Consider the following 57,283-nt stretch of genomic DNA (forward strand, 5'->3'; position numbering starts at 1 on the left):
TCAACTACCTGGCCCTGGTGCAGGTGGCGCTCATCTTCTCCTACCTGCGCCACCTGCATCCATCAGACACGGCCTAGAGGCCCTCGTCCTCGGGGTCCGGATAGGACTCCAGCTCCTCGTCCTCCTCCTCCACGGCGACGGGCGCCTTGGGGGCCCGTCCCTTGCCGCCCTTCGCGTCGCGGGCCGGCGCGCCGAAGTCCGAGTCCGGGCCCACGATGTAGCCCTGGCGGCCCTGCTGGATGCGGCGGAGCAGGCCCTCCTGCTCCAGCGCCTCCAGCAGACGCGCGAAGGTGGAGAAGCCGTGGTCGCGCTCGTCGAAGTCGGGCTCCTTGCGGACGATGGTCTCCTTGACGAGCGACGGGTTGAGCGGGCCGGTCGCGCGGCGCAGCAGGCTCAGCACCACCTCGCGCGCGATGGCGGGCACCTCCGCCTTGGGCTTGCCGCCCTTGGACTCGGCGGCCTCCTTGCCGGAGGCCTTGGAATCATGGCCCTTGTCGTGGCCCTTGCCGCCCCGCTTGCCGCCCTTGGCGTCGTCACCCTTGGCGCCCCGGCCGCCGTGGTCCTTGTCCTTGTGCGAGGACTCACCGCGGTGCTTGGGCCGCATGTAGATGAACTGGTCGCACGCCTTCACGAACATCTGCGAGCTGGCCTCCCTCACGGCGAGGCCAATGACGGTGCGGCCGTTCTCACGCAGCTTGTACGCGAGGGGGCAGAAGTCGCTGTCGCCGGAGGCGATGACGAAGGTGTCGATCTGCTCGCGCGCGTAGCACAGCTCCAGCGCGTCGATGACCAGGCGCATGTCCGCGCTGTTCTTGCCCGCGCGGGTGGAGGGGGGCACGTCCACCAGCTCCACGCCCACGTCGTGCAGGCGCTGCTTCGCGTCCTCGAAGCGCGACCAGTTGCAGTAGGCGCGGCGGAAGACCACCTTGCCCTGCTCCAACAGCTGGTCCAGCGCGGGCTGCAGGTCGAACTGGTTGGCGCTGATGCCGGTGTTGGTGACCAGGTTCTCGAAGTCGATGAAAAGGGCGATGCGGTGCTGCTCGTCGGTACGTCCAGCCAAAAGGTGCCTCGTATTCGTTTGCGAGCGGTCCTTGGCTCGCGTGTGCTCCACCCTACTGTGTTGCCGCTCCCGCACGCACGGCCCGTGTTCCGCCGCTGAACATTCCGCGCATCCCACCCTACGTTTCGGAGGAGCCGGGGGATGGCCCCCCGGGGACACGGAGGTGTAACGATGATGCGCAGATTCTCCAAGGGATGGCGAGCCGTGGCATGGAGCGCACCAACGCTCGGTCTCTTGTTGTTTTCGGGTGTGGCGATGGCGGAGCCACCGAACATCAGCAGTGAAGGAGCTGAGGGCCCGACGAGCCCCTCCGATCTCGCCGAGGGGCCGAGCACGACCAGCCCGACGAACGTCCCGCACACGGTTTCAAGCTCGGCGCCTTCGCAAATGACCCAGAACCTGTCCGTGCGGCAGGTCTCCCCGGACATGGACAAGGTGAAGCAGGTCACCGGGCCCGTCGTGAAGCGGGAAGGTCTCAACCTGTATGTCCAGGACGTGTCCGGAGCCGTCGTGCCGTTGGACATGAGCGCCCTCCAGGTTCGCAAGATGCCGCGCGATGGGCAGGAGGTCGTGGCCCTCTATGAGGTGCAGGGGAACCTGACCAACGTGGCCCTGTCCATCCAGGGGGAGAAACTGGACTGACGGCTGTCCGGCCCTTCAGTCCGGCTTCTTGCCGCGCACCTCGTCCAGGACGCTCAGGTCCACGAGCCCCGCGATGTCGTCGCTGGGGATGAACCCCAGGTCCTTCGCGTTGCGCGCGGACGTGGCGAGCGCGGAGGGCACCGGATCCAGGCTCGGCTCCAGGCGGGAGAACGCGTCCTGGAGCACGGGCACCGGCAGGGGCTTGCGCGTGAGCTGGCCGAAGGCGGCGTTGGTCGCGGTGGCGAAGGCCGCCGGGTCCGCGCGCCAGCGCTCGGTCAGCTGCACGTGCGTGCGCAGGAGCGCGGCGATGCGCGGGCGCTGCGTCTCCAGCACCTTCTTCGTCGTCACCACCACCGTGGTGGGGAAGCGCCTGTCCGGCCACAGGTCGCGCTCGTCCACCAGGATGTGCCCGCCCCCTTCGGCGAGCATGCGCGCGCCCCAGGGCTCCGGGACCCACGCTCCCTCGATGGCGCCCTGGATGTACTGCGCCAGGATGTCCGGGTTGCTGATGGGAATCACCTGCACGTCACCCCCCGCGTCCGTGGCGATGCCCAGCTTCTGGGCCTTGAGCCAGTGGCGCAGGGCGATGTCCTGGGTGTTGCCCAGCTGCGGCGTCGCCAGCTTCTTGCCCTTCAGGTCCGCGGGGCTCTTCGCCGTCTTCACCACCAGCACCGCGCCGTCATTCACCGCGCCCGCGATGATGCGCAGCTCCCGGCCGGCCTTGAGGTACGTGTTGATGGCGGGGCCGGGCCCCACGTAGGCCACGTCCACGGAGCCCGCCACCAGCGCCTCCATGGCGGCGGGGCCCGCGTTGAACTGCTTCACCTCCACGTGGCCCATGCCGGGCTGCGAGGCGAACAGGCCCTCCGAGTTCGCCACCAACGCCTGCGCGTGCGTGATGTTGGGGAAGAAGGCCACGCGCAAGGGGGCGTTGGCGCCCGAGTCCGCGTCCTTCTTGCAGGACGCGACGCCGGTCAGGAGGACGCAGAGGCCAACGAGGAGGAGGAGCCGCGGACGCGAGGGAGACATGGCGCGTCACGCTAATGGAGAATCCCCGTCCGGTATCCAGGTCCGTTGCGTCCACGGGGACCAAGCGTTTCCGGGCTCACACCGCCGTCAGGCCCCAGCGCCGGCGCAGCCGCGTCTCCACCGTCTGGAAGAGGACGCGGTCCACGGTGATGCCAATCAGGATGATGGCCAGCATCACCGCCATCACCTGGGACACGTCCATCAGCTCGCGGCCCATGGTGAGCAGCTGGCCCAGGCCGCCGGAGACGAAGAGCAGCTCGCCCGCCAGCAGCGCCCGCCACGCGAAGCTCCACCCCAGCTTGAGGCCGGTGACGATGCCGGGCAGGGCGCCGGGCAGCAGCACGCCGAAGTAGAAGCGGAAGCCGCGCACGCCCAGCGTCCGGGCCACGCGCGCCAGCTGCGGGTCCAGGCCGTTGACCGCGTCCTCGGTGGCGATGGCGATGCCCAGCACGCTGCCCATCACCACCACGAAGAGGATGGCGCCGTCGTTGAGGCCGAACCACAGCAGCGCCAGGGGCAGCCAGCAGATGGAGGGCAGCGCCTGGAGGCCCATCACCACCGGCTTCACCGCGTTGCGGAAGAAGGCCAGCCGGGCCATGAGCAGCCCCAGCGGCACGCCGATGGCCACGGAGATGACGTAGGCGCGCGTCAGCCGGCCCAGCGAGCGCAGCGTGGCGCCGCCCAGCTGCCCGTCGCGGGCCATGGCGATGAGCGTCTTGACCACCTCCACGGGCCCGGGGAACAGGTGCGGGTTCCACACCCCGGAGCGCGACAGCGCCTCCCAGGCCGCGAACAGCAGCGCGAGCACCCCCAGCTTCTGCGCCCATTTCAGCATGGCGGTGTCCCCTTCCTAGCGGCCGGTCACGACGCTGGGACGCGTCAGGCTGGAAGGCGTCTGCGTGCGGCGGGGCAGGGGCTCCAGGGGCGGGGCGTCCAGCCCGGGGCCCTCCACGGCGCGCAGGCGGTGGCGGATGTCGCGCGCCATCGCGTCCAGGGACGGGTCCTCCAGCGAGCGAGGCATGGGCAGTTGGATCTCCAGGTCCTCCACCACGCGCCCGGGGCGGGGCGCCATCAGCACCACGCGGGTGCCCAGCATCAGCGCCTCCTGCACGTCGTGGGTGACGAACACCACCGTCTTGCCGGAGCGCAGCCAGATGGACTGCAGCAGCTCCTGCATGTGCACGCGCGTCTGGGCATCCAGCGCGCCGAAGGGCTCGTCCATCAGCAGCACGGTGGGGTCCACCGCGAGCGCCCGCGCGAGGCTGGCGCGCATCTTCATGCCGCCGGAGAGCTGGTGCGGCAGCGTGTCCGCGAAGCCGTCCAGGCGCACGCGCTGGATGAAGGTGTCCGCGCGCGCGCGGCGCTCGGCGCGAGGGACGCCCCGGGCCCCCAGCGCGAAGGTGATGTTGCCGCGCACGGTGAGCCAGGGGAACAGCGCGGCCTCCTGGAACATCAGGAGCCGGTCCGGCCCGGGGCCGTGGATGGGCTTGCCGTCAATGGCCACGCTGCCGCCGGTGGGCGCCACGTGGCCCGCCAGCGCGTAGAGCAGGGTGGACTTGCCACACCCGGACGGGCCGAGCAGGCAGACGAACTCCCCCGAGCGGACGTTGAGGTTCACGTCCTTCAGCGCCACGACCTTGTTGGCGTAGTGGTGGCCCAGCTGGGCGATGGAGATCTTCGCCCGGTCCGCGTTCACGTTCGCGGGCCGCAGCAGGTGGGGCGCCGCCTGGCGCAAGCCCCGCATCCGCTCGATGAGGCGTCGAAGCATTCGCCACAACCTATTCATCTGCCCCGAGGTCGCACAGGCGGGGCCTGGAAGCGGGCAGGCGCCTTCCACTGTAGGACAGGTGGTGACGCCCGCGCCGCCTGGCCGGCTGCTTTTCGGGGTGGGGCCTGGGGCCCTGTCAGGCGGCGGTCGCCCGCTCCGCCTTGCGGTGCGCCAGCGTGCGCGACAGCAGCCAGAGGCTCAGCGCGAGCACCCCCAGGCCCACCGCGGTGAAGGCGCCGCCCACGCGCAGCGACGCGCGGCGGTCATCGCGGAACACCGCGAGGGTGTCCGTGCGGGGACCCGCGAGGTAGCGCCGCACGGTGTCCGCGAAGGCGTTGGCCTCCGCCTCGTCCTCCGTCCACTGGTAGGCGAGCGGTTGGGCGCCAGAGGCCGTCTCCAGGCGCGGCCGGTAGATGGGCGCGGCGCCCTTGCGTGCGCTGCGGCTGCGGTCCACGCCCACGCCCTGGAGGTCCTGGGGCGCGTAGCGGCCCACCTCCTCCGTCCCCAACCAGCTGGAGCGGCTGAGCACGCACGGGCCCTGGGGTTCGCACCTCAGGTCCATGCGGGCCATCTGGCCCAGGAAGAACACGCCCAGCACGAGGAAGGGCAGGGCGAGCAGCAGGAAGGCCGTGGCACCGATGGCGGTGGCGCGGCTGCGATGGGGGGCGGGGGGCGCACGCACGGCATGCGTCTATAGACCCGCGCGTCCGAAGGGGGCAGTGCTTTCACACGCTCGCGAGTGTCGCCCTCCGGGCAGGCGGGCGTCCCGGGCTGTTCAGCGGCGGGCCCCTCGGGGGGCCGGGTGGGGAAACCCGGGGCGGCGGGCGGGCACTTGCGACATGGGTCCCAAGTCCGCACCCCTTGTCCTGGGATGCCGCACTTTTCCCAAGAAGGAGTCCGCCACCCATGAAGGCCGTGGCCGTCATGTTCCCCTCGCGCGAGGTGCGCGTGCTCGAGGTCCCCGAGCCGCGCCTGCATTCCCCCACCGAGGTCAAGGTGCGCACGCTGGAGGTGGGCGTGTGCGGCACCGACCAGGACCTCCTGAAGGGCCACCACGGCGCCGCGCCCCGGGGGGAGGACCACCTGGTGCCGGGCCACGAGTGCCTGGGCCAGGTGATGGAGGTGGGCGCGCACGTGCAGGGCCTGAGGCCGGGGGACCTGGTGGTGCCCCGGGTGCGGAGGCCCTGTCCGCACACGCGCTGTCCGGCGTGCCGCCACGGCCACCCGGACTTCTGCGTGACGGGGGACTACACGGAGCGCGGCATCCAGGGCGCGCACGGCTTCTGTTCGGAGCACTTCGTGGAGGACGCGGCCTACCTGCACCGGGTGGACGACACCCTGCGCGACGTGGCGGTGCTCACGGAGCCGCTCACCATCGCGGAGAAGGGGCTGCGCGAGGTGGCGCACATCCAGAGCCGGCTGCCATGGAAGGTGACGCCGGGCAGGGCGCTGGTGCTGGGCGCGGGGCCGGTGGCGCAGCTGGGCGCCATGGCGCTGATGCGCGCGGGGCACGACGTGACCGTGTACTCGCGAAGCCCCAAGCCCAACGAGAAGGCCGCCGCGGCGGAGGCCGTGGGCGCGCCGTACGTGTCGTCGAAGGAGGTGACGGTGGACGCGCTGAAGCAGCGGCTGGGCGGCGTGGACCTCATCTACGAGGCGACGGGGGCGTCGAAGGTGGCGTTCGACTCGCTCCAGGTGCTGGAGGAGAACGGCGTGCTCATCTTCACCGGGGTGCCCGGGCGCGAGGAGCCGCTGGAGCTGCACGGCGAACAGGTGCTGGGGCGGCTGGTCCTGGGCAACCGGGTGATGTTCGGCACGGTGAACGCGGCGGACAGCGACTTCCACGAGGCGCTGGAGGACCTGGCCCGCTTCCGCGCCCGCTGGCCCGGCAAGGTGGAGGCGCTCATCACCCAGCGCCATCCGCCAGCGGAGTTCGCGAAGGCGGTGGAGGCGAAGGACGGCATCAAACACGTCATCTCATTCCAGGAGCATGCCCGGTGAATCCCAACGTGGACCTGAAGGGCGGCGTGGCCATTGAAGACCACGGCATCATTGGCGACCTGCGCACGGTGGCGCTGGTGGGCAACGAAGGCACCATCGACTGGCTGTGCTACCCGCACTTCGACAGCCCCAGCATCTTCGCGGCGCTGTTGGACCCGGAGAAGGGCGGGTACTGGCGCGTCTCCCCGGAGCCGGATGGGGTGATGAAGCGGCAGTTCTACTGGCCGGACACCAACGTGCTGGTGACGCGCTTCTACACGCCGGACGGCGTGGGGGAGCTCATCGACCTGATGCCCCTGGGCCGGGGGGCGAAGGCGGAGGGGCGGGAGGTGCTCCGGCGCATCCGCGTGGTGCGCGGGGAGATGGCCTTCCGCATGGAGTGCTTCCCGGCGTTCAACTACGCGCGGGACGAGCACGAGACGCACCTGGTGCAGGGGGGCGCGGCCTTCGTGTCGAAGGGGCTGAGCATGCAGCTGGTCACGCCCGTGCCGCTGAAGAAGGAGGGCCGTGGCGTCGTCGCGCACTTCCGGCTGAAGGAGAGCCAGTCCGCGGTCTTCACCCTGCGCGAGGGCGGCGTCGAGGGCTGCCACCACCACCTGCACACGCACGACTCCGCGGAGAAGCTCTTCCGCGACACGGTGGACTACTGGCGCCACTGGCTGTCGAAGTGCAAGTACACGGGGCGGTGGCGGGAGATGGTGCAGCGCTCGGCGCTGGCCCTGAAGCTGATGACGTTCGAGCCGTCGGGGGCCATTGTCGCGGCGCCCACGTGCAGCCTGCCGGAGTCACCGGGGGGGACGCGCAACTGGGACTACCGCTACTGCTGGCTGCGGGACGCGGCCTTCACCGTCTACGCGTTCATCCGCATCGGCTTCAACGAGGAGGCCGCCGCGTTCATGCGCTGGGTGGAGAAGCGCTGCGCGGAGAACGGGGACGGGCCGCTGCCCCTGATGTTCAGCCTGGATGGCACCCCGGTGCCCCAGGAGGAGGAGCTGCTGCACCTGAGCGGCTACGGCGGCGCGCGGCCGGTGCGCGTGGGCAACGCGGCGGCGGCGCAGCTCCAGTTGGACATCTACGGCGAGCTGATGGATTCGGTGTACCTGTCCAACAAGTACGCGGCGCCCATCTCCTATGACTTCTGGAAGCACCTGCGGCGGCTGGTGGACTGGGTGTGCGAGCTCTGGCGGACGGAGGACGAGGGCATCTGGGAGATTCGCGGCTCGCGCCGCCACTTCGTCTATTCGAAGCTGATGTGCTGGGTGGCGGTGGACCGGGCCATCCGGCTCGCGGACAAGCGCAGCCTGCCTGCGGACCGCGACAAGTGGCTGAAGACGCGCGACGCCATCTTCGAGGAGATCATGGAGAAGGGCTGGAGCGCCAAGAAGGGCGCCTTCATCCAGGCCTACGGGTACGACGCGCTGGACGCGGCCAACCTCCTGATGCCGCTGGTGTTCTTCCTGTCGCCGGTGGATCCGCGGATGCTCTCCACGCTGGACATGCTGCGCAAGACGCCCCGGGACGGGGGCCTGACGTCGGACGGCCTGGTGTTCCGCTACGAGGCGGACAAGAAGCTGGATGGGATCGAGGGCAGCGAAGGCACCTTCAACCTGTGCAGCTTCTGGCTGGTGGAGGCGATGACGCGCGCGAGCCCCGTGCGGCCGGACCTGCTGGACGAGGCGCGGCTCATCTTCGAACGGATGCAGGGCTACGCGAACCACCTGGGGCTGTACGCGGAGCAGACGGGCATGTCCGGCGAGGCGATGGGCAACTTCCCGCAGGCGCTCACGCACCTGTCGCTCATCAGCGCCGCGTACAACCTGGACCGGACGTTGGGCCGCCACGATTGAGGGAGCGGGCTGGTAGAGTAGGGGCACCCGCCATGCCCGACCTGTACCCGCTGCTGTTCCGCTTCGCCGTGAAGGCGGACGCCCAATACGACGTGCTGAGCCGCCGCGTGCGCAAGGGGCTGGGCATCGCCCCGCCGCTGCGCATCCTGCCGTACCGGGGCTATGGCACCCCGGAGCGCGTGGTCATCAAGGCGCGCGTGCTGGAGGAGCGCAAGGTGAAGCCCTCGCGCCAGCGGCACACGCTGTGGAGCAGCGCCGTGGCCTCCTACAAGCGCTACATGACGCGGGAGATCGCCAGCGCGCACGTGGCGGTGCGCTGGGGGGACAAGCGCTGGGAGGGCGTCACGGACGAGGAGGGCTTCCTGGAGCTGTGGGTGCCGCCGCCCGCGGGGGTGCGCTCCGGCTGGCACATGGTGGAGCTGGAGCTGCTGTCGCCGGAGGCGGAAGGGGTGCCGCGCGTGTCGGCGCCGGTGCGGGTGGCGGGGGCCAGCGCGGAGCTGGGCGTCATCAGCGACATCGACGACACGGTCATCGCCACGGGGGTGAGGGATCCGCTCAAGCGCGCGTGGGCGCTGTTCCTCACGGAGCACCGCGTGCGGCTGCCCTTCCCGGGCGTGGACGCGTTCTACGCGGCGCTCCAGGCGGGCGCGAGCGGCACGGCGGACAACCCCATCTTCTACGTCTCCAGCAGCCCGTGGAACCTCTACGAGCACCTGGACGAGTTCCTGGGCATCCACCGCATCCCCATTGGTCCGCTGCTCCTGCGCGACTGGGGCCTGTCGCGCCACGGCTTCGCGCCGGGCGGGGGACATGGGCACAAGCTGGATAAAATCCGGGGCGTGCTGGAGACGCTGTCGCATCTGCCGTTCGTGCTGATTGGGGACAGCGGGCAGGAGGACGCGGAGCACTACCGCACCATCGTGCGGGAGTACCCGGGCCGCATTCGCTGCGTCTACATCCGCAACGTGCCGGGGAGCTCCCAGCGCGGCCAGGAGATGGAGGCCATCGCCCGGGAGATCCGCGACGCGGGCAGCGAGCTGGTCATCGTGGATGACACGGTGGCCGCCGCGCGGCACGCGGCCCGCGCCGGGTGGATCCGCTGGGAGGAGGTGCCGGAGGTGGAGGCCCACCGCCGCGAGGACGTCGCGCGGAGCGCGCTGGGCGAGCGGGGCTGAGGCTTCGCGAGCGCCGCTCCCCCGGGCCCACCGCGTGGCGGTGTTCAACCGGAGGCGCGGCGAACCCCGAAGCGCCGGGCGGTCACGCCACCGGACGGCCGCTCTGCATCTGGACCATCCGGAGGGCGCGCTCCATCAGCTCGCCCTGGGCGGAGCGCTTGTCGTTGGGCGTGGCGGCGGCGCGCCGCCGCCACGAGCCGTCCGAGGCCAGCTCCCACGCGCCGCTGGTGTCCACCATGCAGCGCTCCACCACGTCGCGCGCCTGGGCGCTCAAGGAGGGCTCCTCCACCGGCGCGAGGATCTCCACGCGGTGGTCCAGGTTGCGCGGCATCAGGTCCGCGGAGCCGATGTAGCAGCGCGACGTGGGGCCCCGCTCGAAGGCGTAGATGCGCGGGTGCTCCAGGAAGCGGCCCAGGTTGGACACCACCCGGATGTTCTCCGACACGCCCGGCAGCCCTGGCCGCAGGCAGCAGATGCCCCGCACGTTGAGGTCCACGCGCACGCCCGCGCGGGACGCGTCGTACAGCGCGCGGATGATGCCCGGGTCCACCAGCGCGTTCATCTTCATCAGGATGCGCGCCGGCGTCTCCGCGGCGTGCGCCGCGATGGTCTTCTTGATCTCCTCCAGCAGCCCCTCGCGCATGGTCAGGGGCGCCACCAGCAGCTTGCGGAAGGAGCGCGGCCGGCCGAAGCCGGTGAGGAAGTTGAAGACGTCCGCCACGTCCGCGCCAATGTCCGGATCCGTGGTGAACAGGCCCAGGTCCGTGTAGAGCCGCGCCGTCTTCGGGTTGTAGTTGCCCGTGCCGATGTGCACGTAGTGCCGCACCCGTTCGCCCTCGCGCCGCACGATGAGGATGGCCTTCGCGTGGGTCTTCAGGCTGGGAATCCCATACACCACGTGCACGCCCGCCTCTTCCAGCGCGTTCGCCCAGCGGATGTTGGTGCGCTCGTCGAAGCGGGCCTTCAGCTCCACCATGCACACCGCCTGCTTGCCGTGCTCCGTCGCGCGGATGAGCGCGGGCACCAGCGGGGAGCTGTCCGACGTGCGGTACACCGTCTGCTTCAGCGCCAGCACGTCCGGGTCCTCCACCGCCTCGCTCACGAAGCGCTCCACCGACGTCGTGAAGGATTCGTACGGGTGGTACACCAGCAGGTCGCCCCTGCGCATCGCGGACATCACCGTGCCCCCGCCGTCCGGGGACTCGCTGTCCGTGCGCAGCCGCGCCTGGGTCACCGGCGTCCACGGCGGGTCGCGCAGCTCGGAGAAGCCCGGCGTCATCGCCAGCGACATCACGTCCGCCAGGTCCAGCAGGCCGTGCTCCTCGTACACCTGCCGGGGCTCCAGCGTCAGCGCCTCCACCAGCGGCTCCAGCAGCTTCGCGTTCATCCCCGCCTGCACCTCCAGGCGGATGACGTCCCCGAAGCGGCGCTGGCTCAGCTCCGTCTCCACCGCCTTGAGCAGGTCCTCCGCGTCCTCGGACACGGTGAAGTCCGCGTCGCGCGTCACGCGGAACAGGCTCCAGCCCAGCACCTCCATGCCGGGGAACAGGTCCCCCAGGTGCTGCGCGATGATCTCCTCCAGCGGCACGAACAGCGTGCCGCCCTTGAGCGGCACGAAGCGGGGGAGGATCTCCTTGGGCACCTTCACCCGCGCCACGCTCTCCTCCTCCGCCACCGGGTCGCGCAGCAGCACCGCGAGGCTCAGGGACAGGTTGGAGATGTACGGGAAGTGCCGCCCCAGCCCGATGGCTAGGGGCGTGAGCACGGGGAAGATCTGCTCGCGGAAGCGCTGATCCATCTGCGCGCGTTGATCCGCGTCCAGCTCCTTCATGGACAGGATGCGCAGGCCCTTCTCCGCCAGCGCCGGGCGCAGCACCTTCTCGAAGCAGTCCGCGTGGCGGCGGCCCTGCTCCAGGATGGCCGTGTGCAGCTTGTCCAGCGTGTCGCCCGGGGACGCGCCGTCCGGCACCAGCCGGCCCACGCGCGCGGTGATCTGCTCATGCAGCCGGGCCACGCGGATCATGAAGAACTCATCCAGGTTGCGCGCGTAGATGGAGATGAACTTCAGCCGCTCCATCAGCGGCACCTCCGACGCCTCCGCCAACTGCAGCACCCGGTCGTTGAAGGCCAGCCACGACAGCTCCCGGTTGAAGAACAGGTCGCCGTCCGGCATCTCCGTCCCCGGCGGGACGGCATCCCGCTCCAGGACCTTCTGGGTGATGCCCTTCGCGGCGGCGCGCTTCGCCATGACGTGTGACTCCTCGACGAGATGAGACTCTGGGTGAGCCCTCTAGCAGCCCCGCGTCGCGCCGATTGTGAACTCGCGTGGTCGGCCCGGAAGCGGACATCCGGGCGTATCCCACCCCGATGGGTCACGGCAGGGACCGGCGAGGCGTGGGAGCTGTGGACTTTCTGGCAGCCCGGGGCCTTGCATCCCGGGGACGTGGGCGGCATTCAGGAGGGGTGAGCACTCCCAATCCCCCCCTGCGGTTCGCGCCCGACGGTGGACCGGACGACACGTCGCCGGACGCCCTGTTCACCGCCTTCCGTGAAGGGTCCCGGAAGAAGTCCGGTCGGTTCACCTTCACCTGGTTCGTGGCCGCCGCGGTGCCGGTGGTGCTGGCCCTGGGCTTCTTCACCCTTTGGCGTGCAAACGGAACGTCCTTCTCCGTCGTCACACCGCACGGCATCAAGGTGGTGCGCGCGGGGATGAGCACCCAGGAGGTGGGGGGCCTGCTGGGCAATCCCCTCACGCTCCAGAAGCAGGGCGACCAGGACTGCTACCGCTACGGCCGGCCCAACTTCGTGAACGAGGTCTTCGTCGTGTACTCGGTCTGCTACGAGCAGGGGCAGGTGCGCGACGTGCTCACGCACCAGTACTCCGCCTGGCAGATCGACCCCGCGACGGGCGCCTTCGTCGCGCCGGGGCAGCCGCCGGCGGCGCCCGCGGCTCCGGCCGGACAGCCCTGAGGGTCAGGGCCCCGGGGCCTCAGCCCTGGGCGAGCCCGGCCTCGGCGCCCTCGAAGGTGACCTTGGCCTGCGTCATCACGTGCTCCACGGCGAGCAGGTGCCAGGCCACGTCGGTCATCTGCGCGGACGCGGTGGGGTCCAGCATGGACTCGCGCAGCTGCGCCTCCGTGATGCCGAGGGGCTCCGAGGACTCCTTGAGCAGCTCCAGCGCGGTCTGGGGCGACAGCTGAAGCTTGTCCCGCTGCGCGATGGCGCGCAGGACCAGGGCGATCTTCAGGCGGCGCTCCACGTCGTCGCGGATGCCGGGGTGGTGCAGCCAGCCGTCCAGGGCCTCCTGCTGCTCCTCCAGGCTGAAGAACTTCAGGGCCAGGGCCTCGCCCTCCGACTGCTGCCAGCGGCGGCGGATCTCCTCGTCCACCAGCGGCTTGGGGACGGTGACGTCGGTGCGGGAGACGATCTCGTCCAGGGCCATGTTGCGCGCGTCCACCCAGAGCAGGTCGGCCATCTCGCCTTCCATCTCCTCCACGATGGAGCTCATGACCTCCTCGTGCGTGGTGCCGCGGCCCAGCAGCTTGAGGAACGCGTCCGACTCCGTGTCGGGCATGCGCACCTCGCGCGCGGCGCGCACGTCCACCAGGAAGCGCGCCGGCATGCCGCGGAGCTGCTCCGCCGGATAGTCGTCCGGAAGGATGAGGCCCACCTCCACGCTGTCGCCCACGCTGGCCTCGGCGATGACCTCCGAGAACCCGGGCAGCATCAGCTGGGGCGCCAGCTCCATCCAGTAGCCGGTGCGCGTGCTCATGGGGATGAGGCGGCCGTTGGCGTAGCCCAGGATGTCCAGCTGCACGTCGTCGCCCATGGCCAGCGCCTCGCCTTCGGCGCGCGGGCGGGCCTCCGCCTTGGCGCGGGCCAGCTCGTGGAAGCGCTCCAGCAGGTCGTTCTCCGTGGGGTCCTCGCCCACCGGAACCCGGATGTTCAGGTTCGCCAGCGAGGGGGCCTTCACGTCCGGCAGGTCCGCCTGGTGTCCCAGGCCGGGCGCGACGGGGAGCCGCTGCACCAGCTGCCTCACGGGCGCCTCCACCTGCACGGCGGGCGCTTCCGGGGGCTTGCTGGCGGGGGGCTTCGGGGGCTTCGCCGCGGCGGAGGCCGGCTTGGCGGAGACGGGCGACTTCTCAGGGGGATTCTTCTTCGTGGCCACCGGAGGGCCTCCTGGCAGGTAGCGACCGTGGTCCCAGTTGGGATGGAAGCGAGAGCGTCTCACACGGTGCCTACCAGAAAAGGACCCCCCGGCGACATCCCCGGGCGTACGGCCCGGGGTCAGGCGTCACCGGCTCAGCCGAACAGGCCGCCGACGAAGCTGGAGACGGCGGAGACGGCGGCGCCCACCTGGCTGACCACCGGGATGTTGGTGGCGGCGGCGATGGAGCCCACGGCGGTGATGACGCCCGTGACCTTCTTGGTGGTGCTGGCGTTCGGGTCGCGCAGGGTGGAGACCGCGTTCGCCGTGTCGAAGGCGGCGATGGCGATGTTGGCGCCCGGGGCGAAGCGGCCCGCGGCCTTGGCCAGGGTGCCCCCGGCGGCCTTGGCGGCGGCGGTCGCGCCGGCCTTGGCGGCGGCCTTGCCACCCTCGCTCAGCGCGGCCTTGGCGGCGGCGCGGGTCGCGGTGCCGGTGGCGGCCTTCAGCGCGACGCCGCTCTCGCTCACGGCGGTCTTCAGCGCGCCGCGCACGCCCTGCTTGATGGCCTGGCTGGTGCCACCCTCGAAGGCGGCCTTGGCGGCGGCGCCCGCGGCGGCGCGCGCCAGCTTGGGACCGGCGCCCGGGACGGCGGCCTTGAAGGCGCCGCTGGCGGCCTTGTAGGCGCTGCCGAACTTGGTCACGTCGCGGGCGATCTCCAGACCGCCCTTGACGGTGCTGACCGCGCCCTTGCCGGCGGTGGCGACGGAGCCCAGCGCCTTGTTCCAGTCCTCGCTGCTGCCGCTGCGCACGGCGTTGCGCACGTCGCTGATGGCCGTGCCCGTCTGGCCAACCAGCTTCGCGGCGCTGGTGATGGTGCCCAGGGCCTTGCCGGCGATGCCCAGCTTGCCCTTGAGGTCCAGCTTCGTCTTCGGGTCGGTGGCCTTGGCGACCAGCTTGTCGACGTTGCCCTTCAGCGTCGCCTTGAAGCCGTCCGTCTTCAGGCTCTTGACGTTGTCGAAGCCGTCCTTCACCGCGGTCTTCACCTTGGTGAAGGTGTCGTAGCCCTTCTTCGCCTGCGTCCCGATGTCCTTCGCCGCCTTGATGGGGTCCTGCTGCACGTGGCGGATGGTGTTGCTGACGGCACTGCGGGCGCGGTCGATCAGGCTCATGTGGGGCTCCCCCGGGGGCGTTCGAGGAAATGGATGGAAAAGGATGCGGACGACTTGCGGGAATTATCGCGGCGGGCGCCGATCAGTTGCGTAGCACCTCACACCCGATGAGAAGGTGGGAGACAAGCGCTGATGGACCCACGCCACATGGCTCACCGCGTCAGAGGGGTTTCCGTCACGGCGGGGCGGCGCAGACGTTGGGCTCGCCGCCCCCGCCGCAGGTGAGGCCGTCGTCGCAGGTGCCGCAGTGGAGCGTGCCGCCGCACCCGTCGATGGCGTAGCCGCAGTCCAGGCCCTGGGACTCGCACGTCATGGGCAGGCAGACGGAGGTGGGGGGCGACAGCAGGCCCAGGGAGGCGTCGTACGGTGGCGTCTGGCCGCAGGCCAGCCAGAGCCCCACGAGGGTCTCCCACCCCGCCAGCTTGACTGCATGCGTCATGCCCCGTCCCCGCCGTCCCTGAAGCCCCACTTCCACCTCCGGCCCGCCGGGCAGGGTGGGGCCACGCCTGTCGCCCGTGAAGCGGCGGCGAGCCCCGGAAGGCCGCTGGCGGTCGGAAAGGCGTCAATGTCCCACCCCGCCTGGCGGGGAGGCGCGCACTGGTGGACACCGGACGGGCCAGCGAGGGGGGTGGGCGCGGTGCCCAGGGGTCCCCACCGTGAACGGACGCGGGGGCGCGCACGGGGAAGGCGGCGTCCGGCGGGGAAGGGACCCCCCCAATGGCACGTCCCAGACGCTTCGTACACGACGACGGTTGGGGGCTCGGCGCGAGCCTGGCGGTGGCGCTCGTGCTGCTGGCGGTGGCCGTGGGCGCCCTCCTGATGGCGCGGGCCTCCTCGCAGACGCGGGTGATGGAGCGCTCCATGGACCTGCTGGAGGTGGAGCAGCTGGGGCGGGCCTTCAGCGACAAGGTGTCCCTGGCCAACAGCGCGCTGCTGGCGGGCGGGCAGACGCTCTCCCAGGACACGGCGGAGGCCCGGAAGCGCTTCCTGGACACCGCTGGACGGCTGCACGACCGGCTGAGCCTCCCCGGGGCCCAGGCGCTGGTGGACGAGGTGCGCGCCGCCGAGCAGCTGCACGAGGAGGCCCTGCACACCCTGCGGAACGTGCCCCCCACGAACGACGAGCAGGCCGCGCGCGCGCGGCTGACGCGGGCCCATGCGCGCGTGCGGGAGGCGCAGGCCCGGCTGGAGTGGGAGGTGCAGGCCCAGCTGGCCATGGAGAACCGGGCGGCGGTGATGACGGACCGGTGGGAGACGGTGCTGCTGCTCGTGGCGTCCCTGCTGGGCCTGACCGTGGCGGCGGCGCTGGCGTGGGTGCTGCGCCGCCGGCTGCATCCGCTCAAGCGCGAGGCGGCCGCCAACGCGCACCGCTTCCAGGCGCTGGTGGAAGGCGTGCGCGACTATGCCCTGGTGCTGCTGGACGCGCGCGGGCGGGTGGCCAGCTGGAATCCGGGCGCGGAGCGCATCCAGGGCTGGGGCGAGGCGGAGATCCTCGGCCGCCCGAACTCCGTCTTCTACACCTCCGAGGAGGCGGCGGCGGGCCAGGCCGACCGGGACCTGGCCCGGGCGCTCCAGGAGGGGCGGCTGCGCACCGAGGGCTGGCGGCAGCGCAAGGATGGCTCGCGCTTCTGGTCGCAGGTGTCCTTCACCGCGCTGCGCGACGAGGAAGGCGAGCCGCAGGGCTTCTCCGTGGTGACGCGCGACATCACCGAGCAGCGGCGCACGGAGCGGATGCAGGAGCTGCTCGCGGAGGCCGGCCGCGTCTTCCACCAATCCCTGGACCCCGACCTGACGGTGGCGGAGGTGGCGCGGCTGCTGGTGCCGGAGGTGGCGGATGGCTGCATCCTCTACCTGCTGACACCCGCGGGGGAGCTGCGGCCCCGGGCGGTGACGCACGTGCAGCCCGACCGCGAGGCGAGCCTGTGGGAGGCCCTGCGGCGGTTCCCTCCGCGCGCGGGCATGCCTCCGCCCGTCTGGGAGGTGCTGCGCACCGGGCGCTCGCGGCTGGACGTGGAGGTGGAGGTGGCGGACCTGGAGGGCGCCGCGGAGACCCCCGAGCACCGCGTGTTGATAGAGCGCATCGCCATTGGCTCGTCGCTGGTGGTGCCGCTGCGCGCGGGCACGAAGACGCTGGGCGTGTTCGTGTTGATGACGGCCCGGGGCCACCGCCGCTTCACGCAGGTGGACCAGGTGCTGGTGGAGGAGCTGGCCGGCCGCGCCGGGCTGGCCCTGGAGAACACGCGGCTCCTGCGCGAGGCGCGCGAGGCGGTGGACCTCATCGCCGTCACCGCGCACGACCTGGGCAATCCCTTGCATGCGTTGCAACTGCTGTTGCACAAGCTGCGGCGCGCGCAGGCGGCCGGTCATCAGGAGGACGTCCGCCAGGGGTTGGTGGCGGCGCTCGGGCAGTCGCAGCGGCTGGGCCAGCTGTTGCACAACCTCCTGGACCTGTCGCGGCTGTCTTCCGGCAAGCGGCTGCTGGACGCGGCGCCCATGGACCTGGGCGAGCTGGTGCGCGAGGTGGTGGACCGCTTCGCGGAGACGGCCGTGCAGGCGGGCTGTGAGCTCCGGGTGGAGACGGAGCCCGGGCAGGTGGGCCAGTGGGACCGGATCCGCCTGGACCGGGTGGTGACGAACCTGGTCTCCAACGCGCTGAAGTTCGGCCGGGGGCACCCGGTGACGGTGACGGTGAGCGCGCTGGACGCGGGGCACTCGCGGCTGCGGGTGCGCGACGAGGGCGTGGGCATCGCCCCGGAGGCCCAGCGCCGCGTCTTCGAGCGCTTCGAGCGCGAGCGGGCCGCGAAGGCGGAGTCCGGCTATGGGCTGGGGCTCTACATCGTCCGCCAGCTGGTGGAGGCGCACGGGGGCGTCATCCAAGTGGAGAGCGTCCCGGGCCATGGCGCCACCTTCACCGTGGACCTGCCGCGGGTGCCCCGGTCCGTGGACGAGCCAGGGCTGGCGGACTCCCCTCCGCTCCAGCAGTGACCGTGCGCGGCTACAGGTGCAGCGAGGACACGGGGGCGACGAGCCCGGGCCGGATGGGGAAGTCCTCGGGCAGCTTCTCTCGCTCCTCCAGGCGCTCGAACTCCAGCGAGTCATGCGCGCAGAAGACCGTCACCTGGGCGCCATGGCGCTGCACCAGCTCCCGCAGGCGGCGCAGGTTGTACCAGCGCATCCACCCGTCCTTCTGCATCAGCTTCTGGTAGGCGCGCAGGCCGAGGGTGCACCGGTAGCGGTCCAGGTCCAGCTCCCCGTGGTGGAAGTACGCGTCGCCCGCGTGCAGCATCCACCCGTCTCCGGTGTCGATGGCCACGCCCGCGTGGCCCAGCGTGTGGCCCGTCAGCGGCACCAGCAGGATTTCGGGCGGAAGGCCGGTGAGCTCGCGCACGCAGTCGAAGCCGAACCAGCCCTCCCCCCGGTTCGGGACGTAGGTCTCCCAGCGCGTCTCCTTGGACCATTGCTGAGGGCGGAAGCGCGCCCGGTCCAGCCAGGTCCGCTGCGCGGTGGCCACGCGGTACTCCTCCGCCAGCACGTGCACACGCGCATGGGGGAAGTCGTCCAGGCCGCCCGCGTGGTCGAAGTCCAGGTGGGTGAGGACGATGTCTCGCACGTCGCTGGCCTGGAAGCCCATGCGCTCCAGCTGGCGGATGGCGGTGGCTTCCTCGGCCAGGGCGGGCCGGGACAGCACGTCGCGGAACAGGCCGCTCAAGCGCACGCGGGGCGCGTACACGTCATTGAGACCGAAGCCGGTGTCCACCAGCACCAGACCGCGCGGTGTCTCCAACACCAGACAGTGGCAGGTGAGCGCCGCGGGCCCCGTGAAGCCGCGCCGCCCGTCGACGAGCCGCCGGCCGGGCGGGCACATCGTGGTGCAGTTCAGGTGGTGGATGCGCATGGCGGCTCCTGCTCCTCGTGACCGTGGCGGGCGACCGTCGGCGCAGCGGGGCCGCGGGAAGCCACCATCCGTTCGTTCAGGGCAAAAGTGCGCCGTGCCCCCCGTGGGAGGAATCACCGCGCCCGTGGCGGGCGGGGGCTCGCCCGGCCGGGGGGCGGAAGTCCGGGCTTCAGGGCGACGGGGATTGCCCGGCCGCCTCCTCGCCGTGTGGCGGGGCCGACATCAGCACCAGCGCTTCGCTGGGGGCGACGGAGCGGTGCTCGACGCCGCGCGGGACGATGAGCAGCTCTCCTTCTTCCAGGACGACGGTGCGCTCGCGCAGCTCCACACGCAGGGCGCCCCGGGTGACGAAGAACAGCGCATCCCCCGTGGGGTGCTGGCGCCAGGGCCCCACGCCGGTCAGCCGCACCAGATGCACGGGCTGGCCGTGGAGCATGCCCACGGGTCGGGCGGTGCCGGGGCCGGACAGGCTGGTGGAGGCGTGGGCCAGGTTCACCTTCTCCACGAGGGGTGGGGCGGCCGGGGCCACTGTTGAACCGTTCGGGGCGCGACGGCGCGAGTCCCAGCGAGGGGGACGGCCGCCAGCGAGAGGTGGGGTCCGGAGAATCGTGCTCATGCGGACAGCGACTCCTTCAGGGGCGACGCGGTCCCACCCCTCTCATGGGTTGTCTTGCTTTCTGCCAGAGACAGGCACCGTGTTTCATCCCCCCTGCCTGGGGGCCGGTCCGGTATCCGACGGAAGCCGCCGGTAAGATAGGGTTTGCCTGGGCGTTGTGCCCGCGGTGTCGCGAGAAAATCGAGTCCATCCGCTGCCCGCCGGGCTGCCCGCTCTGTCCGAGCCGTGGGGCGCGCGTGCTCGGCGGCCACCGTCCCCGAGTGCGCCCCGGTCCGACCCCTCCCCCCGGGTGGGGGCCCTCCCGTGCTCCGCCATCCCCAGACATGAGGGGTCCCGGCACCGCCGCGGGGCGCGTCCGGGAGATGACACGGGGGAGCCGTGGCTCAACGCGGGCTCCACCCTCCTGTGACCCAATCCCTTTCATCGAGGCAGCGACGATGCGGCTCGAGCACTTCACGGAGCGCAGCTTCCAGCAGCAGGTGCTGGCTTCGCGGCAGGTCGTCTTGATGTATTTCTGGGCGCGCTGGTGCCCCCCGGAGTACCGGTTGATGGACGCCTGGGTGGAGTGCGTGGCGGCCCGGCACGGGGGCGCCTTGAAGGTGGTGAAGGTGGACGTGGAGGCGGACCTGGTCCTCTCCGACCGCTACATCATCCGCGCGGTGCCCACGCTGCTGGTCTTCAAGGGCGGAGACATGGTGGACCGGGCCGTGGGGGCGATGACCCGGACCGCCATCCGGCGGATGCTGGAGGTGCATCTGCCGGCTCCCGCTGTCACCCTGTTTTGACAAGATGGTCAGTTAAAGCTTGTTTGGAATATATTGCCTGTTGCCGTCTGATGACCGCCTTCCCCTTGGAAAGGTCGCGTCGGCAGCTGTCCTCGCTGTTCTCCTCCGGCGGGACGTTCCGGGGCGACACCAGCGGTGGCTGCGGTCTGGTGGCGGGCAACCGCGGCACCAACTCCGCGAACGCGCCGTGGGGCTGGGACGACCAGAACGACGGACCCATCCTGCGAGGGGAGATCGCCAAGGACCCGGCGAAGCTCGCCGCGTACTACTTCAGTCCGTCGTCCCAGCTCTCGACGACGCACACGTTCAATCCCTTCCAGAACATCGGCGACCCGAACCAACCCTGAAGGCCTGGGATGGGAGGGTAGGATTGGAGCCCTCCATGACACGCGCCCCTTCCTTCACCCTTCGTGAGTACCCCATCTGCGACGACGGCTGTGGGCCCTACGACATCACGACGGGGGCGGACGGGGCCCTCTGGTTCACGCTCGTCCACCACGGCCAGATTGGCCGGCTGACGACGGCGGGGCAGGTCACGCGCTTTGCTGTCGAAGGCGCGGATGGACTGTCGCGGATCATCTCCGGGCCTGACGGCGCGCTGTGGTTCACCGAGTTCAAGAGCCACCGTGTTGGACGCATCACGCTGGATGGGAGCGTGAGCCGCTTCCCCATTCCCGGCGAGGGCGGCCCTTACGGACTCACGGTGGGTCCGGACGGCGCGCTCTGGTTCACGCTGATGCGCAACGACCGCATCGGCAGGCTCACGCCCGACGGAGACGTCCGCGAGTACCGCCTCCCCACCACCGGTGGATATCCGTCCGCCATCGTCACGGGGGCGGATGGGGCCCTCTGGTTCACCCTCAACCAGACGAACGCTCTCGGCAGGATGAGCCTGGACGGCACCGTCCGCCTCTTCCCGCTCCCGACCCCCGGCGCGGCTCCCGTCGGCGCGACCGCGGGGTCGGATGCCATCTGGTTCGTCGAAATCATGGCGGGGCAGTTGGGCCGCATGGCCCTGGATGGAACGGTGACGGAGTTCCCCCTGCCTCATCGCGACGCGAAACCCCACGCCATCGTGGCCGGCAGGGACGGAACGTTCTGGTTCACCGAATGGGGCGGCAACCGCGTGGGCCGCGTCACTGGAGCCGGGGTCATCCAGCTGTATGACCTTCCGACGCCCGCGTCCGAACCGCATGGCCTGACGCTGGGCCCGGATGGCGCGGTGTGGATTGCCTTGGAGAAGGGGCGGGTGGCGCGTCTGGAACCGCTGCTTCCATGAGGTGGACCCAGACGTCGGCTTTCGGCCTGGTGCAACCCACACGCGGGCGTGTTCGCGCCCCTGGTGAGCCGAGCCTTCTCGGACGCGGCGCTGCTGGGGGCGTCGCAGGCGGGCTTCCGGTTGGCGGCCGTGCGGGAGGTGAGCGAGGTGGCGGTGGTGGGCGGCGGGGTGGAGGTGACGCTCGCGTCCACGGCGGTGGCGATGGCGGCCCAGAGTGGGGGTGGAGGGCTACCGTCAGCAGGAGGCCCGGGCAAATGGGTGCAGGTGAACGAGTCGATGTCCGAGCGTGCTCGCGCGTATCAGGCGCAGGTGACGGGAGCGCCGGAGGGCTCCGCGTACCGGCTTCAAGAGGGCGACACGGTGGTGGACTTCGACGGCTTCGACCCGGTGGAGAACGTGCTGCTGGAGGCCAAGGGGCCGGGCTATGAGAAGTTCCTCAAAGCGGACATGACGATGAAGGACTTCTACCGGGGCTTCGGAAGGATGCTGGATCAGGCCCGCCGTCAATCCAGGCTGGCGAACGACACGCGCATCCGTTGGAATGTGGCGGAGAAGCGCTTCGCTGACTTCCTCCGTGAGGCCTTCCAGAACGAAGGACTCAGCATTGAAGTCGTACAGGTCTCGCCAGCTCGCTGAAGGAGTGTCTGTTCGTGATGGAGACGTACTACGCGGGCAGTTACTGGCTGGCTCGACAGGAGTCCATTGAAGCGTGCGCGCAGCGCCTGGAGTCCTTCCTTCGAGGGATGTCACCCCTGGAGCCCACCTGGAGTCGTTGGTACGAAGCGGCTGCCACCTTCCAGAAGGCCCGGAAACAGCAGCTTTCACCCGATGCATCGACGTTGGCGAAGCTCCTCGGCAAGAAGAGCAACCGGTTCGGTGACGATTCCAGCTTCTGGCTTTGGGCTGGTGAGACATCGGAAGAAACCTCGGGGGTCAACGGCCACTGTGGGAGCTCTTCCGCCCGCGTGAGTTCCGTCTGCCTTCTCAATCCCCTCAGCCAGGGCGAGGTAGCGGAGCGGGTCCTGAAGGCTCACGTCCTGACTGGCGTGGTGCGCGCCATGGCGCTCGCATGGGCACCAGAGTTTGGCATCGCCACCTCCCATGAGCACCGGAACCTCATCGTGGCCGAGCAGTTCCCCAAGCTCGGCACCTACGTCGGCTGGGTCATGTACTTCGCCGACTTCCGTGGCCCCGTGCCTCCGCTCCCCGCCCCCGTGCAGGTGGAACACATCCCGGACCGGGGCACGCTCATCACCCTCACACCCGAGAAGTTCACCGTCTCCAACCCAGCCCACGTCGCGCTCGCCGAGGACGTCCAGGCGCGCCTCCAGGACGCGGGCCTGCTCATGCCCCTGCGCCCCTGGGGGACCTGATCACGGCTCCGTCCGTGGGCGCTGGAGCGACGTCCCCTCGCGCCCGCTGGCGTGAGCGTCAGTCCGGATAGAAGAGCGGATCGCGCGTGGCCACGAACGAAGAGATGGCGTGCGCCACCTCCGCCGGCAGCGTGGTGAACTGCACGCCCACGCCAGGCATCAGGTCCGGCGTGCGGTCATTGCCATCGCGAGCCCAGCGCACCACGCCGTTCACCGTCAGGGGCCGGCCTCCCGGAAGCGTGAAGTCCAGCTCCACCGCCGTGCCTCGCGGCACCGCCTCCACCGTGGCGATGAAGATGCCTCCCTCGCTGATGTCCATGGAGAAGCCGGTGAAGAAGTTGGAGTCGCTGCGCGTGTCGATGCTCGTGTGCATCCGCACCCGGCCCGCCTTCCGCGCCTCGCTCTTCGCTGGAGTCGACGCCACCGGCGCCTGCGCGACCGCCCGCTCGGAGCGGGCCGGGGTGTCCGGCGTCGCCTTCGTTCGGGACGCCAGCCCCGGGGGCGGGGCGGCCTTCACGGACTCCGCTTCCGCCTGCCGGCGCGCCTTCGCCTCGGCTTCGGCGCGGGCCTTCGCGGCGGCCTCCGCGCGCTTCAGGTCGGACTCGGCGTCCGTCAGCGCCTTGACCACCCGGGCGGCGTCCTCCTGCTGCACGCGCAGCGCGGACTGGAGGTCCAGCCCGGCCTGCCGCCGCGTGTCCAGGGCGGCCTCACGCGCGTCCATTGCCTTCTCGCGCAGGCGCTCCAGCTCCGGGGACGGTTCGGGGGACTCGGTGTCCTCCAGGCGCATGGCCCACTGGGACAGGCGCGAATCCCCGGCGTGCTCCGGCCGGGACAGCGCCTGCCGGGCGCGGGCCAGCCGTTCGCTCAGCGCGGCCGCGTCGGTGGTGGCGCGGGCCACCTGCTCGGCGAGCTGCGCTTCCAGCCGGGCCATGTCGGCTTCGGCGCGCGCCAGCTCGGCTTCCCGGGAGGAGGTCCGGGGGGTGGGGGGCAGGGCACTCATCGGTCGGGCTCCAGGCGGGCGCCCACTCTAGCGCCGCCCGGCCTCCCCCACGAGCCCCCCACGGGGCACCCCCTCAGTCCGCGCCCTTGATGCAGGCCACCGGCTTGAGGCGGTGGGCCACCCGGGCGAGCCCCGCCAGCTCCACCGTCTCCAACACGTCGTCCAGGTTCTTGTAGCAGGGCCCGGACTCGTCCAGCGGCGTGGTGCGGGTGTTGAGCAGGATGCCCGCCTCCTCCATGCGCCGGTCCGTCTCCTCTTGCTGGAGCTGCCGGCGCGCGGCGGCCCGCGACAGCCGCCGGCCGGAGCCGTGGTTCACCGAGTAGATGGACTTCTCCGCGCCGGGTTCGGCGAAGAGGATGGCGCTGCCCGTCTCCATGGAGCCGGGGATGAGGATGGGGTGGCCGGTGGCCTCCCACGTCGTGCCCTTGAGGGCCGGGTGGCCCGCGGGGAAGGCCCGCGTGGCGCCCTTGCGCGCGACGAACTTCCCGGCCTCGCGCTGGATGAGGTTGTGGGAGATCTCGTAGTAGATGCTCGCGGTGCCGCCGAACACGTCCTCGAGCGCGCCGCACACGGCCTCGCCGATGAGCAGGCGGTTGGCCACGGCGAAGTTGGCCGCCATGTTGTGCAGGTTCCAGTACTGGCGGCCCAGGGTGCTGTCCGCGTCCATCCAGACGAAGTCCTCGCTGCGGCTCTTGAGGCCCAGCGCCGCGGCGCCCTCCACGAAGAAGTGCTTCGCGATGTTCCAGCCGAAGCCCCGGCTGCCCGTGTGGAGCATCACCCAGACGCGGCCCTGCTCATCCACCTGCATCTCGGTGAAGTGGTTGCCGCCGCCCAGGCTGCCCAGCTGCCCGCGCTTGTCGTAGGCGCGGACCGGGATGTCCACGCCGGTGTCCTCCACGGGGATGAAGTCGCGCTCGGTGACGGAGTGGCCCCGGCCCAGGGCCTTGGCGCCGTGGCGCAGGACCTCCTTCACGGTGGGCTCGCTGAGCCTGCGCTGCTTGCGCGCGCGGGTGGCGCCCACGCCCACGGCGATGCGCTCGGTCACTTCGTTGATCCACTGGCGGCGCTTCGCGGGGTCCGCGACGTCCTCCACGGTGAGGGAGGTCTGGAGCTGCACCATGCCGCAGCCGATGTCATAGCCGGCGGCGGTGGGCAGCAGCGTGCCGTCCGTCTCCACGATGGTGCCAATGGGGACGCCGTAGCCCACGTGGCAGTCGGGCGTGACGGCGACGCGGCTGACGCCGGGGAAGGTGGCGGCGTTGACGACCTGGTCGAAGACCGCGTCCTCCAGGCCGGGGGACTCCGGGCCTCCCTCGCCCCAGAGGAGCTTGTCGGAGAGGAACAGGTCCGCGTGCACGCGCATCGTCTTCGTGCGTGGCAGGACGTAGTGGCCCTCGGAGACCTTTTCCAGATGTTGCTTCCAGCTCATGGCGGACGACCCCAGGTGGATGAACCCGCGGCAGGGACGGAGCCCTCCGTCATACCTGACGGTGCCGGGTTCCAGACACCTGGACGGCTGCCTGCCCGGCGGATGCGGGGGGAAATCCGGGCGGGGAGGATGAGGGAACAGTCGGAAGTGCACGGACGGGCATTCAGACAAGCCTGGGACTTGCGGTAGCCGATCTGGATTCCCATTTCTGCTGCGTGCATCAAGGGGGTGGGCGATGGGGCTTCTGACGGGGATGGTGCTGGCGGTGGCGTTGCAGGCGGGGCCGGTGGAGATGACCGCGGCCCCGGTGTTCAATCCTTCGCTGTGCGCGAAGAAGCGCGTGGACCCATGCGGATGCCATCACGTGTACGGCATCCGGCACTGCCACCAGAATCGCAAGAGCAACCACTGCGAGGCGCAGGTCCGCGCGGAGGAGCCGGACGCGGAGCAGGAGACCGCGGAGGCCGTCAATCCACTACAGAGCCTCATTGATCCGAACAAGTCCGTGTCCATGTAGGGCGCGCTGTTCAGGACGGGGCAGGAATCCGGGCGTCCTTCCCAAGGTGGGGGAGGGCGCCTCGGTGCGTGGTGCTGGCCATCCTGGATCGAGCGCCCAGGTGCCGTACTCCCCCGTGTTTCAGGGCCATGCGCGCGTCGAGAGCCCCGCGCCTTGAGCAACAAGGAAATCCACCGCCCAGTCCGCATGCGAAGTCCCCCGTGAGCCCCCGAGGGACCCCTGTGAACGCAATGCCAGACGCCAGGGGGCACCGCCGCGATCCGGGCGGCGGCGTGACACCACCGCTCAATACGCCGCGGACGGATCTTTAGGCAGGGCCTCCGAACGGGTCACCTGCAGGTCGCTGTCCGAACGGATGATGACCCAGCGCGCATGGGGCGACACGCGCAGCGCGACCACGTTCGGCGCCAGGCGGCGCATCTCCGGCCGGTAGGCCGGCGCGGCCAGGGGCGGCTCCGTCTGCGGGGACGCATGCGGAGGGGAGGTGGGGACGGCTGCCGGAGGCGGCGTCGGCAGGGCCTCTGGAGCCCGGTTCAGCAGCGCGATGACCTTCACGGTGGGACGCTCCGGTGGGAGGGCGGGCTTCGTCACCAGCGTGGTCGGCTCCGCCGCGGACGTCAGTGCACCCGGAGGGCTTCGCGGCAGTGCGGGCAAGGCCAGCGGAGCGCCGGGCAGGGCTTTCTGCGGCGCATGCCCCCGCTCGCGCGCGTCGACTGGCGCCGCGACGGAGCTCGAGCCCTGCACGCCCGTGTCGTTGGCCGCGCGTGATGGCTTCGCGGAGGGCTTCGACGCGGTGTGCGCGACCGCGGCGGCGCTCGCCACCGAGCGCGCCAAGGTCTCCGTCGCCGAGCGCGGCGCGCTCACGGCCGCTCCCGTGGGACGGGGCTGGGGCAGGACCGCGTCCCGGCCCGGCCCCGAGCCGAGCCCTGGAGTCCTCGCCGCCGCGCCGCGCGCCCCTTGGAGGTTCACGGGGCGGATGGACGGCGCCACGGGCCGCGCATCCGTCAGCGTCGGCTCCTGCGCGGCGCTGAGCACGAAGGGAGGCGGCGGTGTCGGGGGCACGCTCCGGACCCGCGCGGGCGGCGGTGTCGGCGGCGGCAGCCGGTCGAAGCAGTAGAGCTGTTCATCCTCCAGCGCCGTCGACGGCGCCGCGCCCTGGCCCAGCCGCACCACCTCCAGTTGCAGCACCGGGTCGCGCGGATCCAACTCCAGCGCGGCCTTCAGCGCGCCCCTCGCGCGGGATTCACAACCCAGTGACAACAGCACCTGCGCTGCTTCACGGTACGCGGAGATCGCCTGCGTCCGCTGTCCCGCGCGCCGGCAGGCCTCCGCCAGCCGGACGCGTACATTCGCGTCGCGGGGCAGCAGCTTCGCCAGCTGCGCGTACGTTTCCACGCACTGCGCATACCTGCCCCGCTGGTACAGCGCGTGAGCGGATTCCTTCAACTCCCGCAGCTTCGTCGACTCGCGCTCGCTCATGAGACGGCCCCCGCGTCGGTGCTGTGACCGGGAGCTAGCAGGCGACGTGCCGTGTGCTTCTGATGAGCGCTCGCGTTCAGTGCCTCGCGCCCACCGCACCCCCGGGCCGCAACGCCTGTCCTCCACCCGGCGGACCCCGAGGCTGATCACCGTGTGCCCGTGCACGCTGTCGGGTGAATGACTCCGCAGCGACCCTGTAGAAAAGGGAGTGGCGCTGTAACAACACCAGTACGGCATTCCGCGTTCTCAACGGATGACGCGACACTCCAGGGACGTCGGATGCGCACGCATGCGACGCTGGTCTCACTCCGATTCCACGGAGACACGTGGAGGTAGTACCCATGATTTCACGTTTTGCGGCCTTGTCGGTGGGCGCCTTGTTGCTGGGTGCCATGCCCTCCGGGGCGAAGGAGCCGGCCAGGCGAGCGCCCGCTCAGGCGGCGGAGCCCCCCGCGGACGAGACGCTGACCTTGAAGCGGGGCGCGAAGCAGGTGCTGACGGTGCCGGGGCTGACGCGCGTGGCGCTGGGCGACCCGTCCATCGCGGACGTGAAGACGACGGGGGTGGATGGGGTGGAGGTCTCCGCGCTGGCGGCGGGGAAGACCACCCTCATCATCTGGAGCGGCGGCACGCGCCGCACGTACCGCATCGTGGTGGGCGGCTAGCGTCGCCGCGGGCTCACGGCTCGGAGAGCAGGAACAGCGCGTGGGAGCTGGCGATGGGGCGGGTGCGGTCGTCCTGCCAGGCCTCCACGCGCACGTTGGCCACGCGCCGGCCCTGGCGGGTGATGAAGGCGCGCGCGAAGGTGTCCTGCGCCTTGCCCGAGCGCAGGAAGTCCACGGTGCTGGAGATGACCTTGGGCACGCGGTCGGTGTCCGTCTGGAGCAGCAGCTCGAAGATGGCGGTCGACTCCAGGAGCGCGCCCAGCGCCCCGCCGTGCAGCGCGGGCAGGATGCTGTTGCCGATGAGGTGGGGTGTGTAGCGCATGCGGCAGAGCATCTCTCCGGCGAGGTTCTCCACGCCGATGCCCATGAAGCGCGTGTAGGGGATGGCGTCGGTGAGGCGGTGGTATTCGCGCGACTTGCGCACCACGCGCACCAGCTCCGCCAGGGGAAGGGAGGGCGTGCTCATGGCGTTCAGTCCTCCACCCGCATGAAGGTGCCCTGCGCGGAGGCCACCGGCATCGCCGGGTCCCCCTGGTGCACCAGGGCGCGCACGAAGGCGATGAGGCGGGTGACCTTGTAGCACTCGGCGTGCGCGGTCAGCGCGAGGCCCGGGCGCGCGGGGCGCAGGTAGTCGATTCGCAGGTCCAGCGTGACGATGGCGGCGAAGGTGCCCAGCGCCGCGAGCACCGCCGTGCCGCTCGTCGCGTCGATGAGCGTCGTCACCGCGCCGCCCGCCACCACCCCGGTCTCCGGGTTGCCGACGAGCACGTCCGCGTACGGCATCACCACCGTCGCGTCCGAGGCCCCCACCGCCTCCAGCCGCAGCCCGAGCGCGTGGTTGTGGGGCACCGCCTCGGTGAACAGCACGGAGAGCTGTTCGCGCCGCCCCGCCTGGTCCGCAGGAAGACTGAAGTCCGACATAGGGCTCTCGCGATAGCAGATTCGGACCGCGCCGGGGGAACGCGATGCGCGGGCTCGCTCGCTCGCGCACCCAGGAACAGGCACACCCTTTCGTGCGTTCACGGGCGCCCTGCGCGCCCGCGCGTCCTGGCATGGCAGGATGCCGCGCCCCGCGTCTCGAACGAGGACCCTCTCGGTGAACCGACCTCTGTCCGCCCTCTGCTTCACGCTGCTGATGCCTGGCCTGCTGCTGGCCGCGCAGCCCCTGCCTCGGCCCGCGAGTGCGCCCACCCCCGCACCGCAAGGCGAAGCGCCTCCGCGGGAGCCGCCTCCGCCTCCCACGCCGGAGGACACCGCGCGCGCCGCCGCCCGGGCGAACGAGGGCGACGCGGGCACGCCGAACCCCGTCGCGGAGGCGGAGAAGCCGGACGCGAAGAAGGACGCGTGGAGCGTGGACGCGCCCCCCGGCGTGTCCGCGTCGCAGGTGCCCATCGACGTGCGCGAGGGCACGTGGATGAACGTGGACGTGAGTCCGCGCGGGGACGAAATCCTCTTCGACCTGCTGGGGGACCTCTACGCGCTGCCCATCGCGGGCGGCGAGGCGCGGCCGCTGACGTCGGGCGCGTCCTGGGACATGCAGCCGCGCTACAGCCCGGATGGGAAGTCCATCGCGTTCACCAGCGACCGGGGCGGTGGAGACAACCTCTGGGTGATGAACCGCGACGGCTCCGACCCGCGGCCCGTGACGCAGGAGAAGTTCCGGCTGCTCAACAGCCCGGCGTGGAGCCCGGACGGCCAGTTCCTGGTGGCGCGCAAGCACTTCACCGGCCGGCGCTCGCTGGGCGCGGGCGAGGTGTGGATGTACCACCGCGCGGGGGGCGAGGGCGTGAAGCTCACCGAGCGCGCCAACGACCAGAAGGACCTGGGCGAGCCCGCGTTCTCCCCCGACGGCCGCTTCGTCTACTTCAGCCAGGACGTCACGCCGGGGAAGACCTTCGAGTACGACAAGGACCCGAACAAGGAGCTCTACGCCATCCAGCGGCTGGACCTGGACACGCGGGAGGTGGAGCCCTTCGTCACCGGGCCGGGCGGCTCCATCCGGCCCACGCCTTCGCCGGACGGCAAGCAGCTGGCGTTCGTGCGGCGGGTGCGCGCGAAGAGCGTGCTGTACGTGACGGACGTGGCCTCCGGCGCGGAGCGCCCGCTGTATGACGGGCTCGACCGGGACATGCAGGAGACGTGGGCCATCCACGGCGTGTCGCCGGTGATGGCGTGGACGCCGGACAACAAGTCGCTGGTGTTCTGGGCGGCCGGGACGCTGCACCGCATCGACGTGGCGACGAAGAAGGTCACCCCCATCCCCTTCCACGTGAAGGGCTCGCGCACGGTGTTCGCGGCGGTGAAGGGGACCCGGCCGGTGGCGCCGGACCGCTTCGACGTGAAGATGCTGCGCTGGATGCAGGTGTCACCGGATGGTAAGAGGGTGGTGTATCAGGCGTTGGGCCGGCTCTACGTGAAGGAGCTGCCGTCGGGCACGCCGCGCCGGCTGACGCGGCAGAACGAGCACCTGGAGTTCTTCCCGGCCTTCTCGCGGGACGGGCGCTCCATCGTCTATTCGACGTGGGACGACGACGCGCTGGGCGCGGTGCGCATCGTGGCGGCGACGGGCGGCGAGGGCCGCGTGGTGACGGCGCAGCCGGGCTACTACGTGGAGCCGGCGCTGAGCCCGGACGGCAAGTGGGTGGTGTACCGGGCGACGGGGGATGGCTACCTGATGCCGGGCACGTGGAGCCGGGAGACGGGGCTGTTCGTGGTGCCGTCCACGGGCGGGGGCGTGGCGCGCAAGCTGACGCGGGACGGGGAGCAGCCGCACTTCGGGGCGAAGTCGGACCGCGTGTACTTCCTCAACGTGGAGTCCAAGGAGACGGAGGACGTGCGCACGCTGCGGAGCATCGCGCTGGACGGGGGCGAGCCGCGCACGCACCTCACGAGCGCGGGCGCGCTGGAGATGCGCGTGTCGCCGGACGACCGGTGGGTGGCCTTCCGCGAGGACTTCAACGCGTACGTGACGCCCTTCGTGCGCGGCGCGAAGGAGGCGCTGGTGGGGCCGGGCACGAAGGCGATGCCGGTGACGCAGGTGAGCCGTGACGCGGGGGAGTACCTGCACTGGTCCGGCGCGGGGGAGCGGCTGTCCCTGCACTGGGCGCTGGGGCCGAAGCTCTTCACGCGGGCGCTGAAGGACGCGTTCACGTTCCTGGACGGGGCGCCGAAGACGCTGCCGCCGCCGGAGGCGGACGGGGTGGACGTGTCGTTCTCCGCGAAGTCGGACGTGCCGGAGGGGGTGCTGGCGTTGGTGGGCGGGCGGCTGGTGACGATGAACGGCGAGGAGGTGGTGGAGGAGGGCGTGGTGGTGGTGAAGGGCAACCGCATCGTGGCGGTGGGGCCGGTGGGCAAGGTGGCGGTGCCGGCGGGGGCGAAGGTGGTGGACGTGAAGGGCAAGACGCTGATGCCGGGCCTGGTGGACGTGCACTGGCACGGGAGCATGGGCGTGGACGGGCTGATGCCGGAGCAGAGCTGGGTGCAGGCGGCGTCGCTGGCGTTCGGGGTGACGACGTTGCACGACCCGTCCAACCAGTCGGAGACCATCTTCGCCGCGAGCGAGATGGGGAAGGCGGGGATGCTGACGGCGCCGCGCATCTACTCCACGGGGACCATCCTGTACGGGGCGGCGGGCGCGGGGGCGCACGTGGAGATCGACACGCTGGACGACGCGCGCCGGCACCTGCGGCGGATGAAGGCGTTGGGGGCGTTCAGCGTGAAGAGCTACAACCAGCCCCGGCGCGACCAGCGGCAGAAGGTGCTCCAGGCGGCGCGCGAACTGGGGATGCTGGTGGTGCCCGAGGGCGGCTCGCTGCTCCAGCACAACCTGACGATGGTGGTGGACGGGCACACGGGGCTGGAGCACTCGCTGCCGGTGGCGCGCATCTACGACGACGTGCGCCAGCTCTGGAAGGGCACGCGGGTGGGCTACACGCCGACGCTGGGCGTGGCCTACGGCGGGCTGATGGGGGAGAACTACTGGTATCAGAAGACGAACGTCTGGGAGGACACGCGCCTGTTGTCCTTCGTGCCCCGGCGCGTGGTGGACGCGCGCTCCAGGCGGCGCGTGATGATCCCCGACGAGGAGTTCAACCACCCGAACGTGGCGCGCGTGGCGAAGGAGCTGAACGACCTGGGCGTGAGCGTGCAGCTGGGCGCGCACGGGCAGCGCGAAGGGCTGGCGGCGCACTGGGAGCTGGCGATGTTCGTGCAGGGCGGCATGACGCCGATGCAGGCGTTGCGCGTGGGCACGCTGAACGGCGCGCGTCACCTGGGCATCGACGGCGACCTGGGCTCGCTGGAGGTGGGGAAGCTGGCGGACGTGGTGGTGCTGGATCGCAACCCGCTGGAGGACATCTCCAACAGCCGCACGGTGCGCTACACGATGGTGAACGGCCGGCTGTACGACGCGAACACGCTGAACGAGGTGGGCACGCGGCAGCGCACGCGCGTCAGGTTCTTCTTCGAGAAGGACGGCAACGAGGGGTGGAGCCCCCGGGCCTCCACGCATGCCAATGAACAGGTATGCGATTAGGGCTCGTGAGCCGCGAAGCTGAGCCTCAGCGCTTCGCGGCCACCTGGGCCAGGGCCTGTTGGATCTGCGGGAGGGCGTAGGGTTTGGGCAGCACCACCACGCCCAGCCACTGCCGCGGATCCCCGTCCAGCGCCGCGCGGCCGTGCCCGGATGCGATGATGATGCGCATGGTGGGCTTTCGCAGCGCCACCTCGCGCGCCAGGTCCACCCCCGACATGCCCGGCAACGTCACGTCCGTGAAGAGCACGTCGAAGGGCTCCGCCGCCAGCGCCACCCGCGCCTCCTCCGCGCTCGCCACCGACATCACCGCGTGCCCCAGGAGCCCCAAGAGCTCGCTCGCGGAGGCGCGGATGTCCTCGTCGTCCTCCACCAGCAACACGTGCATCCGCCGCGCGGACTCCTGCGCCGCGGACGACTCCCCGCGCGCGGCCGCCTCCGGCCACGCCAGCCTCGGCGTCAACTGCCGCTGCTGCCGCTGGTCCAGCTGCGCCCGCACCTTGCGCGCCAGGTCCTCGCGCCGGTACGGCTTGGACAGCAGGCTCACGCCTGGATCCAACCGGCCGCCGTGCACGATGGCGTTCTCCGTGTAGCCCGACGTGAAGAGCACCTCGATGTCCGGCTGCAACGCCTTCGCCTGCCGCGCCAGCTCCGGGCTGCGCACCGGCCCTGGCATCACCACGTCCGTGAAGAGCAGGTCCACCGCGACGCCGCTCTTCAGGATGGACAGCGCGCTCTCTCCGTCCACCGCGCGCAGCACCCGGTAGCCCAGCTCCGTCAGCAGCTCCACCACCGTCGCCCGGACGTCCGCGTCGTCCTCCACCGCGAGGATGGTCTCCTGCCCGCCCTGCACCGGCCCCGTCACCCCCTCCGACACCGGCGCCTCCGGCTGGAAGGCGCGCGGCAGGTACACCTTCACCGTCGTGCCGTGCCCCACCTCGCTGTAGAGCTTCACGTGGCCACCGGACTGCTTCACGAAGCCGTACACCATGCTCAGCCCCAGGCCCGTGCCCCGGCCCTCCGGCTTCGTCGTGAAGAAGGGCTCGAACGCGCGCTCCATCACCTCCGGCGCCATGCCCGCACCCGTGTCCGAGACCGCCAGCAACACGTACGCCCCGGCCAGCACCTCCGGGTGCGCCTGCGCGTAGTGGTCGTCCAGCGCCGCGTTGCTCAACTCCAGCGTCAGCTTCCCGCTGCCACTCATCGCGTCCCGCGCGTTGATGGCCAGGTTGAGGATGACGTTCTCCAACTGGTGCGGATCCGCCAGCGTGTTCCACAGCCCGCCGCTGATGACCGTCTCCACCTCCACGTCCTCGCCCAGCGCGCGGCGCAGCAGGTCGTCCATGCCCCGCACCAGCCGCCCCAGGCTCAAGGAGCGCGGCTCCAGCGGCTGCCGCCGGGAGAACGCCAGCAGCTGCGCGGACAGCCGCGCCCCGCGCTCCACCGCGCCCAGCGCCGAGCGCACCCGCTGCAGTCCCCGCTCGTTGCCCGCCACGTCGCGCTGCAACAGCTGGAGGTTGCCGCCCACCACCTGGAGCAGGTTGTTGAAGTCGTGCGCCACGCCCCCCGTCAGCTTCCCCACCGCCTCCATCTTCTGCGACTGCCGCAGCTGCTCCTCCGTCCGCCGCTGCTCGGTGACGTCGCGCGCGGTGGCGTACAGCAGGCCCTCCTCCAGCGCGGGCACCGCCGTCCAAGAGAAGTGCCGGTAGTGGCCGTCCCGCGTCCGGAAGGAGTTCTCGAAGCGCAGCGTCGTGTGGCCCTCCGCCAGCTGGCGGACCTCCTCGCGCGTCCGCTCCTGCGCGCCCGGCGGCTCCATCCACTGGCTCGTGCGCCCGACCAGCTCCTCCTCCGTCCACCCCAGCGTCCGCGTCCAGGCGGGGTTGACGCTGAGGAAGCGGCCCTCCAGGTCCGCCACCAGCAGCAGGTCCTGCGACAGCCGCCACACCCGGTCCCGCTCCTGCGTGCGCTGCGCCACGCGCTGCTCGAGCGTCTCGTTGGCCTGCTTCAACTCCGAGAGCGCCTTGAGCCGCGCCAGCGTCGTCCACACCCGGTCGGCCACGTTGCGCGCCAGCTCGATTTCATCCTCCGTCCATGGGCGCGGCTGCGTGTCGTGGAGGAACAGCACCGCCACGAACCGGCCGTGCTCCAGCAGCGGGATGTTGAACAGCGCCCGGATGCCAATCGCCTCCAGGGTGGCCGCCTGGGGGGCCGTGCGCGGGTCCTCCCTCACGTCCGGGATGGCCACCACCTCGCCCTTCAGGAGGTCTTCGATGAACACGCCGTAGTCGAGGAAGCGGTGCACCCCCTCCACGCGTGCCACGTCCGGCGAAGCCACCCAGTTCGGATGCATCCGCACCAGGGAATGCACCGCGTCCACCGTGCCGTAGCCCGCGCGCGGCACGCCCAGCAGCCGCCCCACCACCTCCATGGCGAGCCGCGCGGCGGCGTCCGCGGACACGGCCTCGCGCAGCCGGTCCGCCATCTCCAGCAGCGCGGCCTGCCGCAGCTCCGCCCGCTTGCGCGCGTCGATGTCCACCAGGACGCCCGGAAAGCGCAGCGGCGCCCCTGCTCGGCTGCGCTCGCAGTGACCGCTCGCCTCCACCCAGCGGTAGACCCCGTCGGAGCGGCGCACGCGGTACTCGGCGCGGTACGTCCCCCCCGTCTCCAGCGCGCGGGCGATGGCCGCCTCCACCCCGGGCCGGTCCTCCGGGTGGATGGCCGCCACGAACTGGCCGAGGGGCAGGCCTTCGCGCGCTCGCAGTGGATCCAACGAGAAGGAGTCCGCGAAGCGCGCGTCCGTGGTGACGCGGTTGTCCGGCACGTCCCACACCCAGGTGCCAATCACCGCCTCGGTGCTCAGCGCCAGCTGCACGCGCTCGTTCGCCGCGCGCAGCGCGTCCTCGGAGTGGTGGCGGTCGGTGACGTCCTGGGTGACGCCGATGAGCTGCGCGGGCCGGCCCGCCGCGTCGTGCACGAGCGACGCCCGGCGGGCGATCCACCGCACCTCCCCGGTGTCCAGCCGGCGGACGCGGTACTCCACCGAAGGGGTCACCTGGCCCGCCGCCCGAGTGCGCGCGTTGGAGGTCAGGGGCCGGTCCTCCTCCAGCACGAGCGCCTCGATGTCCGCCGCGGGCACGGTGTCCGTGAGCGGCACGCCGTACAGCCGGCAGAACTCCGGCGTCACCGTCAGCAGGTGGGTGGCGATGTCGAGCGTGAACACGCCGATGCCGCCCGCCTCCTGCGCCAGCCGCAGCTGTTCGTGCTTCACGCGCAGGCGCTCGTCGTCCTCCCGCGCCTGGGTGATGTCCCGCGAGACGCAGACGGCGAAGGAGGGCCGTCCCGCCGCGTCCCTCGCCAGCGCGACGTGGTTGCGCGCCCAGATGACGCGGCCGTCCGGCCGCAGGTAGCGCTTCTCCACGACGAAGGGCTCGCCCGTCTCCACCAGGCGACGGAACAGGGTGGCGTCGCGCGCGCGGTCCTCCGGGTGCGTGAAGTCCAGCAGGTCACGCCCCAGCACGTCCTCGAGCGAGCGCCCCAACATGTCGCGGAAGTGCTGGTTCGCCAGCTGGAACGTGCCCTCCAGGTCCGCCTGCGCGATGCCCACCCCGGCCTGCTGGAAGAGCGCCGCCAGCCGCTCCCCGTCGAACAGGGGCGTGGCGGCGGCGTCCGGCCCGGTGGGCGCCGCGTCGGTGGAGGACTCCAGGCCCGCGGCGCGCAAGCGATGCCGCAGACGTTCGACCTCGGCCTTCAAGGCCTGTTCGGTGTCGGAAGGGGGCAGGCTCATGGACGGGGGACCGGGTCGGTGGGGCGACCTTCAGCGCGGGAACTGTGACCCGGGTCCTCCAGGGTGGGCAACGGCGATTTCCCAGGGGTTCATTCCTCCGGAGGCGGAACTTCCTCCTCGGCGTCCGCGCCCGTCCGCGCCTGGATGAACGCCCGGATGTGGGCGACGAGCGCGTCCCGGCGGCGCGCGAGGAAGTCCGCTCCGTCGCCTTGACGCAGGGCGGCCAGGGCGTCGGGCGACAGGGCATGGCTGGGGAAGACCGCGGGGGGAACCGCGCCAGCGCGCACCAGCCCCAGCAGGGACCTGCCTGGCGCGAGCACCGGGTGGAAGAACTGGTTCGCCAGGGTCAGCTGCAGGGCGCTCCCCGAACCGGGGGCGGGAGGGAGCCCCGACAGGGGTGGGGGGAACACGGGCAGGAAGGCCACCGCGCCCTGGATCTCCAGCAGCGGGCCGGGCTCCAGCAGGGCGCCGGTGAGCAGGTGCCGGGGCCGCAGCGCCAACAGGGCGTTGGCCTCCACCCGGTCCGCCACCGACGCGAGCCCCGCCATGCCCGGCTGCGAATAGCGCTCCCAGCCGCGCGGCGGCGGAGGGCCCACCCGGTGGAGCAGCGCGCGCACGGAGGCGTCCGCGTCCGTGGTGAGGACCGCGAGGCTCGCGCGGGCCTCGGCGTCGGGCGGTGAACGCTCGGTGTCGAAGAGGGCGCGGCGCCACAGCCAGTACGACAGCCGCGCGCGGGAGTCGGGACCAGGCTGGGGGTGCAGGTGGAAGAACCGGGACAGCAGCGGCAGCACCTCCGGCCGGGGCAGGAGGCTCAGGTGCGGGATGCCCGCGTCCTGGCGGAGGAAGTCGAAGGCGCCACGCACCGCCCGCGCGGTCCGCCCCAGCGCCTGCGCCCAGTCGTCCTCCGTGCCGAACTCCTCCCGGAAGTCCCGCGTGAAGTCCCTCCCGTGCACCGCGAGCAGCAGCGAGGGCAGCGCGTCATCCTCCAAGCGACCGAAATCACGGGCGGACAGCTGCTCGGCCAGGGCCTCCAGGCTCTGGCACGATGTGTCGGGTCGCCCGGGAAGGGGTGGGGCCATGGGACGTCCTGCGTAGCGGAGAGTCACCAACACTCACATCGCCCGGAGGTCGCAATGCTCACTTCCTGCCTTGACGGTGCGAAGAATTTCTTTAAAGAATGCACGCACGTCCTCTTCTTCTTGGAAGATGGCGTATGTACCGGGCCTCGCGTTCCCCAACCGCGGAACCGGTGCGTGACGTCCCAGTTGAGCCCCGCGCGCCGCGTTCCCCCTCTCGGCGCGCGGTGGCCCCTGGGACTTCCACCCCCCGCCTTCATCCTCCTGGTCCCGTCGAGGCTTCGAGTGTCCACGTCCGCGTTCGTCCTGCCCGTCTCGCTGGCCCTCCGCCTGCTCACCGCGGCGTCGCCCGCACCGCAGTCCCCCGCCGCCGCGCCCTCCCAGGAGCCCGCGCCGAAGTCCCCCGCCACCAGCGCCGTGAAGGCGGTGGCGCCCGTGGCCTCGAAGCTGAGCGCCGCGCAGCAGGCCACGGCGGCGCGCCTGGTGGGGCCCGCGCTCACGGAAGGGCACGCGTACGCGCGGCTGGAGGAGCTGACGGACGGGGTGGGGCCGCGCCTGTCGGGCTCCGAGTCCGCGGAGGCGGCGGTGCAGTGGGCCCTGCGCGCGTTCCAGGCGGACGGGGTGAAGGCGTGGAAGGAGCCGGTGAAGGTGCCGCGCTGGGTGCGCGGGGAGGAGCACGGCGAGATCGTCGCCTCCGAGCGCACGCGCGGCCTGCCGCTGGCGCTGCTGGCGCTGGGGGGCAGCGCGCCCACGCCGCCGGAGGGCCTCACCGCGGAGGTGGTGGAGGTGGGCTCCCTGGAGGAGCTGGCGGCGCTGGGGGACAAGGTGAAGGGCCGCATCGTCTTCTTCAACCATACGATGTCGGAGGCGGCGGACTATGGCCGTTTCGCGGGGCTGCGCGGCCGGGGCCCGGCGGCGGCGGCGAAGCAGGGCGCGGTGGCCGCGCTGGTGCGCTCGCTGGCCACGGCGTCGCTGCGCACGCCGCACACGGGGGCCACGCGCTTCGACGAGGGCGGGGTGCGCCTGCCCGCCGCGGCGGTGTCGGTGGAGGACGCGCTGACGCTGCACCGGATGCTCCAGGGTGGAACGGTGAAGGTGCGGCTGGTGCTGGGCTGCTCGGAGCTGCCGGACGCGGACTCGTCCAACGTGGTGGCGGAGGTGCGGGGCCGGGAGAAGCCGGACGAGGTGGTGCTGCTGGGCGCGCACCTGGACTCGTGGGACGTGGGCACGGGCGCGCATGACGACGGCGCGGGCGTGGTGATGGTGATGGAGGCGGCGCGGCTGCTGGCGAAGCTGCCCCAGGCGCCCCGGCGCACGGTGCGCGTGGTGCTGTTCATGAACGAGGAGAACGGCCTGCGCGGCGGCCGGGCGTACGCGGAGGCCCACGCGAAGGAGCTGCCGAAGCACGTGGCCGCGCTGGAGATGGACTCGGGCGGAGGGCGCCCCCTGGGCGTGAGCCTGCACGCGGGCCCGGGCGGAGAGGCGCTGCTGCGGCCGTGGCTCTCGCCGCTGGAGGGCCTGGGCGCGGCCACCTTCCTGGTGGGGCACGCGACGGGCGCGGACCTCAGCCCCATGGAGCCCGCGCACGTGCCCTTCGTGGGCGTGCGCGTGGACAGCAGCCGCTACTTCGACGTGCACCACTCCATGGCGGACACGCTGGACAAGGTGGATCCCCAGGACCTGTCGCGCAGCGCCGCCGCCGTCACGTGGATGGCGTACGCGCTGGCGGAGGCGCCGGGCGTGCTCGCGCGTCCCACCGCGCCGGAGTCGGAGACGCCGCCGGCGAAGAAGTAGGCGCGGGGGGCTTATTCCGCCACGGCCCTGCCCGTCCCGCCGCGCCGCAGCGGCAGCTCCGGCAGCAGCAGCGTGAAGAGCAGGGCCCCCAGGGTGATGAGGATGGCGAGGCGGTACACCGCCATCGTCGCGAGGGTGAAGGACTCCTTGAGCGCTCGCGCCACGGCGTCCACGGTGGACAGCGCGCGGGCCTCGTCCGCGTCCACGTCCGCGCGGGCCTGGGGCCCCTCCGCCCGCCGCCGCTCCGCGTCGAAGCCCTGGCGCAGCGAGTCCTTCACCGGCCCGGGCTGGAAGCGCTGTCCCTGGGGGGCCCCCTCGCCGCCCAGGCTCCCCGGGGCCGCCGCCTGGAGCTCCTGCCGCACGTCCGGGGGCAGCCCCTGCGTGGCCTGCTGCGTGCGCGCGCGCATCTCCCGGCCCAGCGTGCCCGCGTACACGGTGCCCAGCAGCGCCACGCCCACCGTCATGCCCAGCTGCCGGAAGAAGGTCGTCGCGGAGGTGGCCACGCCGATGCGCTGGGGCGGCACCGCGTTCTGCACGGCCACGGTGTAGAGCGGGATGGACGGGCCCAGGCCCAGGCCCACCAGCACCATCTTCACCGTCACCTCGGCCTGGCTGGAGTCCGGCGTCAGGGTGAAGCCCATCACCGCGAAGCCGCCCATCAGGAACAGGAGCGCGCCCGCCATCAGCGCCTTGTAGCGCCCCAGCCGCGACACCAGCTGCCCGGACAGCACGTTGCCCGCCACCACGCCCAGGGTCAGCGGCGTCAGCGTCAGCCCCGAGTGCGTCGCCGACAGCCCCACCACGTTGACCATGAACAGGGGCAGGAAGGTGACGGACGCCAGGAACACCGCGCCAATGGTGAACACCGCCGCGTTGCCCGCCCAGAACGCCCGCAGGCGGAACAGGGACGGGTCCAGCAGTGGCTCCTTCGCGCGGCGCTCGCGCCAGACGAAGAGCCCCAGGCCCACCGCGGACAGCGCGAACAGCCCGAGGATGGGCGTGGACCCCCACGGGAAGCCGCCCGCCCGGTGCATCCCCGTCCCGCGTCCCAGGCTGAGCGCCAGGAGCAGCGGCACCACGCCCAGCGCCAGCGCGAGCGCGCCCGGGACATCCAGGCTGCCGCCGCGGACGCCCTCGGGCTTGAGCGGCGGCATGCGCAGGAAGATGAGCGCCAGCGCGAGCGCGCCCACCGGCAGGTTGATGAAGAACACCCAGTGCCAGCCCATCGTGTCGGTGATGAAGCCACCGGCCAGCGGGCCAATGACGCTGGACAGGCCGAACACCGCGCCGAAGAGGCCCTGGTACTTGCCCCGGTCGCGCGGCGGGAACAGGTCCGCCACCACCGCCAGGGACCCCGTGAAGAGCGCCGCGCTGCCCAGGCCCTGCACCGCGCGGCAGAGGATGAGCGTGAGGGTGGAGCGGGACGCGCCGCACAGGAAGCTGCCGGTGAGGAACACGGTGATGCCCGCCACCAGGACCGCGCGGCGGCCCAGCAGGTCCGACAGCCTGCCCCACACCGGCACCATCATCGTGGAGGCCACCAGGTACGCGGTGGTGAGCCACGGGTAGTGCTCTGGCGCGATGTGGAGGTCCGCCTGGATGGTGGGGCCCGCGGTGGCCACGATGGTCTGGTCCAGCGCCGCCAGCAGCAGCCCCAGCAGGGCCCCCGCCAGCGTGAAGGCCTTCTGCGAGCGGCTGAACCGCTCGGACGCCGGGGCGGCGCGGGAGTCCGGAGCGGTGTCGGCGGCGAGCTCGGCCATGGGCGCGTGGGCACGCGCTCACGCGTGCGTCCGCGCGAATCTGGGGACGCGGTGGGGCACGGGCCATGCGCGCCTGCCTGGCCGCCCTCCCTCCTGAAGCAGGTCACGGCCCGGGTGCGCGCCTGGCGGGCGACACGGTGGCCGCGCCGCCCTGAAACGGGAAATCCCCGCCGCGAAAGCCTCCCCGAGAAGGCCGCGTGCAATGGGCGGCCCTCCTGTGCGTAGAGTGCCTGACGCGGACCGCCCGCCGGGGTCCGTCCCGGCGCGGGGGCCGCGTGGCCTCCAGCGTGAAGGGGTGGTTTCGTGAACTTCCGGGTCGACGTGTGGGAGGGGGCGCGCATCGCGCTGACCTCGCTGCGCTCCAACCGGCTGCGGACGGTGCTCACCACGGTGGGCATTGGCGTGGGCGTGTGCACGCTGCTGGCCATCGTTGGAATCATCCAGGGGTTGAACAGCTCGTTCGCGGAGCAGCTCGACAAGATTGGCTCCAACACGCTGCAGGTGTCCAAGTTCCCCTGGGTGATGAACGGGGACTGGTGGGCGTACCGCAACCGCAAGACGCTCTCGGTGGACCTGGTGGAGCCGCTGCGCGCCAGCTCCGAGCACGTGGTCGCGGTGGCGCCCATGATGTTCGTCGTCGCGGAGGTGGCCTTCCAGAACCGGAAGCTCGCCTCCGTGCAGACCATGGGCACCAGCCCCGAATACGCCTTGACGTCCTCGGTGGAGATGGCGAGCGGGCGCTTCATCACCCAGTCGGACGTGGACAACCGCTCCGCGGTGGTGGTGATTGGCGCGGAGGTGGCCAAGGTGCTCTTCCCGGGCATCAACCCCGTGGGCCACCGCGTCCTCGTGGACCGCCGCCCCTACCGCGTCTCGGGGGTCATCGTGGAGCGCGGCACGGTGCTGGGGCAGAACGTGGACATGGTGGCGATGCTGCCCTACCCCGCGTTCCAGGGGCACTTCGGCACCCAGCGGGACGTGAACCTGGTGCTCGCGGTGGACGCGCAGGAGAACGTGCCCCGCGTGCAGGACCGGCTCACGGAGACGCTGCGCCGCGAGCGCAAGACCAAGCCCGGCATGCCGGACGACTTCGCCATCAACCGGCCGGATCAGCTGGCCAACATGTACGCGCAGCTGACGGGCGCGCTCTACGGCGCGGCCACGGGCGTGGGGCTCATCACGCTGCTGGTGGGCGGCATCGGCATCATGAACATCATGCTGGTGTCCGTGCGTGAGCGGACGCGGGAGATTGGCGTGCGGAGGGCGCTGGGGGCTCGCAAGCACACCATCATCTTCCAGTTCCTCATGGAGGCGGCCAGCGTGTCCGCGGTGGGCGGCGCGCTGGGCACCGCGGTGGGCATGGGGCTGGCGTGGCTGGTGAACTACCTGACGCCCCTGGCGGCGGCGGTGCAGCCGCTGACGGTGGCGTTGGGCGTGGGCTTCTCCGCGATGGTGGGCCTGCTGTTCGGCATCTGGCCGGCGGCGCGGGCCGCGAACCTGGACCCCGTGGAAGCGCTTCGCCACGACTAGGCGGGAGCGGGAGATTTCGCGATGTGGATGGCATTCTGGGACACGGTGCGGTTGGCGTTCGGGACGTTCCGCTCCAACCCCCTGCGCTCGTTCCTGACGCTCCTGGGCATCGTCATTGGCGTCACCACGGTGGTGTCCATGATGTCCCTCATCGAGGGCTTGCGGAACCAGGTGAACGACCAGATGTCGGAGCTGGGCAGCGACTGCTTCCAGGCCCAGCGGCTGCCCTTCGGACAGGGGCAGCTGTCGGTCGCGGAGCTGGCGCGCCGGCCGCGCTTCACCTACGCGGACCTGGACGCCATCCGCACGCAGCCGTCCGTCGCGCAGGCTGCGGGGGAGGACTCCAAGGGCGGCCAGAAGGTCTCCACGTCGGAGCGCGAGTCGCGCGCCAACGTGAGCGTCTGGGCGGGCACGCCGGAGTACTTCCAGACGAACGCGGTGGGCATCGCCAGCGGACGGTCCTTCACCGACACGGAGTTCGTGGACGGGCGGCGGGTGGCGGTGATTGGCGCGGACCTGGCGGACACGCTCTATCCTGGCTTGGATCCGCTGGGCCGTGAGTTCCGGCTGCTGGGGCGCACCTTCCAGGTGGTGGGCACCCTCAAGCGCCGGGGTGGGTTCCTGGGCGGCGGCAGCCAGGACAACCAGGCGATGATTCCCCTGTCCACGTTCGCGGCCATGTTCGGCGTGCGCGACTTCCGCGTCAGCATCCAGGCGCACTCCGCGGACGTGCTCCAGCGGGCCCAGGACGAGGTGACGCTGCTGATGCGCCGCCGCCACGGGCTCAAGCCGGACGAACCGGACGACTTCTTCATCTACTCCAATGCGAGCGCCACGGAGATGTTCAACAACCTCTCCAAGGCGGTGTCCGCGGCCAGCTTCGGCGTGTGCATCCTGTCGCTGCTGGTGGGCGGCATCGGCATCCTGAACATCATGCTGGTCGCGGTGACGGAGCGGACGCGGGAGATTGGCATCCGCAAGGCGCTGGGCGCGAAGCGCTACCGCATCCTCGCGCAGTTCGCGCTGGAGGCGGTGGTGCTGTCGCTCGTCGGCGGCGCGCTGGGCGTGGGCCTGGGCGTGGGCCTGTCGTACCTGGCCCGGTGGATGATCCGCCTGCCCACGGAGGTCCCCATGTGGTCCGTGGTGGTGTCGCTGGTGATGAGCTGCGGGGTGGGGCTGGCGTTCGGCATCTACCCGGCGGCGCGCGCGGCGAAGCTGGACCCCGTGGAGGCGATGCGCACGGAGTAGGCCTCCGCGCCATGAAGAGGGCCCCGCCCCGCGCTCTGGCGGGTGGGGCCTGCGTGCATCACGGTCCGCGTCCGGCCCCGGCCAGGAAGTCGGCGGTCGATTGGACCTGGGCGTAGCCCATGCCCAGGGCCGCCAGGAACGCGGCGTGGACCTGGGGCGCGGGCACGGTCTGGCCCTGGAACTCCAGGCTCCGGGCCGCGCAGGCGTCCTGGAGCACCGTGACCGTGTAGCCCAGGTCCGCGGCGGCCCGCACCGTGGCATCCACGCACATGAGGGTCATCATCCCCACGACCACCAGGTGCTTCACCTCCAGGGCCCGCAGGCGCTCCTGGAGGTCCGTCTGCCGGAAGCTGTTGGGGAAGTGCTTGAGCACGACCGCTTCGCCCGGCCGGGGCTCGACCCGGGGATGAAGCTCCGCGCCTGGGGTCCCCGGCAGGAAGAACGTGGCCCCTGGCTGCGGCGACTCGTGGCGCACGTGGAGGACTGGCAGGGTTCGCTCGCGGAAGAAGTCCAGGGCCGCGCGGGCCTGGGTGGCCGCGGCGTCGGCCTGGTGCAGCTCGAAGCGCCCTCCGGGGAAATAGTCATTCTGGATGTCGATGAGCAGCAGCGCGGCGTTCTCCACGGACGTCCTCCTTCACGCGAGTCGTGATGCGGTGTCAGCCCGAATACCGGGGCCCGCGCGCCCGCGGGAGTGGCTGGATTGACAAATCCAGGGCGGAAACCGACAAGCGGACATGCCTGTCGAGTCCTCGTCGATCCGCGTCGCGGTGCTGGCATTGGAGGGCTGCGTGGCCTCCAGCGTGGCGGGCCCGCTGGATGTGTTCGCCATGGCCAACCTCCTGAGCCGCGACCAGGGCCAGGGAGAACCCTTCGCGGCGGAGCTCGTCGCGCCGCTCCCCGGTCCCGTGCGCGACTTCCACGGCCTGGAGCTGGGCGCCGCGCGGGTGCCCGCCCCCACGGAGCGCTTCGACGTCGTCCTCATCCCGGCGCTGGTGGGCAGCTTGGAGCGATGCATGGCGGAGCGCTCCACCACGGACTGGCTGGCGGGACAGCACACGCGAGGCGCGAAGCTGGCGGCGGTGTGCGCGGGGGCCTTCCTGCTCGCGGAGGCGGGGCTCCTGGAGGGGCGGGAGGCCACCACCCACTGGGGGCTGGCCCGGGACTTCGCGGCCCGCTACCCGTGCGTGTCGCTCAAGCCGGAGCTGCTGGTGGTGGACAACGGCGACGTGCTCACCACGGGAGGCATCACCGCCTGCCTGGACCTCTGCCTGCATCTGGTCGCGAAGCAGGTGTCACCGGAGCTGGCCGCGCTCTGCGCCAGGATGCTCCTGGTGGAGCCCGGCCGCCGCTTCCAGGCGCCCGAGGCGGTGCGCGCCGCGCATCGGGACCACGGCGACGCCGCCGTGCTGCGCGCCCAGGAGTGGTTGGAGGCGCACCTGCTGGGCCCGGTGACGCTGGCGGGCGCGGCCATGGCCGCGAGCCTGGGCGAACGCACGTTGCTGCGCCGCTTCCGCAAGGCCACGGGGGATACGCCCTTGGATTACGTCCAGCGCTTGCGCATCGAGGCCGCCCGGCGGCTCCTGGAGACCACGCCGCGCACCGTGGAGGACATCGCCCAGGCCATCGGCTACGCGGACACCACGTCGTTCCGCCGCCGCTTCAAGGCTCGCACGGGGCTGTCTCCGGGTGATTACAGGAAGAGGTTCGCGCTGCGCTGACGCGACACGGTGCACGGGGCCTGGGCTCGCGGTGCGGGGCGGCTGGCGAACGGGCGCCGGGTCCGCGGTGCGCATGGAAGCGCGGGATGGCGAGGCGATGGATCAACGCCGGCCGGTGGGGGTGCGGATCCACTGGTAGCCCACGGTGGCGCCGGTGCCGATGAGGGACAGCGCGAGGTAGCGGCGGAGGGTGTCCAGCCGTTCGCTGGAGCCGGCCAGGTGGCGCAAGCCCTCGTGCGCGGCGATGCCGAGCAGCATCCCCGCGGTCGCGCCTCCGAGCGCGCCCAGGTACGCGCGGCCGGGCCGTTCGCTGTTCCCGAAGGCGACCTCTCCCATGCCCCAGGTGCCGAGCGCGGCGATGGGGGGCGTGACGACCATGGCGGCGCCGAACGCGCCCACCTCCAGTTCGAGCCACCGGCCCTGGGGATACGAGGGGTGGACGAAGAGGAACCTGCCGGGAAGTGAAGCGAGCAGGGTGCCCGCGGCGGCCTCCGCGGCGGTGGCGCCCAGGCGGGTGTCGCCGCCCACGCGGGTCGCGGCCCAGACGCCGCCCAGGGGCAGGAGCGTGAGTCCGCCATGCGCGACCCAGGTTCCCCCGGACAGCCGCGCCTCCGTGTCGGGCTCACCGTGCGGAATGAACGGGCGCAGCGGGCGCTGTGGCACGGTGGGCAGCGGAGGCCCGCGGAATGGCGCGTCCGACACGAGGGGATCCAGCGGAGGTGGTGGCTCGGGTGCGGAGTGCTCGGGGGCGCGCGCGGATGTTTCCGCCTCATGCCGCGATGACAGATTGGGAGTGGCGGTCGTGGGCGGCTGCGTCGCATGCGCCGCCGAAGTGGATGGCGTGGCGGTCGTGGGTGGTTGCGTCGCATGCGCCGCCGAAGTGGATGGCGTGGCGGTCGTGGATGGTTGCGTCGCATGCGCCGACGAAGTGGATGGCTCGGCGGTCGTGGATGGTTGCGTCGCATGCGCCGCTGAAGTGGAAGGCGTGGCGGCCGTGGATCTCTCCGTCGCCTCCACGAACAGCGAGTCCGCTGGACCACCGGCCCGCGTGGATGTCTCGGTCTCATGCGCTTCGGGTGGATCCAGCATCTCGAATGTCTGCGTGCGCGCCGAACCGAGCGCGGCCGGTGCTCCCAGCCATCCCGCCAGCAGGAGGGCCCGTCCTCCCGCGCTCCGTGCCGGTCGCTTCCCCCGTTGCCCCATGCCGTGTCCGCTCTCCTCGCGCGGATTCCCTGCCGATGCCCGCTCCCAGCAGTGCGCATGCGGCGCGTCCGGCACCACCGGCCGTTGACCCCACGCCCTTCAACCGTCGACGGGTGGACGGTGTCCGGGCGCATCCATTCGCTTCCGTGACTCTGTCGCACGCGGCGGATGCGCGGGGCGGGGGGCTGCCCTAGCTTGGGGGCCGTGCGGCTGGTCTGGCCCCTCCTGTTCGCCCTGCTCGCCGCGGGGTGTCCCTACCCGAACCACCGACAGGACCTGCGCCTGCGCGCGCTGCCGGAGGACCCGGTGGCGCGGGAGGTCGCCATCGCGCAGACCCTGGGCATGCCCATGGAGCCGGGCAACGGCGTGGAGTTGGTGCAGAACGGGCGCATCTTCGACGTCATCGAGGAGGAGATCCGCGCCGCCCGCTCCAGCATCCACATCGCCAGCTACATCTGGCGCCCGGGCATCCCGTCGGACCGGCTGCTCGTCGCGCTGCGCGAGCGCAGGGCCGGCGTGCAGTGCCGCATCATCGTGGATCCGCTGGGCAGCGTGAACTTCGAGGCCGTGGCCCCCGTGCTCGCGGACGCGGGCTGCGATGTGCGCATCTACCGTCCGTACCAGGGCGCGGTGGCGTCCCTGGACGCGTCGCGGATCCGCGCGCGCATGCACCGCAAGATGGTCATCCGCGACGGCGAGGTCGCGCTGACCGGCGGGTTCGGCGTCTGGCGCAGCTGGCTGGGCAACGGCGACGCGGCGATGACCTGGCGCGACACCAACGTGCGCGTGCGAGGCCCCGTCGTGCGCGGCATGCAGACGGCCTTCGCGCGGAACTGGCAGGAGTCCGGCGGCGACTTCCTTCCCCCGGAGTCCTTCCCGGAGCTGGCCCCGGCGGGCGACGCGCGGGCCTGCTTCGTCGCCAGCACCAGCCACCGCTTCCTGTCGGAGGCGTCGAGGATGTGGCTGCTGTCCATCGCGTTCGCGAAGCACCGGCTGTGGATCGCCAACTCGTACTTCATCCCGTCGGAGGCCATCAGCGACATGCTCATCGAGAAGGTTCGCCAGGGCGTGGACGTGCGCGTGCTGGTGCCCGGCCGCTACCACGACGTGGCGCCCGTGCGCGCGGCTCAGCGCGCGTCCTACGCGAGGCTCCTGGAGGGCGGTGTGCGCATCTGGGAGTACGAGATGTCGATGCTGCACGCCAAGACGCTGGTCGCGGACGACATGCTCAGCGTCGTGGGCTCCACCAACATGGATCCGCTGGCGCTCAATCACACCGATGAGGGCTCGCTGATGGTGGAGGACCCCGTGCTGGCGGAGGAGCTGGCGGCGTCCTTCGAGCAGGACCTCACGCACTCGGCGGAGGTCCACTGGCAGGGCTGGAAGCGGCGCGGTCTGCTGCAGAAGCTGGGCGAGGAGCTGCCGTGGCTCATCGGCGACTTCCTGTGAGCCGGGGCGGAGCGTCCGTGAGGTGCCCCAGGCTGGGGCCGCCTGCTTGGACGCAGGAGGGGCGTGGTGGGTGGACGGGACACATCGGGCTGGAACGAGCGGCGCGTGCCAGGAGACGGCGGCCTGGACGCGCGGCAGCCGGCCTCGCATGCGGGAGGCGGGCTCCGGGCCGTCATGCTAGAGGGCGGCGCATGAGCACGGACGTGGTGAAGCGGGCGGTCATTCGCGAGGCGCGGCCCGAAGACGACAAGGCGATTGGCGATCTCCTGGTGGACGCCTACATGACGCAGTACGCGAAGAAGCTGCCGGAGGTCGTCTACTCCGAGGAGCGCAAGGCGTTCCTGCGCGACGTGGCCTCGCGCCGCGAGGTGTGCACCATCCTGGTGGCGGAGGTGGACGGCGAGGTCGCGGGCACGGTGGCCCTGTATCCGCCCGGTGCGCCCGGCTCCGAGGCGTGGCTCCCCCAAACGGCGGACCTGCGGGCGCTGGCCACGTCGGTGCGCTTCCACGGTCAGGGACTGGCGCAGCCGCTGCTCGCGGAGACAGAGGTCCTCGCGAAGCGCTGGGGCATGGACGCCATCTCCCTCCATGTGCGCCGGGGCGCGACGGGGGTCGCGCGCATGTACCAGGGGCGCGGCTACCAGCGCACGCCGGCCGGCGACCTCGAGCGCCCGGAAGTGTTCCTGGAAGCCTTCGTGCTGCCCTTGAAGTGACGCGTGTCAGGCGGGGACGCGTTCCCGCGTAGTGGGGGCATCCCGTCCGATGCCAGAGGGTCCGCGAAGGCTCGCGTGACCCGGGCGCCGGACGGGGTCGCGCGCGGGAGTGACAGCGTGCGTCCTGCCCCGAAAGGGGCGCCGACCCTCCACCCGGTGTCCCCACCATGAAGATTCCCATCCCCGAGCAATCGCTCGTGCTGCTCATCGGCCCGTCCGGCGCCGGCAAGTCCACCCTCGCGCGCGCGCACTTTCCACCCGAGGACGTGCGGTCCGGGGCCAGCAATGACCCCGCCCTGTTCGAGGACGTCGCGCGAAGGCTGGCGCGAGGCGCGTGCACCGTCATCGACGGTGTTCCCCTGAGCGCCGAGTCGCGCAGGCGGTATGTGACCCTGGCGCGTGAACACCACGTGCCCCTGGTGGCGGTGGTGCTGGACACGCCGGAGGCGCTCTGCCTGGAGCGAAACCGGTCCCGCGCCGGAGCGGCTTCGTCACCTCGCGCCCTGCGCAACCAGGTGCAGCAGCTCCAGAGCGCGCTGAAGGGGCTGGCGAAGGAAGGCCTCCGGCACGTGCACGTGCTCACGCCGGAGGCCGTGGACACGGTGGCGTTCGAGCGTCGGCCGGTGCCCGGCCACCTCCACGACGAGCGCGGCCCCTTCGACATCATCGGCGACATCCACGGGTGCTTCGACGAGCTGAAGGACCTGCTGACGAAGCTGGGCTACGCCGTCGAACCGCGCCCGGACGGAGCGCGCGGCTTCGACGTGGGCGGACCGCCGGGGCGCAAGGCGGTGTTCCTGGGAGACCTCGTGGACCGGGGCCCCGGGGTGACGGACGTGCTGCGGCTGGTGATGGGGATGGTGTCGTCGGGGCAGGCGCTGTGCGTGCCGGGCAATCATGAAATCAAGTTGCTCAAGAAGCTGCGTGGCAAGGACGTGCGGGTAGGGCGCGGGCTCGCGGTGACGCTGGAGCAGTTGGAGCGCGAGCCGCCGGACTTCGCTCGGGAGGTGGCGGACTTCATCGAGCACAGGCCCACGCACTGCGTGCTGGACGGAGGCCGGCTGGTGGTGGCGCACGCGGGCCTCAAGGAGCGGATGCATGGCCGCGACAGCCCCGAGGCGCGCGACTTCGCGCTCTACGGTGAGACGACGGGCGAAGCGGACGCCTATGGCCTGCCGGTGCGCGCCGACTGGGCGGAGCACTACCGGGGACAGGCGATGGTCGTGTACGGCCACACCTCCGTGACGGAGGCGGAGTGGGTCCACGACACGCTCTGTCTGGACACCGGCTGCGTGTTCGGAGGGAAGCTGACCGCGCTTCGCTACCCGGAGCGGCAGCTCGTCTCCGTGCCCGCGCGGCGCGTGTACTGGGAATCACGGAAGCACGACGCGCCGTGATTCAGGCCTCCAGGCTCCGCCGCGCCCGGGTGTCGGCGGGGGCGCCGCGGGCCATCCTCTCGGGTGGGAACACGAGCACCGGCGGTGCGTTCCGCGGACACCCCGCTGTCACTCCCAGAACATGAAAACTCGTGAAACCCAACGGGTCCCATCTCCTTCGGGGTGGGAAAGGTGCATGCGCCTCCAGACGGGCTTAGCGTGTCGTCCTCATGTCCCTCCGCAAGGACTTCATCGAGCGCGCCATCGAGCAGTTCGTGGCGGCCATCTCCAGCGTCCTCAAGGCCCGGAAGGAGAAGCGGTACGGGGACGCGCGCACCCTCATCCGGGAGACGGCCCTCACCGTGCTGGGCATGGAGTACGGCACGCTCATCCTCGCGGACGCCGAGTCCACCTCGCGGCTGCTGGGCACCGCGTCGCGTGTGCGGATGCTCGCGAAGCTGGTGCGCGAGGACGGTGAGCTGATGCGCGAGCAGGGCGACCCGCTCACCGCCGACTCCCGCTTCCTGCTGTCGCTGGAGCTGTACCTGGAGGCCATCTGCATGGGCCTCAACCCCGACACGGACGACGCCACCGCCATCGCGGAGCTGCGCGCCACCACCGACACCGCCGCCCTGTCGGAGCGGCACCAGCGGATGCTCTCGCAGGCCTGACGGGCCGCGGCGCGCACGTTGACGCACCCGGGCGGGTGAACGCACCCCTCGCGCATCGGTCGGCTTTGCGACACAGCAACATGGGGAGATCCATCGCTTCCGATCAGGCGAGGACACCGTCGCATCCGCCCGGCTTGCCCTGCCTTCCGGGTTTGCGTCTATCCTTGCCGTCCATTTGTCACGCAACACCGGGGGGGTGCGCGTGTCCTTTGTTCGGTTTCCCGAGAGCGTGGTCTCTTGTCGCAATCTCGTGGGTGGAGAGTGGGTCTCTCCCAGCGGGGTGGCGGCGCAAGAGGTTCGCAGTCCGTATACGGGCGCGGTCATCGGCCAGGTGCCGCTGACGACCGCCGCCGGCGTCGCCGAGGCGGTGGAGGCCGCGAAGGCCGCGGCCCAGGGGTGGCGAAGCGCTCCGCTGCGCGAGCGCACCCACTTCCTGCACCGCTTCCGCGCGCTGCTGGAGACGCACCTGGAGCGGCTCGCGCATCTGGCCGCCAGTGAGTCCGGCAAGACGGTGGCGGAGGGCCGCGCGGGCCTGCTCAAGGGGATGGAGGTCTGTGATTTCGCCCTGTCGCTCCAGAACCTGGATGGCGGCGCGCACCTGGAGGTGAGCCGGGGCGTCACCTGTGAATACCGCCGCGAGCCGCTGGGCGTCGTCGCCGGCGTCACCCCGTTCAACTTCCCCGCGATGGTGCCCCTGTGGATGTTCCCCATCGCCGTCACGGTGGGCAACGCCTTCATCCTCAAGCCGTCGGAGAAGGTGCCGCTGACCGCGACCGCGCTGGGCGAGCTGATGGTGGAGGCGGGCTACCCGCCCGGGGTCTTCTCCATCGTGCACGGCGCGAAGGACGCCGTGGAGGCGTTGGTGGCGCACCCGGACGTGAAGGGGCTGGCCTTCGTGGGCTCGTCCCCGGTGGCGCGGCACCTGTACGTGGAGGGCAGCCGCCACGGCAAGCGCGTGCTGGCGCTGGGCAGCGCGAAGAACCACCTCATCGTCGTGCCGGACGCGGATCCGGACCTCACGCCGCAGGCGGTGGTGGACTCGTTCACCGGCTGCGCGGGCCAGCGCTGCATGGCGGCCAGCGTGATGCTCGCCGTGGGGGACGTGCAGCCGCTGGTGGATGACATCGTCCGGCGCGCGGCGCGGCTGGAGCTGGGGCCGGGCATGGGCGCGCTCATCGACCGGGGCGCGGTGAGCCGGCTGGAGACGGCCATCGCCAAGGCGCAGGCGGACGGCGCGCGCGTGCTGCTGGATGGCCGCGGCAGGCGCCCCGTGGGCGACCCGTACGCGAACGGCCACTGGATGGGGCCCACCGTGCTGGACGGCGTGCAGCCGGAGATGGAGGCCGCGCGGCGCGAGCTGTTCGGCCCGGTGCTGTCCATCGTCCGGGTGCCCACGCTGTCGGTGGCGCTCGCGGTGGAGAACGCGTCGCCCTACGGCAACGCGGCGTCCGTCTTCACCACCCGCGGCGCGGTGGCGCAGACCGTGGTGGAGGGCGCGAAGGCCGGCATGGTGGGCGTCAACGTGGGCGTGCCGGTGCCGCGCGAGCCCTTCTCCTTCGGCGGGACGGGCGAGTCGAAGTTCGGCCACGGCGACATCACCGGTCCGTCCAGCCTCGACTTCTGGAGCCAGCTCAAGAAGGTGACGCGCAAGTGGTCCGCGCGCACCGACGGCTCCTGGATGAGTTGACGCCCGCTGAACGCGGCGATCCACCCATCCCCACTCCCTTCAATACCCATCCATCCATTTCGCGCCCCAGAGGAGGGTGCACCCATGTCTGACAAGAAGCCCATCAATCACATTCGTCTGACTTCACATCCGGATGGGCAGGTGCCGGGAGCGCCGCTGCGCTGGGGGGAGTCGGAGCCGCTGCGCCGGGGACCGGTGGTGGCCACGCTGTCCGACCCCGCGAACCGCAATGTCATTGGCACGCACTCCGGCGCGTACGCCATCTACCGCGCGCTGGCGGTGTCCGCGGGCAAGCTGCCACAGGACCACAAGGCGGACCTGACCAACACGTCGCCCGCGGCGCAGGTGGGCCCGCATCCGTCGTGGAGCGACCCCAAGCGCATCGTGTCGTTGGACCCGTGGGGCGCGGTGGCGTCCCAGGTGTTCCGCGCCTACGCGGAGCAGGGCGTGGACTACCGGCCCACCATCGCCGTCACCCGCGCCCACATCAACATGCCGGAGGTGCGCGACGCGATGCTCGCCGGGCGCCTCAAGGTGGACGGCGACCTGGTGGCGGCCAACGGGGACATCAAGGTCGTGAAGGCCGCGGTGGAGCCCGTCTGGTACCTGCCCGGCATCGCGGAGCGCTTCGGCCTCACGGAGAGCGCGCTGCGCCGGGGCCTCTTCGAGCACACCGGTGGCATGTACCCGGAGCTCATCACCCGCCCGGACCTGCACGTGTTCCTGCCGCCCATCGGCGGCCTGTCGCTGTATGTGTTTGGAAACATCGCGTCGCTGGCGGACCGGGACGTGCCGCTGGCGGCGCGCGTGCATGACGAGTGCAACGGCTCCGACGTCTTCGGCAGCGACATCTGCACGTGCCGGCCCTACCTGGTGCACGGCATCGAGGAGTGCGTGCGGATGGCGCAGCAGGGCGGGGTGGGGCTCATCGTGTATCACCGCAAGGAGGGCCGGGCGCTGGGCGAGGTGACCAAGTTCCTGGTCTACAACGCGCGCAAGCGGCAGGAGGGCGGCGACTCCGCGGCCACGTACTTCCACCGCACGGAGTGCGTGGCGGGCGTGCAGGACATGCGCTTCCAGGAGCTGATGCCGGACGTGCTGCACTGGCTGGGCATCACACGCATCCACCGCTTCGTCTCCATGAGCGACATGAAGCACGACGCCATCGTGCGCTCGGGCATTGAAGTCCTGGAGCGGGTCCCCATCCCGGACGGGCTGATCCCCGCGGACGCGAAGGTGGAGATGGAGGCGAAGAAGGCGGCGGGCTACTTCACGCGCGGGCCGGTGGCGGACGCGGGGACGCTGGCGCAGGTGAAGGGGAGGGACCTCGATGCTTGACGTGATCCGCGTGCAGGAGCTGTCCCCCACGGTGGCGTGGCTGCGCAGCCCGGCGGCCATCCGCGAGCGGTGTCACCAGGTGCTGGACCTGGGGCTCGCCGGGCGCCTGGAGTACTTCCGGGTGGAGCCGTCCCGGCTGCCGACGGTGGTGGACCGGGTGCTGGCGGTGACGCACGAGGCGTACCCCCGGCTGGACATCCCGGTGCACAGCCGCTGGCGCCACTTCGACGCGGGCGGGGTGCCCAGGCTCGCGCAGCTGGAGGCGCGGCTGGCCCCGCTGCCGCCGGAGGAGCGCGCCCGGGCCAAGGTGGACCTGGGCGTGGTGAGCGTGCTGCTGGACGCGGGCAGCGGGCCCTCCTGGCGCTACCAGGAGCCCGGGGGCGCCACGTACGTGCGCTCGGAGGGGCTGGCGGTGGCGTCGCTGCGGATGTTCATGGCGGGGGGCTTCTCGTCGGATCCAGACCGGCCCCTGCGCGCGGACGCGGAGGCGCTGGGCCGGATGACGCGCGAGCAGCTGGAGCGCGGCTTCCAGGTGTCCGAGTCCAACCCGCTCCTGGGCGTGGAGGGCCGGCTGCACCTGCTGCAGGCGCTGTCGCGCGTGCTGCCCCGGCCCGGGTCCATGTTCGACATGCTGGCCGCGCACCGGCGGAGCGTGCGGGCGGCGGAGGTGTTGGGCACGGTGCTGGACGTGCTGGGCCCCATCTGGCCGGGGCGCATCAGCGTGGACGGCATCAACCTGGGGGACGTGTGGCCGCACCCGGCGCTGGGGCCGCCCGACAGCGCGGACGCGCTGGTGCCCTTCCACAAGTTGTCCCAGTGGCTGGCGTACTCGCTGGTGGAGCCGCTGGCGGAGGCGGGCGTGACGGTGACGGAGCTGGACGCGCTCACCGGCCTGCCGGAGTACCGCAACGGCGGGCTCTTCGTGGACCTGGGCGTGCTGGTGCCGCAGGACCCGCGCCTGGCCACGGAGGTGTTCTCCGCGGGCGACGCGCCCATCGTGGAGTGGCGCGCCCTGACGGTGGCGCTGCTGGACCGCGTGGCGGCGCTGGTGCGGGGGCGTCTGGAGTTGAGCGCGGAGGAGCTGCCGCTGGCGAAGGTGCTCCAGGGCGGCACCTGGACGGCGGGGCGCCGGGTCGCGGCGGAGCTGCGTCCCGGGGGCGTGCCGCCCATCCGCGTGCGCAGCGACGGCACGGTGTTCTGAGGTGGCTTTGCAGCACAGGCGCAGGCCCACAGTCCGTCCGGGCTCCCCGGGCGGCGCGAGGAGGACGCATGGACTATCCGAACTGCACGGTGGTGGATCACCCGCTGGTGAAACACAAGCTGACGGTGATGCGCAGGACGGACACGAGCACGGCGGCGTTCCGGGCGCTGCTGGAGGAGATCTCCCTGCTGCTCGGGTACGAGGCGATGCGCGACCTGAAGCTGCGCGAGGAGGAGATCCAGACGCCCATGGCGCGCACCACGGGCTGGGCGCTGGACGGCAAGAAGCTGGTGCTGGTGCCCATCCTCCGCGCGGGGCAGGGCATCCTGGATGGCCTGCTCCAGCTGGTGCCGTCCGCGCGAGTGGGCCACATCGGCCTGTACCGCGACCCGGAGTCCCTGGGCGCGGTGGAGTACTACTACCGCGTGCCGGCCGACCTGGAGGACCGCGACGTCATCGTCTGTGACCCGATGCTCGCGACGGGCAACTCCGCGGTGGCGGCGCTCCAGCGGGTGAAGCGCAGCCGCCCGGGCTCGCTGCGCTTCGTGTGTCTGCTCGCCGCCCCGGAGGGCCTGGCGAACCTGCGCGAGCACCACCCCGACGTGCGGGTCTTCACCGCCGCCATCGACGACAAGCTGGACGCGCACGGCTACATCCTCCCCGGCCTGGGGGACGCCGGAGACCGGCTCTTCGGGACGAAGTAGCCCCAGCCCCCACCGTCATCGCGGGCAGGCAGGTGCTTCCTGAGGTGAGTGATTGATGGCGAGACAGGGTTGATTCATGTCTCGCCATCATGAAGCCGCTTCGCCCGGCGAGCGCGCCAGACGTCCACCGGCAAGTCCCATGAGGATGACGGCCAACCCGTGCGGATGCGAACGGACTCCAGAGCCGTGCTGCGGTGAGCCAGGGCAGGGCCAGCGGACGGTTTTGTCTCTTGGCTCTTGAGAACCGGGAAAGACGGATTTAAGAATTGAACCGTCTAAACGTTTTTATCCATTTCCCGGGAGTCCAGGCATGCGCGCGTCGTGGCGGTCCACCCTGATGGCGGTGATGTTGGGCGCGGTGTTCGCGGAGGGTGTGGCGGTGGCGGAGCCGGCGCCGGAGTCGCTTCAGGGGGAGGCGGGCACCCAGCGCTGGACGGAGGACCTGGCCGTGGGCGCGGGCACGTCCGAGCTCGTGGGCACGCGGGACGGGCTGCTGCGCTACGAGCCCAACGCGGTGATGCGCCGACCCGAGGGCATGAGCCGGCTCACGGGCCTCTTCGAGTTCCCGCCGCGCCCCCTGGCTGGCCCCGTGGACACGTTCCGGCCGCGCGTCGAGGCGGCGGTGGGGCCGGGGCAGGCCGTGGAGGTGGACGTCCGCGTGCGCGTCCCCGGCGGGGCCTGGAGTGAGTGGCGCACCGCCGCGGGTGACGAGGCCGTGCGCCTGCCTCGCGCGGGCACGGAGGTGCAGGTGCGGCTGGCGCTCATCGCGGACGAGCGGGGCCGGGGCCCGGAGGTCCAGGCGGTGGGGCTGGAGGGCTGGCGGGACGGGCGCGGCACGGAGGAGGGGCTCCAGGCGCTCGCGCCCCTGAGCTACCGCGTCTACGCCACCCGCGAGGGGTTGGTGGGCGGCACGACGGCCAACGGCCATGTCATCAAGAGCAACGACCGGTTCGCGGCGCTGCCGTCGCGGCGGGGGCTGGCGTCCAACGGCGGCTCCGAATACCAGGTGCGCGTCTGCTATTCAAAGACAAGCAAGTGCGCGACGACGTCCGTCTGGGACGTGGGCCCGTGGAACACGAAGGACGACTACTGGAACGCGTCCAGCGTGCGCGAGATGTGGAAGAGCCTGCCGCAGGGCAAGCCAGAGGCCCAGGCCGCGTATCAGGACAACTTCAACGGCGGGTTGGATGAGTTCGGGCGCCGGCCGGCGAACCCCGCGGGCATCGACCTCGCGGACGGGACGTTCTGGACGGACCTGGGGATGACGAACAACGACTGGGTGGACGTGACATACCTGTGGACGTCCGGCGGGGGTTCTTCGTCGGGGCTGGTCATCGACAGCAACAACGCGAACAACGACCAGGCGAAGGGCTACATCCAGCTGACGGGTTCCAGCTGGGCGTCCTCCACGAACGTGGCGGGCTACTACGGCACCAGCTACCTGGTGTCCCCGGGCGCGGCGGTGTCGGAGCCGGCGACGTTCTGGTTCTACCTGCCCGCGGCGGCCACGAAGTCGGTGGACGCGTGGTGGACGGCGGCGACGGACCGCTCCACGGCTGCGCCCTTCATCATCAGCAACGCGGCCGGCGCGCAGCTGGCGAACGTGAAGGTGAACCAGCAGCTC

Annotated in this window: 48 protein-coding genes and 1 pseudogene (1 of these 49 cut by a window edge); 27 read left to right on the top strand and 22 right to left on the bottom strand. The window is 71.6% G+C overall.

Features of this window, described 5'->3' with window-relative positions:
• Positions 1–73 precede the first annotated feature (73 nt).
• Positions 74–1,060: an NYN domain-containing protein gene (locus tag FOF48_RS34230; protein WP_143908861.1), complete on the bottom strand. Its 987-nt coding sequence runs from the start codon at positions 1,058–1,060 to the stop codon at positions 74–76.
• A 387-nt stretch (positions 1,061–1,447) separates the two neighbouring features.
• Here FOF48_RS34230 and FOF48_RS34235 point away from each other — a divergent pair, with 387 nt between their 5' ends.
• Positions 1,448–1,702, top strand: coding sequence for a hypothetical protein (locus FOF48_RS34235; RefSeq protein ID WP_143908863.1), 255 nt, complete (start codon positions 1,448–1,450; stop codon positions 1,700–1,702).
• A gap of 15 nt (positions 1,703–1,717) precedes the next feature.
• On the opposite strand, the gene FOF48_RS34240 is transcribed toward FOF48_RS34235, so the two are convergent.
• From FOF48_RS34240 to FOF48_RS34255, 4 genes are all read right to left on the bottom strand, one after another.
• Positions 1,718–2,731: an ABC transporter substrate-binding protein gene (locus FOF48_RS34240; protein WP_143908865.1), complete on the bottom strand. Its 1,014-nt coding sequence runs from the start codon at positions 2,729–2,731 to the stop codon at positions 1,718–1,720.
• Between the two features lie 76 nt (positions 2,732–2,807).
• A complete protein-coding gene (locus FOF48_RS34245; protein WP_143908867.1) occupies positions 2,808–3,566 on the bottom strand; it encodes an ABC transporter permease in 759 nt (252 codons plus the stop codon).
• Between the two features lie 15 nt (positions 3,567–3,581).
• Positions 3,582–4,499 (bottom strand): ABC transporter ATP-binding protein, encoded by a 918-nt coding sequence (locus tag FOF48_RS34250; protein ID WP_143908869.1) that lies wholly within the window; start codon positions 4,497–4,499, stop codon positions 3,582–3,584.
• A gap of 136 nt (positions 4,500–4,635) precedes the next feature.
• On the bottom strand, positions 4,636–5,181 hold the full coding sequence (locus tag FOF48_RS34255) for a hypothetical protein (protein WP_143908871.1): 546 nt from the start codon (positions 5,179–5,181) through the stop codon (positions 4,636–4,638).
• Positions 5,182–5,405: 224 nt separating this feature from the next.
• On the opposite strand from FOF48_RS34255, the gene FOF48_RS34260 reads away from it, so the two are divergent.
• The 3 genes from FOF48_RS34260 to FOF48_RS34270 are packed head-to-tail and all read left to right on the top strand — an operon-like array spanning position 5,406 to position 9,522.
• A complete protein-coding gene (locus FOF48_RS34260; protein ID WP_143908873.1) occupies positions 5,406–6,500 on the top strand; it encodes a glucose 1-dehydrogenase in 1,095 nt (364 codons plus the stop codon).
• Positions 6,497–8,347: a glycoside hydrolase family 15 protein gene (locus FOF48_RS34265; protein ID WP_143908875.1), complete on the top strand. Its 1,851-nt coding sequence runs from the start codon at positions 6,497–6,499 to the stop codon at positions 8,345–8,347. The genes FOF48_RS34260 and FOF48_RS34265 overlap by 4 nt, the downstream gene beginning before the upstream one ends.
• A 32-nt stretch (positions 8,348–8,379) precedes the next feature.
• Positions 8,380–9,522, top strand: coding sequence for an App1 family protein (locus tag FOF48_RS34270; RefSeq protein ID WP_143908877.1), 1,143 nt, complete (start codon positions 8,380–8,382; stop codon positions 9,520–9,522).
• An 82-nt stretch (positions 9,523–9,604) separates the two neighbouring features.
• Here the strand turns inward: FOF48_RS34270 and ppk1 are convergent, their stop codons facing one another.
• The gene (gene ppk1 / locus FOF48_RS34275; RefSeq protein WP_143908879.1) at positions 9,605–11,770 is read right to left on the bottom strand and encodes a polyphosphate kinase 1; all 2,166 of its coding nucleotides are present in this window, start codon (positions 11,768–11,770) and stop codon (positions 9,605–9,607) included.
• A 215-nt stretch (positions 11,771–11,985) separates the two neighbouring features.
• Between ppk1 and FOF48_RS34280 the strand changes: the two genes are divergently transcribed.
• Positions 11,986–12,492 carry a hypothetical protein gene (locus tag FOF48_RS34280; protein ID WP_255442984.1) on the top strand — a complete coding sequence of 169 codons (507 nt, stop codon included), beginning with the start codon at positions 11,986–11,988 and terminating at the stop codon, positions 12,490–12,492.
• A 19-nt stretch (positions 12,493–12,511) separates the two neighbouring features.
• On the opposite strand, the gene FOF48_RS34285 is transcribed toward FOF48_RS34280, so the two are convergent.
• From FOF48_RS34285 to FOF48_RS34295, 3 genes are all read right to left on the bottom strand, one after another.
• Positions 12,512–13,690 carry a peptidylprolyl isomerase gene (locus tag FOF48_RS34285; RefSeq protein WP_255442985.1) on the bottom strand — a complete coding sequence of 393 codons (1,179 nt, stop codon included), beginning with the start codon at positions 13,688–13,690 and terminating at the stop codon, positions 12,512–12,514.
• A 134-nt stretch (positions 13,691–13,824) separates the two neighbouring features.
• Positions 13,825–14,838 carry a hypothetical protein gene (locus FOF48_RS34290; RefSeq protein WP_143908880.1) on the bottom strand — a complete coding sequence of 338 codons (1,014 nt, stop codon included), beginning with the start codon at positions 14,836–14,838 and terminating at the stop codon, positions 13,825–13,827.
• Between the two features lie 175 nt (positions 14,839–15,013).
• Positions 15,014–15,277: a hypothetical protein gene (locus FOF48_RS34295; protein WP_143908882.1), complete on the bottom strand. Its 264-nt coding sequence runs from the start codon at positions 15,275–15,277 to the stop codon at positions 15,014–15,016.
• 278 nt (positions 15,278–15,555) lie between these two features.
• On the opposite strand from FOF48_RS34295, the gene FOF48_RS34300 reads away from it, so the two are divergent.
• The gene (locus tag FOF48_RS34300; RefSeq protein ID WP_143908884.1) at positions 15,556–17,823 is read left to right on the top strand and encodes an ATP-binding protein; all 2,268 of its coding nucleotides are present in this window, start codon (positions 15,556–15,558) and stop codon (positions 17,821–17,823) included.
• Positions 17,824–17,833: 10 nt separating this feature from the next.
• Here the strand turns inward: FOF48_RS34300 and FOF48_RS34305 are convergent, their stop codons facing one another.
• Together FOF48_RS34305 and FOF48_RS36795 are read right to left on the bottom strand one after the other, a co-directional pair.
• Positions 17,834–18,733, bottom strand: a complete 900-nt coding sequence (locus FOF48_RS34305) for an MBL fold metallo-hydrolase (RefSeq protein WP_143908886.1) — start codon at positions 18,731–18,733, stop codon at positions 17,834–17,836.
• Between the two features lie 169 nt (positions 18,734–18,902).
• Complete coding sequence (locus FOF48_RS36795; protein ID WP_201756480.1) at positions 18,903–19,349, bottom strand: cupin domain-containing protein; 447 nt, start codon at positions 19,347–19,349, stop codon at positions 18,903–18,905.
• Between the two features lie 437 nt (positions 19,350–19,786).
• Between FOF48_RS36795 and FOF48_RS36670 the strand changes: the two genes are divergently transcribed.
• From FOF48_RS36670 to FOF48_RS34335, 5 genes are all read left to right on the top strand, one after another.
• Positions 19,787–20,134, top strand: coding sequence for a co-chaperone YbbN (locus FOF48_RS36670; protein ID WP_186002192.1), 348 nt, complete (start codon positions 19,787–19,789; stop codon positions 20,132–20,134).
• Between the two features lie 65 nt (positions 20,135–20,199).
• The gene (locus FOF48_RS34320) at positions 20,200–20,481 is read left to right on the top strand and encodes a hypothetical protein (protein WP_255442987.1); all 282 of its coding nucleotides are present in this window, start codon (positions 20,200–20,202) and stop codon (positions 20,479–20,481) included.
• A 35-nt stretch (positions 20,482–20,516) separates the two neighbouring features.
• On the top strand, positions 20,517–21,413 hold the full coding sequence (locus FOF48_RS34325; protein ID WP_143908890.1) for a virginiamycin B lyase: 897 nt from the start codon (positions 20,517–20,519) through the stop codon (positions 21,411–21,413).
• Between the two features lie 63 nt (positions 21,414–21,476).
• Positions 21,477–22,049 carry a Tox-REase-5 domain-containing protein gene (locus FOF48_RS34330; protein WP_255442988.1) on the top strand — a complete coding sequence of 191 codons (573 nt, stop codon included), beginning with the start codon at positions 21,477–21,479 and terminating at the stop codon, positions 22,047–22,049.
• A gap of 17 nt (positions 22,050–22,066) precedes the next feature.
• Entirely contained in the window at positions 22,067–22,786 is a 720-nt protein-coding gene (locus FOF48_RS34335) for an immunity 52 family protein (RefSeq protein WP_255442998.1), read from the top strand.
• 58 nt (positions 22,787–22,844) lie between these two features.
• On the opposite strand, the gene FOF48_RS34340 is transcribed toward FOF48_RS34335, so the two are convergent.
• Positions 22,845–23,786: a TIGR02266 family protein gene (locus tag FOF48_RS34340; protein ID WP_143908896.1), complete on the bottom strand. Its 942-nt coding sequence runs from the start codon at positions 23,784–23,786 to the stop codon at positions 22,845–22,847.
• Between the two features lie 73 nt (positions 23,787–23,859).
• A complete protein-coding gene (locus tag FOF48_RS34345) occupies positions 23,860–25,215 on the bottom strand; it encodes an RtcB family protein (RefSeq protein WP_143908898.1) in 1,356 nt (451 codons plus the stop codon).
• 235 nt (positions 25,216–25,450) lie between these two features.
• On the opposite strand from FOF48_RS34345, the gene FOF48_RS34350 reads away from it, so the two are divergent.
• Complete coding sequence (locus FOF48_RS34350) at positions 25,451–25,732, top strand: hypothetical protein (protein ID WP_143908900.1); 282 nt, start codon at positions 25,451–25,453, stop codon at positions 25,730–25,732.
• A 285-nt stretch (positions 25,733–26,017) separates the two neighbouring features.
• Here FOF48_RS34350 and FOF48_RS34355 read toward each other — a convergent pair whose 3' ends face one another.
• On the bottom strand, positions 26,018–27,211 hold the full coding sequence (locus FOF48_RS34355; protein WP_143908902.1) for a BTAD domain-containing putative transcriptional regulator: 1,194 nt from the start codon (positions 27,209–27,211) through the stop codon (positions 26,018–26,020).
• A gap of 341 nt (positions 27,212–27,552) precedes the next feature.
• Between FOF48_RS34355 and FOF48_RS34360 the strand changes: the two genes are divergently transcribed.
• Entirely contained in the window at positions 27,553–27,876 is a 324-nt protein-coding gene (locus FOF48_RS34360) for a pilus assembly protein N-terminal domain-containing protein (RefSeq protein ID WP_143908904.1), read from the top strand.
• Between the two features lie 13 nt (positions 27,877–27,889).
• Here FOF48_RS34360 and FOF48_RS34365 read toward each other — a convergent pair whose 3' ends face one another.
• Both FOF48_RS34365 and FOF48_RS34370 read right to left on the bottom strand, forming a co-directional pair.
• Positions 27,890–28,342 (bottom strand): PaaI family thioesterase, encoded by a 453-nt coding sequence (locus FOF48_RS34365; RefSeq protein WP_186002193.1) that lies wholly within the window; start codon positions 28,340–28,342, stop codon positions 27,890–27,892.
• 5 nt (positions 28,343–28,347) lie between these two features.
• Positions 28,348–28,797 carry a PaaI family thioesterase gene (locus FOF48_RS34370; RefSeq protein WP_143908905.1) on the bottom strand — a complete coding sequence of 150 codons (450 nt, stop codon included), beginning with the start codon at positions 28,795–28,797 and terminating at the stop codon, positions 28,348–28,350.
• A gap of 175 nt (positions 28,798–28,972) precedes the next feature.
• Here FOF48_RS34370 and FOF48_RS34375 point away from each other — a divergent pair, with 175 nt between their 5' ends.
• Entirely contained in the window at positions 28,973–32,410 is a 3,438-nt protein-coding gene (locus FOF48_RS34375; protein WP_143908907.1) for an amidohydrolase family protein, read from the top strand.
• 25 nt (positions 32,411–32,435) lie between these two features.
• Here the strand turns inward: FOF48_RS34375 and FOF48_RS34380 are convergent, their stop codons facing one another.
• From FOF48_RS34380 to FOF48_RS34385, 3 genes and pseudogenes are all read right to left on the bottom strand, one after another.
• Positions 32,436–35,675 carry a PAS domain-containing protein gene (locus FOF48_RS34380; protein WP_255443000.1) on the bottom strand — a complete coding sequence of 1,080 codons (3,240 nt, stop codon included), beginning with the start codon at positions 35,673–35,675 and terminating at the stop codon, positions 32,436–32,438.
• A gap of 15 nt (positions 35,676–35,690) precedes the next feature.
• Positions 35,691–36,191, bottom strand: a pseudogene (locus FOF48_RS37400) (PAS domain-containing protein); the annotation flags it as partial.
• Between the two features lie 89 nt (positions 36,192–36,280).
• Positions 36,281–37,270 carry a hypothetical protein gene (locus tag FOF48_RS34385; protein WP_143908911.1) on the bottom strand — a complete coding sequence of 330 codons (990 nt, stop codon included), beginning with the start codon at positions 37,268–37,270 and terminating at the stop codon, positions 36,281–36,283.
• 282 nt (positions 37,271–37,552) lie between these two features.
• Between FOF48_RS34385 and FOF48_RS34390 the strand changes: the two genes are divergently transcribed.
• Positions 37,553–39,061 carry a M20/M25/M40 family metallo-hydrolase gene (locus FOF48_RS34390; RefSeq protein WP_143908913.1) on the top strand — a complete coding sequence of 503 codons (1,509 nt, stop codon included), beginning with the start codon at positions 37,553–37,555 and terminating at the stop codon, positions 39,059–39,061.
• 11 nt (positions 39,062–39,072) lie between these two features.
• Here the strand turns inward: FOF48_RS34390 and FOF48_RS34395 are convergent, their stop codons facing one another.
• Positions 39,073–40,821, bottom strand: a complete 1,749-nt coding sequence (locus FOF48_RS34395) for an MDR family MFS transporter (RefSeq protein WP_143908915.1) — start codon at positions 40,819–40,821, stop codon at positions 39,073–39,075.
• A gap of 303 nt (positions 40,822–41,124) precedes the next feature.
• On the opposite strand from FOF48_RS34395, the gene FOF48_RS34400 reads away from it, so the two are divergent.
• Both FOF48_RS34400 and FOF48_RS34405 read left to right on the top strand, forming a co-directional pair.
• Entirely contained in the window at positions 41,125–42,351 is a 1,227-nt protein-coding gene (locus FOF48_RS34400) for an ABC transporter permease (RefSeq protein ID WP_143908917.1), read from the top strand.
• A gap of 27 nt (positions 42,352–42,378) precedes the next feature.
• Positions 42,379–43,599, top strand: a complete 1,221-nt coding sequence (locus FOF48_RS34405; RefSeq protein ID WP_186002194.1) for an ABC transporter permease — start codon at positions 42,379–42,381, stop codon at positions 43,597–43,599.
• A gap of 58 nt (positions 43,600–43,657) precedes the next feature.
• Here FOF48_RS34405 and FOF48_RS34410 read toward each other — a convergent pair whose 3' ends face one another.
• Positions 43,658–44,221, bottom strand: coding sequence for a cysteine hydrolase family protein (locus FOF48_RS34410; RefSeq protein WP_143908921.1), 564 nt, complete (start codon positions 44,219–44,221; stop codon positions 43,658–43,660).
• Between the two features lie 112 nt (positions 44,222–44,333).
• Here FOF48_RS34410 and FOF48_RS34415 point away from each other — a divergent pair, with 112 nt between their 5' ends.
• Positions 44,334–45,317 carry a GlxA family transcriptional regulator gene (locus FOF48_RS34415; protein ID WP_143908924.1) on the top strand — a complete coding sequence of 328 codons (984 nt, stop codon included), beginning with the start codon at positions 44,334–44,336 and terminating at the stop codon, positions 45,315–45,317.
• A 102-nt stretch (positions 45,318–45,419) separates the two neighbouring features.
• On the opposite strand, the gene FOF48_RS36675 is transcribed toward FOF48_RS34415, so the two are convergent.
• The gene (locus FOF48_RS36675; protein ID WP_186002195.1) at positions 45,420–46,019 is read right to left on the bottom strand and encodes a hypothetical protein; all 600 of its coding nucleotides are present in this window, start codon (positions 46,017–46,019) and stop codon (positions 45,420–45,422) included.
• Positions 46,020–46,724: 705 nt separating this feature from the next.
• Between FOF48_RS36675 and FOF48_RS34425 the strand changes: the two genes are divergently transcribed.
• The 9 genes from FOF48_RS34425 to FOF48_RS36680 form a co-directional block, all read left to right on the top strand.
• On the top strand, positions 46,725–47,969 hold the full coding sequence (locus tag FOF48_RS34425; protein ID WP_143908928.1) for a phosphatidylserine/phosphatidylglycerophosphate/cardiolipin synthase family protein: 1,245 nt from the start codon (positions 46,725–46,727) through the stop codon (positions 47,967–47,969).
• A gap of 191 nt (positions 47,970–48,160) precedes the next feature.
• Positions 48,161–48,682 carry a GNAT family N-acetyltransferase gene (locus FOF48_RS34430; RefSeq protein ID WP_143908930.1) on the top strand — a complete coding sequence of 174 codons (522 nt, stop codon included), beginning with the start codon at positions 48,161–48,163 and terminating at the stop codon, positions 48,680–48,682.
• A gap of 167 nt (positions 48,683–48,849) precedes the next feature.
• The gene (locus tag FOF48_RS34435) at positions 48,850–50,079 is read left to right on the top strand and encodes an AAA family ATPase (RefSeq protein WP_143908933.1); all 1,230 of its coding nucleotides are present in this window, start codon (positions 48,850–48,852) and stop codon (positions 50,077–50,079) included.
• Positions 50,080–50,288: 209 nt separating this feature from the next.
• The gene (locus FOF48_RS34440; RefSeq protein WP_143908934.1) at positions 50,289–50,729 is read left to right on the top strand and encodes a hypothetical protein; all 441 of its coding nucleotides are present in this window, start codon (positions 50,289–50,291) and stop codon (positions 50,727–50,729) included.
• A gap of 202 nt (positions 50,730–50,931) precedes the next feature.
• A complete protein-coding gene (gene mmsA, locus FOF48_RS34445; protein ID WP_143908936.1) occupies positions 50,932–52,416 on the top strand; it encodes a CoA-acylating methylmalonate-semialdehyde dehydrogenase in 1,485 nt (494 codons plus the stop codon).
• Between the two features lie 84 nt (positions 52,417–52,500).
• Entirely contained in the window at positions 52,501–53,754 is a 1,254-nt protein-coding gene (locus tag FOF48_RS34450) for a GTP cyclohydrolase II (RefSeq protein WP_143908938.1), read from the top strand.
• Positions 53,747–54,955 carry a URC4/urg3 family protein gene (locus FOF48_RS34455; protein WP_143908940.1) on the top strand — a complete coding sequence of 403 codons (1,209 nt, stop codon included), beginning with the start codon at positions 53,747–53,749 and terminating at the stop codon, positions 54,953–54,955. The genes FOF48_RS34450 and FOF48_RS34455 overlap by 8 nt, the downstream gene beginning before the upstream one ends.
• 68 nt (positions 54,956–55,023) lie before the next feature.
• Positions 55,024–55,659, top strand: coding sequence for a uracil phosphoribosyltransferase (gene upp / locus FOF48_RS34460; protein ID WP_143908942.1), 636 nt, complete (start codon positions 55,024–55,026; stop codon positions 55,657–55,659).
• 310 nt (positions 55,660–55,969) lie between these two features.
• On the top strand, positions 55,970–57,283 hold the 5' portion of the coding sequence (locus FOF48_RS36680) for a hypothetical protein (protein WP_186002196.1). It continues 123 nt past the right edge of the window; the window shows 1,314 of its 1,437 coding nt (coding positions 1–1,314); its start codon is at positions 55,970–55,972; its stop codon lies off the right edge, out of view.

Origin of the sequence: Corallococcus sp. Z5C101001, assembly GCF_007352635.1 — a bacterium.
Lineage (GTDB): Bacteria > Myxococcota > Myxococcia > Myxococcales > Myxococcaceae > Corallococcus > Corallococcus silvisoli.

Coding starts and splice junctions, on each gene's coding strand:
- FOF48_RS34290 (WP_143908880.1), bottom strand. CDS start 14,838: ATGAGCCTGATCGACCGCGCCCGCAGTGCCGTCAGCAACACCATCCGC.
- FOF48_RS34325 (WP_143908890.1), top strand. CDS start 20,517: ATGACACGCGCCCCTTCCTTCACCCTTCGTGAGTACCCCATCTGCGAC.
- FOF48_RS34250 (WP_143908869.1), bottom strand. CDS start 4,499: ATGCTTCGACGCCTCATCGAGCGGATGCGGGGCTTGCGCCAGGCGGCG.
- FOF48_RS34245 (WP_143908867.1), bottom strand. CDS start 3,566: ATGCTGAAATGGGCGCAGAAGCTGGGGGTGCTCGCGCTGCTGTTCGCG.
- FOF48_RS34365 (WP_186002193.1), bottom strand. CDS start 28,342: ATGAGCACGCCCTCCCTTCCCCTGGCGGAGCTGGTGCGCGTGGTGCGC.
- FOF48_RS34300 (WP_143908884.1), top strand. CDS start 15,556: ATGGCACGTCCCAGACGCTTCGTACACGACGACGGTTGGGGGCTCGGC.
- FOF48_RS34440 (WP_143908934.1), top strand. CDS start 50,289: ATGTCCCTCCGCAAGGACTTCATCGAGCGCGCCATCGAGCAGTTCGTG.
- FOF48_RS34235 (WP_143908863.1), top strand. CDS start 1,448: ATGACCCAGAACCTGTCCGTGCGGCAGGTCTCCCCGGACATGGACAAG.
- FOF48_RS36670 (WP_186002192.1), top strand. CDS start 19,787: ATGCGGCTCGAGCACTTCACGGAGCGCAGCTTCCAGCAGCAGGTGCTG.
- upp (WP_143908942.1), top strand. CDS start 55,024: ATGGACTATCCGAACTGCACGGTGGTGGATCACCCGCTGGTGAAACAC.
- FOF48_RS34270 (WP_143908877.1), top strand. CDS start 8,380: ATGCCCGACCTGTACCCGCTGCTGTTCCGCTTCGCCGTGAAGGCGGAC.
- FOF48_RS36795 (WP_201756480.1), bottom strand. CDS start 19,349: ATGAGCACGATTCTCCGGACCCCACCTCTCGCTGGCGGCCGTCCCCCT.
- FOF48_RS34455 (WP_143908940.1), top strand. CDS start 53,747: ATGCTTGACGTGATCCGCGTGCAGGAGCTGTCCCCCACGGTGGCGTGG.
- FOF48_RS34295 (WP_143908882.1), bottom strand. CDS start 15,277: ATGACGCATGCAGTCAAGCTGGCGGGGTGGGAGACCCTCGTGGGGCTC.
- FOF48_RS34435 (WP_143908933.1), top strand. CDS start 48,850: ATGAAGATTCCCATCCCCGAGCAATCGCTCGTGCTGCTCATCGGCCCG.
- FOF48_RS34335 (WP_255442998.1), top strand. CDS start 22,067: ATGGAGACGTACTACGCGGGCAGTTACTGGCTGGCTCGACAGGAGTCC.
- FOF48_RS34240 (WP_143908865.1), bottom strand. CDS start 2,731: ATGTCTCCCTCGCGTCCGCGGCTCCTCCTCCTCGTTGGCCTCTGCGTC.
- FOF48_RS34370 (WP_143908905.1), bottom strand. CDS start 28,797: ATGTCGGACTTCAGTCTTCCTGCGGACCAGGCGGGGCGGCGCGAACAG.
- FOF48_RS34305 (WP_143908886.1), bottom strand. CDS start 18,733: ATGCGCATCCACCACCTGAACTGCACCACGATGTGCCCGCCCGGCCGG.
- FOF48_RS34450 (WP_143908938.1), top strand. CDS start 52,501: ATGTCTGACAAGAAGCCCATCAATCACATTCGTCTGACTTCACATCCG.
- FOF48_RS34385 (WP_143908911.1), bottom strand. CDS start 37,270: ATGGCCCCACCCCTTCCCGGGCGACCCGACACATCGTGCCAGAGCCTG.
- FOF48_RS34355 (WP_143908902.1), bottom strand. CDS start 27,211: ATGAGCGAGCGCGAGTCGACGAAGCTGCGGGAGTTGAAGGAATCCGCT.
- FOF48_RS34350 (WP_143908900.1), top strand. CDS start 25,451: ATGGGGCTTCTGACGGGGATGGTGCTGGCGGTGGCGTTGCAGGCGGGG.
- FOF48_RS34395 (WP_143908915.1), bottom strand. CDS start 40,821: ATGGCCGAGCTCGCCGCCGACACCGCTCCGGACTCCCGCGCCGCCCCG.
- ppk1 (WP_143908879.1), bottom strand. CDS start 11,770: ATGGCGAAGCGCGCCGCCGCGAAGGGCATCACCCAGAAGGTCCTGGAG.
- FOF48_RS34360 (WP_143908904.1), top strand. CDS start 27,553: ATGATTTCACGTTTTGCGGCCTTGTCGGTGGGCGCCTTGTTGCTGGGT.
- FOF48_RS34405 (WP_186002194.1), top strand. CDS start 42,379: ATGGCATTCTGGGACACGGTGCGGTTGGCGTTCGGGACGTTCCGCTCC.
- FOF48_RS34340 (WP_143908896.1), bottom strand. CDS start 23,786: ATGAGTGCCCTGCCCCCCACCCCCCGGACCTCCTCCCGGGAAGCCGAG.
- FOF48_RS34430 (WP_143908930.1), top strand. CDS start 48,161: ATGAGCACGGACGTGGTGAAGCGGGCGGTCATTCGCGAGGCGCGGCCC.
- FOF48_RS34260 (WP_143908873.1), top strand. CDS start 5,406: ATGAAGGCCGTGGCCGTCATGTTCCCCTCGCGCGAGGTGCGCGTGCTC.
- FOF48_RS34345 (WP_143908898.1), bottom strand. CDS start 25,215: ATGAGCTGGAAGCAACATCTGGAAAAGGTCTCCGAGGGCCACTACGTC.
- FOF48_RS34415 (WP_143908924.1), top strand. CDS start 44,334: ATGCCTGTCGAGTCCTCGTCGATCCGCGTCGCGGTGCTGGCATTGGAG.